This is a genomic window from Arthrobacter sp. 10N44_2, assembly GCF_056394385.1.
In genome coordinates, this window is record NZ_JBFTHT010000008.1 from 1 (window position 1) to 55455 (window position 55455).

Consider the following 55455-nt stretch of genomic DNA (forward strand, 5'->3'; position numbering starts at 1 on the left):
CGGACCGGGAACGGCACCGTCACGGCCGGGAACGCGTCCCCGCTCTCCGACGGCGCGTCCGCGGCGTGGCTGGGCAGTGAAAAGGCCGCCGGGATCCTGGGCCTGGAGCCTTTGGCCCGGATCGCCGGGCGCGGCGCGCACGCCAACGACCCGCAGTACTTCGGCTACGCCCCGGTCGAGGCCGCGAACAAGGCCCTCGCCAAGGCCGGGATCGGCTGGGACCAGGTCGGCGCCGTCGAACTGAACGAGGCGTTCGCCGCGCAGTCCCTGGCCTGCATCAACGCCTGGGACATCGACGCGGGAATCGTGAACCGGCACGGCGGCGCGATCGCCATGGGCCACCCGCTTGGCGCCTCCGGTGGGCGGATCCTGGGCACCCTGGCCCGTTCCCTGCAGGCCTCCGGGCAGCGCTGGGGCGTCGCCGCGATCTGCATCGGCGTCGGCCAGGGCCTCGCCGTCGTGCTCGAAAACGTCACCACCGGGCAGGCATAACCCGCAGGCTTAACCCGCAGGCATAACCTGTCGGCACAACCAGCGACGGACTGAGGGAATGCAGCACTGGCGGTCGGACACCGGGACGTCCAAGCTTTAACCATTCGACGCGGGCCAAGTGTGGGCATCCCGGCCTCCCTGGACTGCGCGGCGAGTGTGACGGCACGGCGGGTGCGAGGAGAGCGACGATGGTTGACACGGCAGCGCAGACTCTTCGGGCCGGGGCGCGCAACGACCTTGTGACGCAACTGCTGGGCATCTGGCTCCTCCTGGCTGTGTTCCTGGACGGCTGGGCCCACCTGCACGTTCCCGGGTTGGAAACCTTCTTCACCCCCTGGCACGCGGCACTCTATTCGGGCCTCGTGGCCACCGCCGCGTGGACGGCAAGCGTGATCTGGAGGAACCGCCAGCCCGGGCGGCCCTTGACCCGGTCGGTGCCGGCCGGCTACCGGGGCACTGTCATCGGACTGGTCCTGTTCGCCGTCGCGGGCGTCCTGGATCTGGCCTGGCACGAGATCCTGGGCATCGAAGTCTCCCTCGATGCGCTGGTGAGCCCCACCCACTTGCTGCTGGGGTTCAGCCTCTTCCTCATCCTCGGCACCGGTATCCGCAGTGCACGGGCCGCCGGCGGCGCAGAAGCCTTCTCATGGACGCCGGCTGCATTGTTGTCTCTCGCCCTGATGACGGGCTTGGGAGCCTTCTTCCTCATCTACTGCTCGGCGTTCGTCCGGACCCCGCCGGCCGTCCCCTATCTGCAGACGCCGATCGGGAGCCCCGGGCACACCCAGGCGGAGCTGCCTCCGGCCCTCGGACTGGCCAGCTATTTGGTGACCACAGCGCTGATTATCGCCCCCTTCCTCTACACCTTCTCCGGAGCCCGAAGGCCGCCTTTCGGTATTGCCACCATCCTGGTCGCCGTGGTGGCGTGGCTGCCGCTGGCCATGTCGGGGCTGCGCCCGGCCGCGGTCGCCGGTGCTGCCGGAGCCACGATCATCGCGGTAGCGGCGGATCTGCTGCTTGCCCGACGGCCGGGCCCGTGGCTGAGGCGCACGTTGCCGGCGGTCACCGCCGTGCTGGCGGCACTCATCTGGACCGGCCAACTGGCTGGGATCGCCCTGGCGGCATCGATTCAATGGCCAGTGTCGATGTGGCTGGGAGCCGTTGTGCTGAGTGCGGGATTGGCCGCGGCACTGGCCTTCCTCAGCTCGTTGAACACCAGGAGCGCACCGTTTCCGGCAGGGCCACGATGAGCGTCAAATCCCCACTGTTCCCGGCGCCCGGAGTGGGCTAATTTGGGGATAAAGGGGAGTGCCCGGTGCCCGGTTCGTTGACGGCGGAGGCATCCGGCCTCGCCATCGAGTAAGGAACACACCGTGGCCTACAACGTGGCCCAAAAGCTCATCGCATCCCATCTGGTGGCCGGGGAGATGATTCCCGGCCGTGAGATTGGCCTGCGTATCGATCAGACCCTCACCCAGGACGCGACCGGGACGCTGGTCATGCTCGAGCTGGAGGCCATCGGGCTGGACCGGGCACAAACTGAAGTAGCCGTGCAGTACGTGGACCACAACTTGTTGCAGGCCGACAGCAGGAACGCTGAGGACCATGATTTTCTCCGCTCGGCCTGCCGCCGGTTTGGTCTGTGGTTCTCGAAGGCCGGAAACGGGGTGTCCCATCCGACCCATATGCAGCGGTTTGGCCGTCCGGGCACGACCATGGTCGGTTCCGACAGTCACACCCCGGCCGCTGGGTCGCTGGGGATGCTGGCAATCGGGGTCGGCGGCACCGAGGTGGCCCTGGCCATCGCGGGCGAGCCGCTCTACCTGAAGATGCCGGAGATCTGGGGCGTGCGGCTTACCGGCAAGCTGCCACCGTGGACCAGTGCCAAGGACGTCATCCTCGAAATGCTTCGCCGGCACGGCGTGAAGGGCGGCAAGGACCGGATCATCGAGTACTACGGTCCCGGCCTCGCCACACTGAGCGCGATGGACCGGCACGTGATTGCCAATATGGGCGCCGAACTCGGTGCGACGAGCACGGTCTTCCCGGCCGACGACCAGGTGCGGGCCTTCCTGCGCTCCGAACAGCGCGAGGACGATTTCACCGAACTCCTCGCCGATTCCGGTGCCACCTACGACGTGACCGACGAGATCGACCTGGCCTCGATCGAGCCGCTCATCGCCCTGCCCAGCTCGCCCGGGAACGTCGTTCCGGTGCGGGAGGTCACTGGGAGGCCGGTGGCGCAGGTCGTGATTGGGTCCTCAGCGAACCCGGGCCTGCGCGACTTCGCAATTGTCGCCGCCATCACGAAGGGACGGCAGTGCCACCCTGGACTGTCTTTCGACGTCAACCCGAGTTCCCGGCAGATCCTGCAGGACCTCACCAGGATGGGGGCCACGTTTGATCTGATCAGCGCCGGAGCCCGACTGCATCAGACCGGATGCATGGGCTGTATCGGGATGGGACAGGCCCCCGCGAACGGAAGCAACAGCCTGCGCACGATGCCCCGCAACTTTCCCGGCCGTTCGGGCACGAAGGAGGACTCGGTCTACCTGTGCTCGCCGGAGACGGCTGCGGCTGCTGCGCTCACCGGAATTATCACCGACCCGCGGGACCTGACGGAGCTTTTCGACCTTGAGTATCCCGAGATCGAACTTCCCGCGGTGTCGAGCGTGAACGTGGCAATGCTGGAGGAGCCGTTGGCGCCGGAGGAAGCCGGCAAAGTAGCGCTGGTCAAGGGCGAAAACATCTCCTCGCTTCCGGTCTTCGGCCCACTCGCCGACCGCATCGAGGCACCAGTGGCCTTGGTGGTGGGCAACGATGTCTCGACGGACGAGATTCTGCCAGCCGGTGCGCGCGTTCTGCCCTACCGCAGCAACATCCCCAAACTCGCCGAATTCACCTTCGACCAGCTCGACCCCACCTACGCCGCCCGCGCCGCCCAAACCCGCGACTCCACCGGGCACATCCTGGTCGGGGGCACGAACTACGGCCAGGGATCCTCACGGGAACACGCAGCTATCACCCCGCGCTTCCTCGGGCTGCGCGCAGTGGTGGCCGTCTCGTTCGCGCGGATCCACTGGCAGAACCTGGCCAATTTCGGCGTCCTCGCAGTCGAGTTCACAAATGCGGCCGATCATGACCGCATCGAACAGGACGATGTGCTCGCGCTGACAGGGATACACGACGCCCTGCTCACAGGCAAGGAGATCCTCGTGGAGAACCGGACCCGAGACGAGGTCTACCCTGTGCGGCACAGTCTCTCCAGCCGTCAGGTGGACATGCTCCTGGCAGGTGGCCTCATCCCTTGGCTGCGCGAACGGAGAGCGCGGGAATGAGCTGCCGATCACCGCTGACGAGGATGGGTGTGCCGCGGTGAGCGGATGGCCGCGGCCGGACGAGCCCTCCGGCGAAATCAGCCTCGTACTCGACCAGCGCAGCACCCTGGATCCGAAGGCTGACCTGCGCGACGGGTTGTCCGCGGCCGCCCGGCAGGGTTCCCACCTTTGGGTCGCCAATGACGAGACGACCAGCCTCGAACGGCTCACCCTGGAGGCCGGCGGCCAGGCCCGCACCCACCGCAGCTTCGACCTCACCCACCTCCTTGAGCTGCCCGGGGACAGGGGTGAGATGGACATCGAGGGCCTCGATGTCGAGGATGACACGCTGTGGCTGCTTGGATCGCACAGCTCGGCCCGCAAACAGGTCAAGAACAACGCCACACCCGCAGAAGCGCAGGATTCCCTGGCGACAGTGGAGGTCAGCCAGCGCCGTCGGGTGTTGGCCCGGCTTTCGACTAAGGTCCTCCTCGATCCGGACGGCGGCCGGACGGGGCAGCAGCAGCGCCCCGCCGTGCTGGGCCTCGGCCGGGGCACGGACCTGGTGGATCTGCTGGCTGATGACCCACATCTTGGAAGCTTCATCCAGTCCTCGACGACCGGTCGCCCGATCCCGGGCAAGGACAACGGCATTGACTGCGAGGGCCTCGCCGTAGCGGGCGACCGGGTGTTCATCGGTCTGCGCGGGCCGGTGCTGCGTGGGTGGGCGATGATCATAGAGCTCCAGGTTGGTGGCGGGCCCGGCTTGGAGCCGCAGCCGATCGGTCCCGGGAATCGTCGCTACCGCAAGCACTTCCTTCGCCTGCATGGTTTGGGCGTGCGGGATCTGTGCCGTCACGGACGGGACCTGCTCGTCCTGGCAGGACCCACCATGGAACTCGACGGGCGCGCGGCCGTGTTTCGCTGGCGGGGCGCGCTGACGTCGCAGGCCGAGGCCGTCCTGCCGAAAGACGACTTGCATTGCGAATTTGACGCGCCGTTCGGTGAGGACGAGGACCATGCCGAGGGGATCACCGTTCTCGACGATGACCGGTCGGCCTTGGTGTTGTATGGGACGCCGTCGGGGAAGCGCAAGACCGGACGCCACGCGATCAAAGCCGACGTTTTCCGCCTCAGCACATAGGAACCGGCGCCGCGACAGTCCCGGGGAGATGTTCCTATTGCTGCCGGCCCACTTTTCCCAGCCAGGCCTGCAGGAGATGAACGACGACGTCGCTGTGCATCGCGCCCAGGTGATCGAGTGCGGGGAGTACTTGGGAATAGCCGTAGTTCACTTCGGAACGCCCTGGCGCCATGGCGGCCCGATGTCCCTGCTCTGGCGCACACCGGCGCAGGGGGCGAGAATGGGGTCGTGCTCACCCTGATCGAACCCCACGGGAAGGACTTTCATGACGCTGTATCAGCCTGAACCGGTCGAAATCTCAACGAGGATGCGGCCGGGGGAGTGGACCGAGGAAAGCCTGGAGATGCTCGTCGCGTCATATCGCGAGCAGCTGTCGCGCATGGGGGCGGCCGCCTCCGAGATCGACGTCGTGATCGACCGCGACGACGGAGGCGGAGTCAGCGTGGTGGCGTCCTGGCTCAAGCCTGACGTGGCGCAGGAACTGACAGAGGTGAAGGACGACGCCGGGCTCGTGGCGATGGATCCCGACGCCGGGTCAGTGCGGCCGGCGCACGACGATTCCGCGCCCCGATAGAACTTCTGGGCCCGCCATGCCCTCCGGTAGGGTGATGTTTCCCGAAGCAACCCTTCGATCAGAGTGGAGCATTCATGGCACCGCAGATTTCCGGAAAAATCGATAAGAAATTGTTCGGGCTCTACCTCTCGGACCACCTCGCGGGAGCCACAGCGGGGCAGGGCCGCATAGAGCGCATGGCGCGCGACTTCACGGACACCCCCTTCCACGCCGAACTTGCGGCACTTGCCACCCAAATCAGGCAGGAGCGGGAGTACCTGCGCGGACTAGTGGGGGATTTTGGCCTGCCACGGCGAACTCCGCGGCGGGTGGCGGCGTGGGTTGCGGAGCGTGCCGGCCGACTCAAGCTCAACGGGCGGGTGGTGAGCCGCTCGCCGATGACGCTGGTGCTGGAGTCCGAGGTCATGCGGTCGGCGGTGATGGGAAAACTAGGGCTGTGGCAGACGCTGCAGGATCTCTCCGGCGATCTGGGACTGGACGGTTCCAGGTTCGACGGACTGGCCACCAAGGCACGCGACCAGATCGCCACCCTGGACCGGGTCCATGAGTACGCCCGCCGGCGGTCGTTCTACACGAACCAGGGCAGCTGAGCAGACCGGGCATCGTCGGCTCGACCGTTCGCGTCCTGCCCTGCGCCTGGTGTGCACTGGCGCGTGCCGGCAGCGGAGACGAGAATGGGCTCGTGCTCCCTCCTCGCCCTGGCGGGGACGGCGACGCGATGAACGCCGCCGCCCGAAAGATTCAGCGCATCTATTTGACGTTGACGCTGGGCAATACCCTTGCGGCCTCGTTCATCTGGGGGATCAACACCCTTTTCCTGCTCGACGCCGGTCTCAGCAACTTCGAGGCGTTTGCCGCGAATGCCTTCTTCACGGCCGGCATGGTGCTGTTCGAGGTGCCCACCGGGGTGGTTGCCGACGGTTGGGGCCGGCGCGTCTCGTTCCTGCTCGGAACCGTGACCCTTGCCGTCTCGACCTACTTCTACTACCTGCTCTGGCAGTTCTCCGCCCCGTTCTGGTGGTGGGCGGTGGTGTCGGTCCTGCTCGGCCTGGGCTTCACCTTCTTCTCCGGAGCGGTGGAGGCCTGGCTCGTCGATGCACTGCGCTTCTCTGGGTTCGAGGGCGGGATGGAAGCGGTGCTCGGTCGAGGCCAGATGGTCGCCGGAGTCGCGATGCTCGCCGGCTCTGTTGCCGGCGGCGTGATCGCGCAGGCCACCAATCTGGGCGTGCCGTTCCTGATGCGCGTGGGCGTGTTGCTGGCCATGTTCGCGGTGGCGTTTGGGCTCATGCGCGACGTCGGGTTCACCCCCGAACGCTCGACCCATCCCCTCCAGGCGACCCGTGCTGTACTCGCCGCCTCGATCGAGAACGGCTTGAAGAATCCGCCCGTACGTTACGTGATGCTGGCCGCGCCGTTCACTTTCGGCGTCGGGATCTATGTGTTTTACGCCCTGCAGCCGTACCTGCTCGAGCTCTATGGGGACCCCCACGCGTATTCTGTCGCGGGCCTGGCGGCGGCCATCGTGGCCGCGGCGCAGGTGCTCGGCGGCTGGATGGCTCCGCGCATCCGGCGCCTTGTCCGCCGGCGCACCACCGTGTTGATCCTGAGCAGCGTCGTGGACACGGTGATCTTGGTGGTGCTCGGGTTCACCCACGTATTCTGGTTGGCCCTGGTGCTGTTGGCGCTCTGGGCAGTGGTGTCCTCGGCGGGCATACCGGTGCGGCAGGCGTACCTGAACGACATGATCGCCTCGAAGCAGCGCGCCACAGTGCTCAGCTTCGATTCACTCATGGGCTCAAGCGGTGGCGTCGTGGTCCAGCCGCTGCTCGGACGGGCGGCAGATGTGTACGGCTATGCCGCGTCGCTGGCCATCGGCGGCGTGATCGAGTTGATCGCGGTGCCGTTCCTGCTGGCGAGCCGCCGGCAACGCCACCAGGCCGATCAGTCCAACGCCCCGACCAGCACCAACACCGGATCCCAGCCGGCGTAAGACGCCAGCCGGAATAACACTTCGGCCATGCTCCTTACTTGGCGGGGCCTTCGGGGCCTACAGTGGGCGTGTAGAACCGTCGACAGGAGCGCCCCAGTGATTACCCTGCAGATCGAACACCAGGTCCGGGATTTTGACATGTGGCGGAGGGCTTTCGACAGCGATCCGCTGGACCGCGCTGCGTCGGGCGTGCGGTCATTCCGGATCTCGCGCCCGCTTGACCAGCAGGATTACGTAATGCTGGAGATGGACTTCGATACGCAGGCGGCGGCGGTGGACTTCCTGGGCCGGCTGCAGAACGATACGTGGAAAACGGGTGTGACGGCGCCGGCGCTGGTTGGTGAGCCATCGACCAGAATCATCGAAACGGTCGCCGTCGAGAACGTGGCAGCCGCTGACCGCGACCTTCGGTAGAACGTCTGCGCCGACGCGGGGATCACAAGAAACTCGCGTCATGCGTTTCGCTGTTGCCCCTGCTGTCCCTGGACGGGGTCCTGCGCGCTCCGCGGAGACACCGTGAGGGTGGCGACGCGTTCCAGCCTCGGATGCAGGTGGTCGCCGTCGTCCACCACCCCGGTCTGCCACCACAATTTCAGCCCTTCCGGTACCACCTCCAGATAGGCCACGTTGTTTTGGAACCAGGGCCCCCGGATGCCGGACCAGTGGAACGGCGGGTCCGGCACCTTGGCGGAGCGCGCGACCAAGGCGCCCACCGGGGTGGCCAAGCCGTAGGACATGATGGCCGCGAAGGACCTCATCAGGCGGGGCAACGGGTTGCGGATGGGGGAGCAGACGGCCTGCAGGATCCGGCTGCCAGAGGCACGCTCCACCTCCGCAACGTAGGAGTAGTGGACGTCCCCGGAGAGGAAGGTGATTGTTTCCGGTGCCGGGCCGCGCTTGCCGTCGGCGACTTCGCTGGCCATGTTCGCCAGTTCCCTGAAGCTGTTTTGGAATGCGCCCCAGTGTTCCAGGTCCAGCGCCTGGCGCAGCTTCTCGCCGGCCCAGGCGGCACGGTTGCCCCACGCACCTTCAGAGACGGCCTCATTCCACGACTCGACGTAGTGCAGGCCCATCGGCAACAGGAAAGGCAGGGACGTCGCCACGAGCAGGTGGCGGAAGCCGCCTTGCATCCGGTCGTCCAGCCAGGCCATTTCCACCGCATCGACCAGTGCCCGATCGTCCGGCGTCAGGTCCCGGGCTGCGCGGGAGTCAACCACGATGAGCCGGGTGTCGCCGAAGTCGCGGCAGTAGCTCCACCGATAGGATTTCGGGTCACGATCAGCCCGCTCCGCGAAGCTGTCCAGCTCGGCGCCCACATCGAGCTCATCCCCGCCTGTGTGCCCGATGATCCGCTGCCACACGGCATCCTCAGCCCGTTCCTGCGGTGACAGGTTCCCCAGATGCTGGTAGACCCAGTACGAGGCCAGTCCCGCGACGATCCGCCCACGCCACCACGAGGTGGCCTCCATCTTCTTCTTCCAGCTCAGCGACGTATTCCAGTCGTCGCGGATGTCGTGGTCATCGAAGATCATGGCGCTGGGCAGGGTCGACAGCAGCCATCGGTTCGCCGGGTCTGACCAGGCCAGAAAGTACAGGTGGGCGTATTCCTCGTAGTCCTTGAGCTCTTCGCCGGGGGGTGCCTTGATGTCTCGCCGGCCGCGGATGAACTCCTGCATTTGTTCACTGGTCAGGTCCGCGTACACCTGATCTCCGAGGAAGGCCAGAAGATCCGGCCACGGCAAGTCTCCGCCGGAGGCCATCTTCAGCGCATAGGCGCGCAGAGAGTCGACGCCATGGGTCCGGTTGCCGGATGCATCGTGCGGGACACTGGTCCTGCAGGAGCCGTATGCCATCCGCAGCGGCTTACCGGTGGCCAGTGTGGCGATCATGGACGGCGGAAACCCGGATGAGGGGTCGGGCCAGGCCTGCGTTCCGTTGATATCGAGGGCGTACGGCGTCACCGTGCCGGACTCCAGCCCGTCCAATTCCACCAGCGCGTAGTGGTGGCCGTGAACTGCGAATGTGCGGGCCTCCCAGCCCCGGCCGCCGGCACGGATGGAAACCCGGGCAGCGGTTTGGGTCTCCACCCAGACACTCGCCGACGTCTCATCCACGTACCGCACCATAGGGCCGAGCACCAGGGAAGGGGTGGTCATGAATCAGTTGTACCTGCTCCGGCCGGCTGCGGCCATGGCGTCAGGAAAGTCCAAGCGTACGCAGGCAGCGTCAATGCCCCTGAGGCGGTTCCTTGGGTGTCCCTCCGAGGGCCGGGGTACTGCCGGAATCGCCCGGTCCCTGGGCCAGCTGGTCATGGAGCCTGCTGATCTGGGCCACGAGGCGGGCACGTTCTTCGCTGCCGATGCCTTCGTCCGACCGCCTCCGCAGATTGGTTGCTGCCGTCACACTTTCAACTAGCCAGGAGGACACCACCGCCGTGACCATGCTCAGGACTGCAAACCCGCCGACCATCAGCGTGGCCGCAGCCCACCGGCCCGGAACGGTTACGGGGTAGTAGTCGCCATAGCCGATCGTTGTGATGGTGACAATTGCCCACCACAACGAGTCGCCCATCGAGGTGATATTCGCGTTCGGTGCGCCCTTTTCGAAATTGAAGACGCTCAAGGCGACCGTGTAGAGCAGGAGGACCGCGGAGACAATGACGTAGGCCAGGACGCGGGTCCTGATGGCGGTGCCCGGGGCCCGTTCCATGACCCGGCGCAAGGTGAACGGACGCAGGAGCCGCAACGGCCGCGCAACGGGGAGCACCACCATGAGCAGGTCCAAGGGGTGGCGGACGAACCACCGGCCCCGTTGGGGCGCCAGGAGCAACTTCACAATGTAGTCGGCGCCGAAGGCGACCCACGTTGACCCCACGACGATTCCGAGAAGGTCGGCGTAGGGCTGCGGCGGTTCTGCAATGACGAGGATGGAGTAGGCCGCCAGAAAAACAAAAGCCGCACCGACGAGGGGCCACTCGGAATACTTTTGCCAGGTTTCTTGCCTCATGGCTGAATGCTAGGACTTTGTCCCTCGGATGTCCTTACGAAATTGCCACACTGACCCTAAGCGAGCCACCCGCTGGCAGCGAGCCACCCGCGGAGCGCTGACAACTGTCGCCGTCAGCGGTACATTGGCCTTCTGAGGTGGCAGACCGAGGCTGGGCACGGCAGACCACATGGCCAGAACCTGCGGAGGCGGACAGCCATGGCGGCAAATCAGGACAAAGACGGCGCTCGCCGGGACCACGCGCATCACGACGTCATACCCAACATACTTGAAATAGTGGAGCAAAGCGTCCTGCAGCGTATTGAGGACTTTAATGATCCGCGCCAGGAATGGCGGCGCCTGTTCTCGGAGTTATACGGCACGTTCCTGCTCGTGGTCGTCGCGGCCGGCGGCGGCATGATGGGCCAGGCGTTCCCCGGCGTCATCAGCCGCACGGCGGCAGTGGTGGCTCCGGGCCTGATGGTGATGGGCATCATCTTGTTCATGGGCAAGATCTCGGGCGCGCATCTGAACCCTGCGGTCAGCATTGCGTTCGCGCTCCGCGGTGACTTCCCGTGGCGCCGGGTGCCGGCCTACATCGTCGTTCAGCTCATTGGCGCGACGCTCGCCTGCCTGCTGCTGCAGGGCGTGATCGGGGTCTCCGCCACCTACGGTTCAAACTATCCGGCGGCTGGTTATTCGGCCGGCGCCGCGTTCCTGATGGAGGCACTGCTGACGATGGTGTTGGTCAGCGTCATCCTGGGAACCGCCTCCGGGGCCCAGAACGTCGGGCTGTTTGGGGCGTTCGGTGTCGGCGCATACATTGCCTTGGCAGGCCTGTGGGGCAGCCCCATCTCCGGCACGTCGATGAATCCGGCACGAACGTTCGGGCCGGATCTCGCCAGCGGAAATTTCAGCGATTACTGGGTGTATGTCGCCGGGCCGCTGGTCGGCGCGGCGGCCGCCGTCGGTATCGCATTCATCCTGCGCGGAGCGGGCGGCGGGAGGTCGGGCTCGGGAGCCGCGCAGGGTGCCCTCTTCACCGAGGCCGCCGAGGAAGATAAGCCGTAGCGGGCCGTGAACGTGACCCGCAGAAGGAGAGCGCCGTGAGAAGGGCCGCACCGTCTCATCCGCTGGATCCGCTGAGCGCGGACGAGTTCCGTGCCGCGGCGGAGCTGCTCGCCAGCGCACAAGGCGTCACGTTTCCGGCGTGGCGGCTTGCCGCAATCGAGCTGATCGAACCGGAAAAGGCTGCCGTCGCCGCCTTCGAAGCCGCTGCCGACGCGCCGGCTCCGGAACGGATCGTCGGCGTGAACTGCTTCGAACGGTCCTCCAACAAGACCTACCGGGCGCGGTTATCGCTGACCCACGGGGTTGTCCTCTCCTTCACCCATATCCCTGGCGTTCAGGCGAACATGACCGTCGACGAGTGGGAAGAAGCTGACGCAGCGCTGCGCAGCCACCCGCAGGTGATCGCTGCGCTTGCCAAGCGCGGCATCACTGATCTGTCCCTGGTCTTCATGGACGTGTGGACCTATGGCCTGTCAATGATCCCGGAGAAGCACCAGGGGCGCCGGATCGGCTGGTCCGACACGTGGGTCCGTGCCCGTGCGGGCGCCAACCCGTATGCGGGGCCGGTCAACGGGTTCCACTGCGTCATTGACCTGGCGTCCATGGAGCTGCTGGACATCGAGGACACTTTTGCGGTGGACCGTCCCGAGATCATGGGCGAATATATCCCGGCGCTGATCCCGGACCGGCTCCGCGACGCAAGCACCCGCGAACCGCTCAAGCCGCTGGACATTGTCCAGCCCGAAGGCGTTTCCTTTCAGATGGACGGCAACAGGATCAGCTGGCAGAACTGGTCCCTGCGCGTCGGGTTCAACTACCGCGAAGGGCTGACGCTGCACCGGGTCAGCTATCGCGACGGCGGCCGCGAACGGCCGATCGCGAACCGCCTGTCCTTCGCCGAAATGGCCGTTCCCTACCGGGATCCCAGCGATGACCACTACCGGCGCACCGCGTTCGACGTCGGCGAATGGGGTCTGGGATTCATGACGACGTCGCTGGAACTGGGCTGCGACTGCCTCGGGGAAATCCGGTATTTGGATGCGGTCATGCACAATTCTGCGGGGGAGCCCTACACCATCAGGAACGCCATCTGCATCCACGAAGAGGATGGGGCGGTGTTATGGAAGCACATCGACCACGACGGCGGCATGGAAGTGCGCCGGATACGTCGACTGGTGATTTCTTTCCATGTCACCGTGGCCAACTATGAATACCTGGTGTACTGGCGCTTCTACCAGGACGGGAACATTGAGTGCGAGGTGAGGGCCACCGGCATCATGGTGGTCAGCCATTTCGGCGAGGGCCAGCAGCATCCGAGCGGAACGCTGGTGGACAACCGGACCTATGCACCCTTCCACCAGCACTTCCTCGTGGCCCGGCTCGACCTGGACATCGACGGCACCGCAAATACCGTTTACCGTTCGGAAACCGCGATGGTCCCGATGGGTCCGGACAATCCGTACGGGCTCGCCCTGCATCAGAACAAGACCCCCATCACGACCGAGGGGCACGACGACTACTCCTGGGAGACCCAGCGGGCCTGGACGGTGACGAACGACAACTCGGTCAACGGGCTCGGGACCCCGGTGTCGTACAAGCTGGTGCCCGGCGCAGCTTTCCCGTCGTTCTTTGACCCGGCATCTCCGGTTTTCCAGCGTGCGGAGGTCATCGGGCACACGGTATGGGTGACGCCCAACGATGCCGCGGAACGCTGGCCCGCCGGCGAATTCGTGAACCAGGGCACAGGCGGGCTGGGAATGCCCGAATGGGTGCGGCAGGGGCGGTCCGTTGAAAACACCGACGTCGTCCTTTGGTACGTTTTCGGCATTCACCACATCCCACGGCCGGAGGAGTGGCCGGTCATGCCGGTGGACACAGTCGCGTTCTGGCTTAAGCCGGCCGGCTTCTTCGACCGGAACCCGGCGCTGGACGTCTAGGCGGCCCGGGCCAGGGCGTGCCGCCAGAGGCACGTCACTCCAGTAGACACGTCAGTCCAGTAGATTTGTCGGAGTCGAGGCAGAATTTTGGGATCGAAGAACAGGGGATACGTGTGAGCAGGCTGAGCGGAAGATCGGACGGAACCGATGCGGACTTCGCGGCAACGCCCCTCACGGCGCCGGCGTATCCGCAACTGCGGCTCAACAGCGCTGCCCTCGAGAACAACATCCGGGTCATGGCGGCGTGGTGCCGGGAGCGGGGCGTGGATCTCGCGCCGCACGTCAAGACAACGATGTCGGCACCAATCATCGAGCGGCAGTTGGCGGCCGGCGCCGTCGGTGTCACCGTCGCCACCGTGGATCAAGTCGCCTCGGCACTGCGCTGGGGTCATCAGCGCGTCCTCGTCGCCAACGAGATCGTCGACAGGTCCGGGCTAACGCGTGTCCGTGCGTGGCTGGAGGAAGATCCCGCCCGGGAAATCCGCTGCTTCGTCGATTCGGCAGCAGGCGTGAAGGTGGCTGCCGAGATCTTCGACGGCGCGGCGGCCGACCTGGAGGTGCTGATCGACGTCGGAACTCCCGGCGGGCGCACCGGCATCCGCAGCCTGTCCGAGGGTCTGCGGCTGGCCGGGCTGGTCCGTGCCACGCCGGGACTGAGGCTGGTGGGTGTTGCCGGGTATGAAGGCGTCGTGCCCAACAGCAGGGCCGAGGATAACGTCACAGCGGTTGACCGGCACTGCCGGCTGGTGCGGGACATCTATCTGGAAGCGGCGGAGTTCTTTGAGACAGCCACTCCCATCTACTCCATGGGTGGTTCCGCGTTCCCGGACCGCGTGGTTGAGTTCCTTCCCGATCGCGGCCAGGTGCCCGGAACGCGAATTCTTCTCCGATCGGGCTGCTACGTCACCCACGACCACGGCACCTATGCCGCCGTCAGCCCCGTTCCGGGACTGATTCCGGCGCTGTCCGTTCGCGCGATGGTCCTGTCCACCCCCGAAGACGGGATGGCCGTCGTCGGAGCCGGCAAAAGGGACCTTCCCTACGACGCCGGACTGCCCAGCGTTCTCTCGGTCCGGACCGCGGAGGGAGCCCTTAAGCCCGGCGCAACCGCAGTGGTGCGCAATCTCTTCGACCATCACGCGGTGCTCACCGGGGTGTCCGGAGTGGATGTCACCGATACCGTGGATTTCGGGATATCCCATCCTTGTTCCGCGTTTGACCGCTGGCCCGACTACGTCCTCACCGACGCCGACGGGCAGGACACGGACGTGTGGCAGACCGACTTCCGCCGGTCGTCCCTGGCCCTTGGCTACGCCCCGTCCTGACGCTCAATCCTTGAGCTGCCGGGTCAGCACTTGGAATTCCTCCACGCCCAGGATCTCCATGTGCTGCTCCGCACTGGTCTCGGCGCGGATCTTGGCGGCGGCCTGTTCGCTGCCGGCGAGAGCCGCCTCGTCCTCCCACAGCGTGATTGACAGTGACTTGCTGTCCTTCCCCAGCAGGTAATAGATGCCCAGGCATCCCGGCAGCTGGAGCACCCGGTTGACGGTGTCGTCTGTGGGTGCCCCGGAGCTGTCCGGGCCGGGCTGATACGTGCTGACGCGAGCGAACATGTCCATCCTCCTAGATCCAGGTTCGACGGTTGGAGCGCCTGCCGCCCCAACCGTTGAACCGGGAGCTGGATCCTTGCGATGTCGCGCCCTGGTGGCGGGCGGCCTGGTCTCCTCCCACCAGTAAGGACCCGCGGGCACAGAAGCACAAGGTTCGTGTGCCGGTCCGTTCGCCCTAGTCCGCCGGTCCGCTACTCAGCCGCCGGCCGCTACTCAGCCGCCGGCCGCTACTCAGCCGCCGGCCGCTACTCAGCCGCCGGCGCCGATGGCCGCACGGGCGTTCCTCTTGAGCTCGGCGAGTTCCTTGCGCGCCACAAGGGCCTCGTCCAGGCTGATTGCCACGAACCTGGTGGATGTGCCGGGGGCGGCCCGGGCCACCAGATCCATGTCGGCGCTGATGACCGTGCCCACCATGGCGTAACCGCCGCCGGAGACGGCATCGCGGTGCAGGATGATCGGTTGGGTGCCGCCGGGAATCTGGATGGAGCCGACAGCGTATCCGGCATCAACAATGTTGGACGGGTCGGAACCGGCGCCGAATGGCTGCTCCCGCTCCTTCCACTGCACCCCGGGACCTGAGTACCTCAGCCCCATCCGGTCAGCCACCGGGGTCACCTTCCACTCGCTGTGGAGGAGATTGTCCAGTCCTTCGTCGGTGAGCCGGTGGTCGTAAAGGCCCAGGACGATCCGGACGGCCTGTTCCTTGGCGAATAGGGGACGGAATTCCTCCGGAACTGTATCGGCGTCGGGCAGGGCTCCGGCGTTGAGCGGGGCGCCCACCGGAATCTGGTCACCGGCCTCCAGCTTGCGGCCCTGGAACCCGCCGATCGCGCCCAGGCTGTAGGTGGACCGGCTGCCGAGCACCTCAGGAACATCGATGCCGCCCTGAACGGCGATGTAGTAGCGCGTGCCTCCCCGGATGACCCCGAAGCTGAGTTCGTCGCCGGCTTTCAGCTGGAGCCGGGTCCACTGGGGCCGGGCGTCGCCGTTGACCTTGACCTCAACCGGTGCCCCGGTAACGGCGACGACGGCATCCTGGTCGGTGGTCAGTACCGGGCCCAGGTACGTGCATTCGAGGACGGCTTCCTTGGCGGTGTTGCCCACCAGGGCATTGCCGAGTTCGGCCGAGTATTGGTCCAGGGAACCGCTCTGCGGGATGCCCACGTTGTAGTGGCCGGTGCGTCCCTGGTCCTGGACTGTGGTGGCCAGGCCGGGGTTCTTGATGTCAAACGCCATTGAGGGCCTCCATGAGCTCCTGGTTGTAGCCTGCGGGATCCGCCAGCGCCTTGGGCAGATCAAATGTCACGGGCACCTGCCGGTAGCGGAACGTCCCGGCGGAGATCTCAGCCTGGATGGTGTTGTATTCGGCCTCGGTGACGGGCTTGAACTTCACGATGTCGCCCGGCTTGAAGAACACCATGAAGTCCTTGAAATCGGCCAGGGACTGGGCAGGATCGAAGATGGGCGCGGCAGCGACCCCGAACATCTGGTAGCCGCCGGCACCGCGCACGGAGTAAATGCAGCCGAAGCAGCCGCCGTGGCCCACGGTCAGTTTGGGGGTGTCGGTGCGCGGACTCAGATACTTGGGTACTTCGAGTTGCTTTTCCTGCTCCACCAGCTGGAAGAGGAACGGGAGGCCTGCGACGAAGCCAACCATGGAGACAAGCCATGGTTGCTCATGGTGGCGCTGGATGAATTCGGCGGCGTCCTTGAGGTTGTTGACCTTGGCTGCGTAGTCAATGTCGGTGCCGCCGGGCTCCTGATGGAATCCTTCGCGGAATCGCTCGGCCACTTCCGCCGTGAACGGGTCTTCGTACCAGACCGGGACCTCGACGATCCGGGTTTCCAGCGAATGGTCGTGATGGTGCGCCAGATCCCCTTCAATGGTCCGGACGGTCTCTTCAAGGGTCGACGGCGGCAGGACATCGGGATCGAACCGCACCAGCAGCGAGGCGTTGGCGGGACAGATGTCCACGATGCCGGGCAGCTGCATGGCCGAAAGCTTCGCTGCTATGGACATCACCCGGAAGTTGGCGGCCAGGCTCATGGACTCTGCGACCTCAACGAACAGGAATTCGTCTCCGCCCCAGGTGTAACGGGCCTCCAACACGGCGGGTTCCGGGCTGCTCATTGTGCCTCCATCAGATCGGGGACGGTTTCAAGGAATTTCGAGTGGTGCGTGACGGCCGCAAATTCGGGCCGGCTCAGCAGCTTCTTGTGCACCGGGATGGTGGTTTTGACGCCTTCGATGCGGGTCTCATCCAGGGCCGTCAGCATCGCCTCAATGGCCGCTTCGCGGGTGTCCGCATGCACAATCAGCTTGGCCATCAGGGAGTCGTAGTACGGAGTGACCGTGGAACCGGTCTCCACCCCGGTGTCCACCCTGACGCCTGCGCCGGCGGGCCAGTCCATTGCCGTGATGAGGCCCGGGCTGGGGAAGAAGTGGTGGTCGGGGTCCTCGGCATTTATACGGCATTCGATGGAGTGGCCATTGAATGCGATGTCGTCCTGGCGGAGGGACATCGCCCCGGTGAACGCGATCTGCAGCTGTTCGCGGATCAGATCGACGCCCGTGATTTGCTCGGTGATCGGGTGCTCAACCTGGATACGGGTGTTCATTTCGATGAACGCCGCTTCATGGTTGACCGGGTCATAGAGGAATTCGACCGTTCCGGCGCCGCTGTAGCCGCACTCGCGGGCGAGTTCCACGGAGGAATCCCGGATCCTCTGGCGGACGTGGTCCGGGAGGTCCGGCGCCGGTGCTTCTTCAATGACCTTCTGGGAGCGCCGTTGCATGGAGCAGTCGCGGTCGCCGAGATGGATGAAGTTTGTTCCATCGCCGAGGACCTGTACCTCCACGTGACGGGCATGCTGGACAAAGCGTTCCAGGTAAACGGTGGGATCGCCGAAGACAGCAGCCGCTTCGCCGCGTGTCTGCTCAATGGATTCCAAAAGCTTGCCTTCGCTGTGCACAAAGCGGATGCCCCGGCCGCCGCCGCCGGCGGAGGCCTTGATCACGAGCGGGTAGCCGATGCCGCGGGCGATTTCTACGGCGTCGGCCGCCGGATCGAGGGGGCCGTCCGAGCCACGGAGCACGGGGACGCCAGCCTTCCGGGCCGATTCCCTCGCCAAGGACTTATTGCCCATCATGGCGATGGCGTCCGCACGCGGCCCCACCCAGATCAGGCCCGCATCAGCGACCTTCCGGGCGAAGTCCGCATTCTCGGAGAGGAACCCGTAGCCCGGGTGGACGGCATCGCAGCCGTTGTCCACGGCCGCGGCGACGATGGCGTCCTGGTTCAGGTAGCTGGCGGTGGCAGGCGCCGGACCCACCACGACGACGTGGTCAGCGGACCGGGCAGCCAAGGATTCGACGTCGGCTTCGCTGGCCACCACGAATGTTTCGATGCCCATTTCACGGGCGGTCCGGGCGATGCGAACGGCAATCTCGCCGCGGTTGGCGATGAGCAGTTTCTTCATGGCTATCCTTCCCGGACGACGACGATTGCGTCGCCTGGGTTGACCATGTCGCCCTCGTTGACCTCAAACGACTCCAGGGTGCCGGCCACATCGGACTGGATTTCGGTGAACTGCTTCATGATTTCGATAATGCCGAGGGTCTGTCCGACCTCGATGGCGTCGCCTTCATTGGCGAAAGGCGGCTTGCCGGGGCCGGGCTTGCGATAAAAGACGCCGGGGAGCGGGGAAACGATGGTTGCCACGGGATGCTCTCTTTCAGATGGTTTGGATAGATCGGTTCAGCCCAGGACCGCACGCACTGCGGTGGCCACTGCGACAGAATTGGGTGCGTCGGAGTGGACGCAGATGCTTTGGAACCGGATGTCCAGCTCGGTGCCGTCAACGGCGAGGACGGGCTTGCCGGCCAGCGCCCTGCTGACACGCTCGGCGGCGGCGTCGGGATCGGTGGGCGCCGGGCGGCGCTGGATCAGCAGCTCACCGGCCGGGCCGTAGTTGAGGTCAACATAGAGTTCGGGCACGAAATCCACCCCCATGGACCGGCACACGCTTTCGTGGGCGGTCCCCGCGAGCCCGAAAAACGGAACGCCGAACTGCAAGGCTGTGCCGGCGGCAGCCTGCATCAGTTCCTCGTCGCCGGCCAGCATGCCGTAGAGGGAACCGTGGGGTTTGATGTGGTTCAGTTCCAGCCCGTACTTTGCGAGGAACGCCGTCAGGGCTCCGGTTTGATACAAGATGATCGATTCGACCTCGGCCGGGGTGAGAACCATTCGGCGGCGTCCGAACCCCACAATGTCCGGCAGGCCGGGGTGCGCTCCGACCGCCACGCCGTGCTCAGCAGCCAACGCCACGGTCCGTTCCATGACGTCGGGATCGCCGGCGTGATACCCACAGGCCACGTTGGCGACGTCGATGATGCGCATGAGTTCTTCGTCGTTGCCGAACTCGTGGAGGCCAAGGCCTTCGCCCATATCGGAGTTCAAGAGCACCCTCCGTTGTGCGGGGGGAGCGCTGAAAGGAGAGGCGGGGGGAGCGCTGAAGGGAGAGGCGTGGGCTGAGGTGCCTGAAGAAGTGTCGGGAGTCACATTGGGTCGCATGGGTGCAACGCTACTCAGCAATTCACGTGCCCGATATTGTGCAGGTCGCTGAATCTGCGGGCATCAATTATGGTTATTGCACTGTCCGGTGGGGGACGCCCGCCGTAGTGGGAGGGCCCCGTGCGAATTTCTGATTTAGCAGACAACGCCGATCTCAACATCCGGCTTCGGGTTGCGGGCGGCGAGGGCCGACTGGCCCGGCCCATCACCTGGTGCGCTCCCACCGAACACATGGACCCCACGCCCTTCCTCAGCGTGAACGCCCTGGTGCTGACCAACGGCATGGGCTTGAACGTCAAGGACTTCAGGACCTGGGACGCCTACGTGGAACGGCTGGTTTCCGTCCCCGTCTCAGGGCTGGCGTTCGGCTTGGGCGCGGCGCACAGCGAGCTGCCGGCCGGCCTGCTCCGTGCCTGCGAGGTGCACGGCCTGCCGCTGCTGGAGCTCGCGCCGCAGGTGCCCTTTGTGTTGGTCATGCGGCACGTGGAGCGGGTCATCGCTGCCGAGCGCTATGAGGAGTTGCGGAAGGGCTGGGAACTGGCGGACCAATGCACCCGGTTGGCGGCCGACGGGCATTCCCTGGCGGAGGTCCTGGAGAGGGTGGCGGATGCCATCGATGCGAGGGTGGCCGTGATCGACCAGAACGCCTTCGAGCTTGTTTCCGCGGGAGCGGCTCACGGCGGGACCGCGCGGACCGCGTTGCGCCTTCCCAGCGGCGAGTCCGAGCAGTTCAGGCTTGCCATTGAGGGGATCGGGAGCAACATTGTGCTGCAGCCCATTCTGGGCCCCGTGGCCGCCGTCATCGCTATGCAGCTTAGCTATACCCTCGGGTCCCATTCGCCCTTGCATTCCCGGGAAGCCGCACGCTTCATGGAGGCCCTTTATGAGGACCGCGGCGAGCCGTCCACGCCGCTGCGCCGCTACGCCCTCGAGTCCGGCTTCGATCCTGACAGCGACTGGGGTGCGGTGCTGATCGGCAGCTCAGAAGAGGTGGCCCCCGCAAAGCTGCGCGCCATCGCATGGCGCGCCCGGGTGGGTCTACAGGCCGGGTTCGGCACTGTGCGGTTCATGGAAGAGGCCGGACTCACGACTCTCTTGTTGCAGCACCGGCACTCGGCGGCCGACTTACTGGATGCTGCGCGCGGATTCTTTACGGACGCCCCGGAACTGTCCGTCATCGTCTCGGAATCCGCGGGCCTCAGCGAACTGCCGCTGGCGCTTCAGCTTGCCCGCCGTCATGTGGGACGGCCCGGGGTGCACCAGGCGCCGCTGGCAGATCTCGCCGGCATTGTGCAGGGACTGCCCAGTCCGGGTCTGGTTGCGATGTGCCAACGACTGCTGGCGCCCCTGGCCTCCGACGGCGGCAGCTCGCTGCGGGAGACCTTCGGCGCGTACCTGCGCCACAGCGGGAACTCCGCGAAGATCTGCGATGAACTCTTCATCCACCGGAATACGCTCAGCTACCGGCTGCGGAAAATCGAGGAGCTGCTGAAACTGGACCTGTCCGATGGCGAAGTCCGCGCCACGTGCATGCTCGCCCTCGGCATCGTTGCGGCCGCCCGCTAAAGGGACTGGGCAGTTTGCACTAAAAGTCGCCCCAATCTTGGGCGAACCTCCGATAGGACGCTGTGACCCGGGTCACTACTCTCAAGTCATGGGCTCCTCAACTCATGGGCGTGGAGCCTGCACGGTTGGGCTACGGATTGACGGACGGCGCGTGCCCGCATGGCCTCCCGATTCCACTCACTGATTCGACTGACTGGAGGATTCTCTTGCAGTGTCACACCGCGATGCCGAAGCCGCTGCTTTCCCGCACGCACAGGACCGGCTCCAGCCTGACCGATTCGACCTCCCGGCCGTCCAGGACGCCCTTGAGGAGCTGCACCGCCGTCCGCCCGATATCAAGCATGGGCGAGCGGACCGAAGAGAGTGGGATGGGCAGTTCCGCGGCCAGCGAGGTGTCATTGAAGCCAACCACCGCCACGTCGCGGCCGACGCCGAGGCCATGGGACCGCAGGGCTCCCATGGCGCCGATGGCCGCGAAGTCGTTGACGGCGAACAGTGCAGTCGGGTGGGAGTTGCCGTGAGCAAGGATGGTCTCGGCCGCTTCCCGTCCTCCGCCGGTATCGAATCGGGACCACACAACGGCGTCAGGGGGAATCTTCCCGCCCAGCGCGCGCCAGCGGTCCACGAAACCGGCCGTCCGGTCGACGGCCGTGCTGGCATAGGGCTCGCCGGCGATCACGGCGACGTCCCGGTGCCCCATGCCCCACAGGTGGTCGGCCACAAGCTCGCCGCCAAGGACGTCGTCGCAGGTGGCCGACGGGAAGCCCGGGACGCGCCGGTTCATGAGCACGAACGGCACCTTCCGGGAGGCAAGCTCCCGCAACAGGCCGCTGTCCAGGTGTGCGTCGCCGATGATCAGCCCGTCCACGCGCCGGGCCAGCATGGAGTCCGTCTTGCGGCGCTGTTCCTCGGGCTCATCGCGCGAGTTCATAACAAACGTGGAATAGCCGAGCTCCGCCGCGGCTTCGTCGATGCCCTCGTACATAATCGCCAGAACGAGGTCCGAAAGCCGGGGAACTATCACGCCCATGAGATGCGTGCGCCGCGTCCGCAGGCCGGCGGCCTGCGGGTCGGGGGAGTAGCCGCGCTTCCGCGCGAGCTCGCGCACGCGTTCGGCGGTAGCTACAGAGGCTGCCCCGCGCGCCACTTCGGAGCCCGAGTGCAGGATCCTGGATACGGTCGAGGGGTGGATTCCGAGCTCGCTCGCGAGATCCTTCAGCGTGATGGTGCGGCCATCGGCCGTGCTCTCTTCCATTCAGTCCCCTGCCTCAGCTCAAAAGGTCGTCATCACCAAGAGTGCCTGATAATGCCCGGATCTCTGGTCCAGGCACGCTTGACGTGTCCCACCTCACATTCTATAGTCAATCAAACGGCGTACCCAATCGATTGGGTAGACGGAATCCCGGGAGCCGGCGGCGAAGTATTTACCCCCCTGAAACTTCCGGGAGCATCTGCAGGAAACATGGCAGGAATAACTTTTAACCACCAACCCAATCGATTGGGTAAGTGTGCGGAAACAGTTACAGAACAAACGGAGTGGACATGACCGTCACAGATTTAGTTGGCCCCCACGTGGTCCTGCTGGCCACGGGAGGAACGATTTCTTCACGTGCGTCCGAGGCCGGCGGAGCCGCGGTGGCGTCCGACACGGGGGAGCAGGTGTTTGCCAGCATGGGCGTGCCAGCGGCCCATCCGGTCCGCGTGTTCGACGTTTTCCGGAAGGGCTCGTACCTGCTGACAGTCGAGGACATGTTCGCCATCTGCGCCACGATTCGGGAGGCCTTGGCCGACCCGCAGGTTCTGGGCGTCGTGGTCACCCACGGGACGGACACGATGGAGGAAACGGCCTATCTCGTTGACCTCACCCACGATGATCCCCGCCCGGTCGTATTCACCGGAGCGCAGCAGGCTGCCGACGCCGACTCCCCGGACGGACCCGGCAATCTGTCCCGTGCCATCGCCGTCGCCGGTTCTCCGCGGGCGCGCGGAACCGGTGTGTTGTTGGCCTTTGCCGGGACCATCTTCCCTGCGGCCGGAGTGCGCAAGCGCCACACAACCAGCCTCGATGCCTTCGCCAACCCGGACTTCGGAACCGTCGGATCGGTGTCCGACTCCGGCGAGGTCGAGATCCAGCCGGTACGACCAGGCCTTCCCCCGTTGCCCCTGCCGGGCGCGGACGCCGGTTCGCCGCGCGTGGACCTCATTGCTGCCTACCCCGGAGCCGACGCCACCCTCCTGCGGGCTGCCCTCCAGGCCGGGGCGGCAGGGATCGTGCTCCAGGGGACGGGAACGGGCAACGCTAACCGCGTGCTGTGCCAGGAAGTCGCGCGCGCCACCGCTGCCGGCGTCGTGGTGGTGACGAGCACCCGGGTGGATGCCGGTGCCGTGGTGCCCCGGTACGGCGACGGCGGCGGCGAGGACCTGCGCGCTGCCGGTGCCATCCCCGCCGGGCTGCTCAAGCCATCCCAATCGCTTGTCCTGCTGAGCCTTCTGCTCAGGCTCGGCACTCCCGCCGCCGGGATCGCGGAGGCCTTCGCCCTGAGGGGCACGCTTCCTGACTAGTTGCCGCCCAACATCCGAGCCTCACCAACAATCCACAGCCCAAAGACAAACCTCAACAAGAAGCCAAACCTCAACAAAAGCGCAGTGAAAGGTTGATCTCATGACTAAGGACATCCAAGTCGCGTTCGGCGTGGACGTGGACGCAGTTGCCGGAATGCTCGGCTCCTACGGGGGCGAGGACTCGCCCTGCGATATCTCCCGCGGCTTGTTCAGCGGCGAGGTCGGCGGCCCTCGGCTCATCCGGCTTTTCGAGAAGTACAGCCTGCCCGCCACCTGGTTCGTGCCGGGCCACTCGATCGAGACCTTCCCGGACCTGACGCGGATGATCGTCGACGCCGGGCACGAAATCGGCGTGCACGGGTACTCGCATGAAAACCCCATCGCCATGACCCGCGAGCAGGAGACGGCCATCCTGGACCGGTCGATCGAACTCATCGAGAAAGTCTCCGGCCGTCGGCCCACGGGCTACGTTGCTCCCTGGTGGGAATTTTCCCCGGTCACCAACGAGATCCTGCTCGAACGCGGGATCAAATACGACCACTCCCTGATGCACAAGGACTTCGAGCCCTACTACGTCCGGGTCGGCGACAGCTGGAAGAAGATCGACTACACCAAGGCCGCGGAAACCTGGATGGAGCCGCTGGTCAGGGGCACCGAAACCGACCTCGTCGAGATCCCGGCCAACTGGTACCTGGACGACCTGCCTCCCATGATGTTCATCAAGGCGGCCCCGAACTCCCACGGATTCGTCAGTCCCCGGGACATCGAACAAATGTGGCGCGACCAGTTCGACTGGGTGTACCGGGAAATGGATCAGGCCGTCTTCACCATGACCATCCATCCGGATGTCTCGGGCCGCCCCCAAGTGCTGCTCATGCTCGAGCGCCTCATCGAACACATCAATTCCCACGAAGGCGTCAGCTGGCTGAAGTTCGACCAGATCGCGGACTCCTTCCTCGCCCGCAGCCCCCGAAAGGAAAACCAGTAATGACCATCCAGCAGCCCGCCGTCGATCTGACGCAACCCGGACCGGACGAAAAACGCCGCTTCCCGGTATTCTCCAAGCACCACACAACCGTCGCCACCGTCCTGGCGCTCTGTGCCTGGACGGTCGCCGTGTTCGACTTCGGACTTTTCGGCACCCTCCTGCCGGCCATGCAGCAGGAGTTCGGCTGGACCGCGACCGAAGCGTACGCAATCAACACCTGGATCGCCGTCGGCACCGCGATCGTCTGCTTCGGAATCGGCCCGGTCATTGACCGGCTCGGCCGCCGCAAGGGCATGATGACCACTATCGGCGGGACCGCCATTGTCTCGGGCCTGACGGCCCTGATTCCGACCGGGATCCCGTTCCTCAGCAACGGTCTGCTGGTGCTGGTCCGTTCCTTCGGCGGGCTCGGGTTCTCGGAGCAGGCCGTCAACGCCACCTACATGAACGAGGTCTACCAGGTCACCGAAGTCGCGGATAAGCGCAAGCGCCCCGGCTTCCACTACTCCTTCATCCAGGGTGGCTGGCCGCTGGGCTTCCTGCTTGCGAGCGCCCTCGCCCTCGTCTTCCTCCCGTCCCTCGGCTGGCGCGCCCTGTACCTGATGGCGACCGTTCCGGCCGCGATCATCGTGTGGGTCATCGCAAAGAAACTGAAGGAGACGCCGCAGTTCGAACTGCACCACAAGCTGACCCAACTCGAGAAGAGCGGCAAGACCGAGGAAGCCCATTCCCTGGCCCACGCCTTCGGCGTCGAGCACTCCTCCGCGGCCCCGCTCAAGCGCATCTGGGAGCCGCACCTGCGCCGGAATACGATCGTCTTGTCGCTGGCCTGGATCTTCAACTTCTTCGGCATCCTCATTTTCAGCATTCTCGGCAGTTCTGTCCTGAAGAACGCCAAGGGTGTGGAACTTTCTGACGCCTTCTGGATGCTGATCGTCATCAACGGGCTGGCATACTTCGGCTATGTCTTCCATGGGTGGCTCGGTGACAAGATCGGCCGCAAGCGGACCATCATCGGAGGCTGGATTATCTCCGGCATCTCCTTCGCCATCATGCTCAGCCCCCTTGCCACGGACCCCTTCATGATCATCGTCACCTACGGCGCCGGACTGTTCTTCCTGGTCGGACCGTACGCCGCGATCCAGTACTTCATGGCGGAGTGCTACCCTGTCAGCTGCCGTGCCACCGGCACAGCCTTTATCGGCGCAATGAGCCAGCCCGGCACCATTCTCGGTGGTTTCCTGTTCACGCTAGCGGCCGCCAGCGTAGGAACCGGTGCTGCAGCCTTGTGGGTCGGCGCGGCCGGAACCCTTTTCTCCGGCCTGCTGATGATCGCCGCGAAGCCGCCGGTCGAAGCCCTGCTCGAGGACCACCCCCATGACGCCTGAGAACAGGGTGGCCGTGATCACCGGAGCGGCCAGCGGCATTGGACGGGCCCTCGCGGTCCACTACGCCCACCGCGGCGTGCATTCTGTCATCGGAACCTTTCCCGGCGACCCGCACGACCCGGAGGAAACCCTTCGCCTCGTGAAGGACGCGGGCGGCCAGGGGGTCATCCACGAAGTGGACGTCCGCAGTACCCCGTCAGTCGATGCCTTCGCCGACCGCGCCATACAGGAATACGGCCGCCTGGACTACGCCGTGGCCAACGCCGGAATCCTGCGCAACTCGCCCCTGGCGGAGATGACCGACCAGCGCTGGCACGACATGCTCGACGTCGACCTCACCGGCGTGATGCGGACCCTGCGCGCCGGTTCCGCGAAGATGACCGACGGCGGATCGCTGGTTGCCGTATCCTCCATTGCCGGCGGCGTCTACGGCTGGGAGGAACATGCCCACTACGCGGCCGCCAAGGCCGGCGTGCTCGGCCTGATCCGCAGTGTGGCCGCCGAGTTGGGGCCGCGCGGCATCCGCGCCAACGCCGTTATCCCCGGACTGATCGAAACTCCCCAGTCCCTGGATCCGGTGAATTCCCTCGGGCCCGAGGGCCTGCAGCGCGCCGGTCTGGAAATCCCCTGGGGCCGCGTCGGACGGCCCCAGGAAGTTGCCAGCGTGATCGGCTTCCTGACCTCTGATGATGCTGTCTACGTCACGGGCCAGTCCCTGATTGTTGACGGCGGCCTCACCATCAAGATGCGTGCCTGAAATGCCCCGGAAGGACAAACATGAACAACCCTGACGCCTCCCGAAACACGGAGGGCCGCGCCGTTGTGGTCACGGGCGGAGCCAGCGGCATCGGCAAGGCCATCGCCGAGGCCTTCACCGCCAACGGCGACAGAGTCGCCATCCTGGACCGGTCGGGCGCGGCGGAAAGCATCGCCGTCGACGTCTCGGACGAGGCGAGCGTGAAGGCGGCCTTTGCCGCAGCACGGTCCCGGCTCGGCAGCATCGACATTCTTGTGAACAGTGCCGGCCTTCTGACGGAATCGCCGCTGGAAGACATGACACTTGCCATGTGGAACGAGACGATTGCCGTTGACCTGACCGGTGTCTTCCTCTGCTGCCGGGAGGTGGTGGGGGAGATGCGGCAGCAGAAGTGGGGCCGGATCATCAACATCGCCTCCCAGCTGGCCATCAAGGGCGGCACCGGGCTCAGCCACTACAGTGCCGCCAAAGCTGGAGTCGTGGCGCTGACCAAGGCCCTGGCCCTGGAAACGGCCGCCGACAACGTGCTGGTCAACAACATTGCCCCGGGCCCCATCGAAACGCCCCTGGTTGACGGCATCTCGGAGGAGTGGAAGGCGGCGAAGCGTGCCGGGCTGCCGCTGCTGCGCTTCGGGCTGGCGGACGAGGTGGCGCCGACGGCGCTACTTTTGGCCAGCGATCCCGGCGGCAACTTGTACGTGGGGCAGACACTCGGGCCAAATTCCGGTGACGTCATGCCCTAGGAGGGAGGCCTATATGTGCGGTGCCTGTGGACGAAATGTGGTAAGCGATCCTGTCCTGGGTCCGGTCAGAACGCTGCGGCAGCACCTGATTGTCGCCCAAACGATCAATGGTGCCAGCCAATCCTGGCCGGGAGCCCCGAAAGTGGCCGCGACCAGCGGCGGCTGGCTGGTCTCGGGGCCGACGGGAGCCACAGTGGCCGTATCAACCGTGCAGGCGCTGTGGTCCGTTGTCCTGCTGGGCAGGCCGGGGCTGCAGCGGCAGGACCTGCGTGCCGCCGGGATCCTGGGAGCGGGTGAACTGGGCACGGGTGAACTGGGCACGGGTGAACTGGGCACGGGTGAACTGGGCGCCGGGGAACCGGACCCGGGAGAGTTGGCGCGCCGGGTGATGAACCTCGGCCACGAGATGGCACAGGATTCCGCTACGGAAACGGACACGTGACACGCCACAGGTCAGGCGCTACGGGGATCCCCGTAGCGCCTGACCTTTTCTGCGGCGCCGGCCCGAATTCGTAGCGAAATCCTAGCAAAACGGCCGGGCCGGGGCCAGGTGCCGGGGTCAGCCTTCGGCCATCAGGATGCAGGCGCAGCCGGTGCCAGGATCAGGAAGCAGGACCGGCTTGGGAGTCGGAGTGCGGGCAGCGAATCTGCTCGCGGCCCTCACGTGCGTTCTCGACGTCCGCGGCGCTTGCCAGGTCACCGCGGGCCCGCAGCCCGGCCACCACACCGTCAACATCGGCGTCGGGCCGGTTCTGGCTGAGTTTGTGCTTCGCCTCGATCCGCGTGATGAGAAGCTCGACGCCGACGATCGCGCGCAGCTGGCCGGCAATGTAGCGCTCCGGGGCATCCTCGACAGTCCAGGGCCGCTCGGAGCCGGCCTCGTTGTGGTTGCTCAGCCGCCTCACATGGCTGGCGAGCCAGGCGGGATCGTCGTGGATGACCAGGGTGCCGTACACGTGGGCCGTGGAGTAGTTCCAGGTGGGAACCACGCGTCCGTGCTCCGCCTTGGACGCGTACCACCGCGGCGAGATGTAGGCGTCCGCGCCCTGGATAATGGCGAGCGATTCGCCGAGGGCGGGTTCAGACCATTGGGGGTTGTTGCGGGCCAGATGCGCGTGCAGGGCGCCGTGCTCACCGGCCGAGGGGTCGAAGACGAAGGGCAGCAGCGTTGCAAGCATGCCCTTCGCGGTGGCGGTGACCAGGTTGGCCGCGGACGGGCGCGTGAGCAGATGACGGACTGCATCGGGGCCGGCGGCGAAATGTGCGGGGATGTACACGGAACTTCCATTCGGATCGCGGATCGGTCTGGGGCTGGGAGGCTTCGGGGGCGGGGCAGGTGATCAGATCAGCCGGATTGTTTCACTGTCACAGTGCCCTCGCGTTGTCCTTCGGGCTGTCCAGCACGAACGGATTGCTTCCCGCCGCCCTCGCCGCACTTGGCCGGGAGCGGACGGCCAGGCCGGCACAGAGGATGACCGCCGTGCCGCCGATGATGGTCGCCCAGGTCAAGTCTTCGCCCAGTATGAGCCCGGCCCAGCAGATGCTCAAGACCGGCTGGACGAGTTGGATCTGGCTGACCTGCGCCATGGGTCCGATGGCCAGGCCGCGGTACCAGGCGAAGAAGCCGAAAAACATGCTCACGACGCCCAAGTATGCGAAGGCCGCCCACTGCACCGGAGTAGCGGAGGGAGGCTGGCTGGCCATAGAGAACGCCGCGATGCCGGCCATGAGCGGCGAGGACAGAACGAGGGCCCAGGAGACGGTCTGCCACGACCCGAGTTCGCGGGCCAGCAGGCCGCCTTCGGCGTAGCCGATTGCCGCCGAGAGGACGGCGCCGAACAGCAGCAGGTCGGCCAATTGCAGTTGCCCGATGCCGCCGGACTGCGCAGAGGCGAAACCAATCGCCGCCACTGCGCCCGCGCCGGTGATCACCCAGAAAGGCCTGGGCGGCCGTTCATGGCCGCGGATGACCGCCATCGTTGCGGTCGCCGCGGGGAGTAGCGCAATAACAACCGCGCCGTGGCTGGCGGGAACCGAGGTGAGGGCGAAGGAGGTCAGCAGCGGGAATCCGACCACCACCCCGCCGGCGACCACCGCAATACGCGCCCACTGGGCGCCCCGGGGCAGGCGCTGCCGGGTCAAAGTGAGGGCGAACGCGGCGAGAACGGTCGCAACAACAGCCCGGCCCGATCCGATGAACAACGGAGACAACCCCGCAACCGCCACCCGGGTGAACGGCAGAGTGAAGGAGAATGCGGCGACGCCGACGAATCCCCACCACAGTCCGGCTGCCGGCCGGGACGATAACGGTTGATCGATTCCCTGAGTAGCGCTACTATTGTCTTTCATGTCTTACGATAGCACTTCGCAGATGGCGGCGCGGCTCCGGGAATGGATTGCGGCCGCCGCGCCGGGCGCGCGGCTGCCTTCCACGCGTTCCCTGGTCGCCGAGTACCAGGCCAGCCCCGTGACCGTGCAAAAGGTCCTGCGGACCCTCTCCGCGCAGGGCCTGATCGAGAGCCGCCCCGGCGTCGGGACGTTCGTGCGGGCCGTTCGAACAGCCCGGCCCGCGGACTACGGCTGGCAGACGACGGCGCTGGGATCGCCCCGGGCGCCGCTCCGCCCCGGCTCCACTGCGATGCGCAGCGCCCCAAATGATGTCATCGCCTTCCATTCAGGCTATCCGGACCGGGAACTGCTGCCCGAGCGGCTGGTCAGGGCGGCCCTGACCCGGGCTGCCCGGGGTGAGGCTGCCCTGTCACGTCCGCCTGCAGCGGGCCTGCCCGACCTGCAATCCTGGTTCGCGCACGAGCTCCGGGCTGCCACTGGGGCCGGCGTCGCCCCGCCAACGCCGCGCGACGTGATCGTACTCCCGGGGAGCCAGGGCGGGCTCAGTTCCGTGTTCCGGGCGCTGGTCGGCAGCGGGCAGCCGCTGCTGGTGGAATCCCCGACCTACTGGGGGGCGCTCCAGGCTGCGGCGCAGTCCGGTGTCCGGGTTGTTCCGGTACCCAGCGGTCCCGAAGGCCCGGACCCCGAGGACCTGGCCCGCGCCTTTGGCGAGACCGGCGCGCGGCTGTTCTACGCACAGCCGAACTATGCCAATCCCACTGGCGCGCAATGGCCTGCCCGCCTGCGCGAGCAGGTGCTCGACGTGGTGCGCGAACACGGTGCATTCCTGGTGGAGGATGACTGGGCCCATGACTTCGGCATCACCACGGATTCCGTGCCCGTCGCCAGCCTCGACGATTCCGGCCATGTTGTTTATCTCCGTTCGCTGACCAAGAGCGTGTCCCCGGCCCTACGCATTGCCGCGGTGATCGCCCGCGGCCCGGCACGTGATCGCATCCTGGCCGACCGGGGCGCCGAGTCCATGTATGTCAGCGGCGTTCTCCAGGCGGCCGCCCTCGACGTCGTGACGCAGCCGGGATGGCAGACGCACCTGCGCGGACTGCGGCTGCAGCTCCAGTCCCGCCGTGATCTCATGCTCAGCAGCCTGCGGGAACTTGCCCCGCTGGCCCACGTGGAGCACGTGCCCACGGGCGGACTCAATCTCTGGGCCCGCCTTCCCGACGGGACCGACGTCGACCAGTTCGTCGGGGACTGCGAGGCCGCGGGGGTCATCATCGCGGCCGGTACCGAGTGGTTCCCGGCCGAACCGGCCGGACCGTTCATCCGGCTGAACTTCGCCGGACCCAATCCGGGTGCTTTCAGGGAAGGCGCGCGGATCCTCGGCCAGGTGCTCGAACGCACCGCCGGGCGGTAGTCGGCCGCCGCCGCCCTATGGCGGAGTGAGCAGCGCCTCAGGTGCCGCGAGCGTCACGAGGCCCTGCACGGAGCGGGCGAGCCCGGCGTCGAGCGTCACAAAGGCGTCTGCCTGAAGCCGGGCCAGGGCCACGTATTCGGCGTCGAGGGTGTCATCCCAGCCAAGTTCCTCGGCGAGGCTCCACGCGGTGCGTTGCAGGACGCGGTCGCCGAGGAGCCGGATGCGAAGGCCCCGGATGTAGTCGAGCTGACGATTGGCATCGGCCCGCGTCACGTCGCCGCGCCGGACTGACTGGTACAGGAGCGAGAGCACCTGCGAGCGGAGGAGCGTCGGGGCCACGAGCTGGTGATCGTCTGAAACCGCCGACCTTTCGAGGGCAAGATGAAGGGCAACGTCCGGGCCAATCACGAATCGGGTCATGGTTACTGGATCCTTTCCTAGGGACAGCAGCGGTCATCCGGCCTCGCGGGGCGCGAACATGATAACGGCGACCCCGAACAGGCAGATCACCGAACCCAGGACGTCCCACCGGTCGGGCCGGAAGCCGTCGAAGATCATGCCCCAGGCCAGTGAACCGGCCACGAACACGCCGCCGTACGCGGCGAGAATACGCCCGAAGTGTGCGTCCGGCTGCAAAGTCGCGGCAAAGCCGTAGATGCCCAGCGCCACGACACCCAGCCCGGCCCACCACCAGGCCCGGCCCTCGCGGACGGACTGCCAGACGAGCCAGGCCCCACCTATTTCGGCAACGGCGGCGAGGACGAACAACAGGATGGTTTTCGGGATAGTCACGCCCTCATGATGGCACCGGCTGGTTGCCAATCCGGGCCGGTGCGCGCCGACGCGCCCGCCCGGCCGTCATGCGGGGTCATCGCTTGCATCACCTGCCACCCGGTCCTATAACTTTAAGGTTCAAGTAAATGTGGCCGGAAGGACCGTGTCGCTCGAAGCCGACTGGCATGACGGCTCCGCCCCGCCAACATCAGCACCTGTTGCCCAATACCTGAGGATCCGAGATGACCCTTGCGCCAGAAACCACTGCAACCCCGAAGGCCGCAGCACCTTCGGCCGCCGTGCGCAGCCGCGTCGTCGTGCCGCTGCGCTTCCCGGACGGGTTCGAAGCCGTTGCCGAAGTGCTGAGCTTCAGCGGGCTCACCGACGGCAAGGAGCACCTGCTGCTGGCCCTCGGCGAGTGGGAGGCTGCACTGCAGGGCGCGGCGCGAGGCGGTGCCGGACCGCTGGTGCGGCTGCACAGCGAGTGCCTTACCGGGGACGTATTCGGGAGCCAGAGGTGCGATTGTGGCCCGCAGCTGCGGGAGGCCGTGGAGCGGATTGCCGCCGAGGGGGGCTTCCTGCTCTACCTCCGCCAGGAAGGCCGCGGCATCGGCCTGTATTCGAAGCTTGACGCCTACGCACTGCAGGATGGCGGCCTGGACACCTACGCCGCGAATCTGGCCCTGGGCCACGGCGAAGACGAGCGGGACTACACGGCGGCGGCCCAGATGCTGGGGGCAATGGGTACCGGCACGCTGCGGCTGCTCAGCAACAACCCGGACAAGGCAGCCCAGCTGACCGGCCTCGGCCTCGAAGTGTCCGGGCAGGTCGCCACCGGCGTCCATGCCTCGGCGGCCAATCTTCGGTACCTGGCCGCAAAACGCGACCATACCGGCCACACGCTCGTGCTCCCGTCCGACGCCGGACCCGTCGCCGGTGCGCCCGGCGGTGCCCCTGGCGACGTCGGGGCTGCGTCCCGGGCCGGTGCCCGGGCGGCGGCGGCCGTCCCGACCCATGACGACATGCTCGCCCGGGTCCAGGAGCTCGTGCCCGGCCTGCGCGAGCGGGCCGCGGAAACCGAGGAGCTCCGGCGCATTCCGGACGCCACCATGGAGGAGCTGCACGCGGCCGAAATCTTCCACATACTCTCCCCGAAGGGGGTCGGCGGATTCGGCATGGGCCTGGAAACCTATGTGGAGGTGGTGCGCCGGCTTGCCCGGGGGTGCGCCTCCACGGCGTGGAGTGCCGGCCATCTGATCGAACATGTCTGGATGCTCGCGCGGTGGCCGCGGGAGGCGCAGGACGAGGTCTTTGCGAACGGACCGGCTCCGTTGGCGGCCGCTACCGGGGCGCCGGCTGGAGTGGCCAGGAAAGTGCCGGGAGGCTATTCCATCTCGGGCCGGTGGACCTTTGCCTCCGGGGTCATGCATGCCCAGTGGGCGCTGCTCGCCGCGCAGCACGGCGACGTGCGCCTCCAGTGCCTGGTGCCGCTGGCCGACGTCGAGCTCCTCGACGTGTGGCAGACGGCCGGCCTGAGGGGTACCGGGAGCAACGACATTCGGGCAGGGAACCTGTTCGTCCCGGAGCATCGAACTCTGGACTGGGAACTCCTGGGCGCGGAAACCAATCCGGGGAGCCTGCTCCACGCGGATCCGCTGATCCATACCCCCATGGGCGCGCTGCTGAACATGGTGGCCCCGGCCGCTGCCCTGGGGTCTGCCGAATACGCGCTCGACCTGTTCCGCGAGCTGATTCTGGTCCGGAAGGTCAAGCACACCGTGGAGAACCGCCAGGCGGACTCCCCGCTCGCGCAAGTCCGGTATGCGCACGCCTTCGGGCTGGTGGCCACCGCGCGGCTGCACTGGCAGGAGGCGGTCCGGGTGGTCTGTGCCGCCCATGCGCGCGGGCCTTCGACCATGACGGAGCCGGACCGCGGGCAGTACCGGCTGTCCCTCGCCCTGAGCGGCGAGGCGTCGGCCGAGGCGGTTCGGGTGATCATGCTGGGATCCGGCGGGGGCGTGCACCGGCTGTCGCATCCGCTCCAGCGGATCCAGCGCGACGTCAATGTCCTGATGAACCATGCGGCGCTGACGAGGGATCCGGTTCTCGAGCAGGCGGGCCGGGGCCTTCTGGGTCTTGGGTTCAGTGTGCCCTCGTTCTGACCGAAAGCTTGAAGCTTCAATCAAAATGGATTAGGATGATCCCATGACTCAGACCACTGACCGCCCCCCGGTTCTCTTCCTCAGCCATGGCGCACCGCCGCTGGCCGACGACTCCACGTGGACCCGCGAACTCCACGACTGGTCCGGCACCTTCGGCAAGCCCCGGGACATCCTCATGGTCTCCGCCCACTGGGAAAACGCCCCCGTGACGCTCAGTGCAACCGGGCGGGATCCGGGCCTGGTCTACGACTTCGGCGGTTTCCCGCAAAAGTACTACGAGGTGGCCTATGACGCCCCGCAGGCGCCCGAGCTGGCTGCCGAAGTCGAGAAGCTCGTCGCCGGCCACGGCCACCACGTGGAGCGCGATGAAAGCCGCGGGCTGGACCATGGCGCCTACGTTCCGCTGAAGGAGATGTACCCCGACGCCGACGTGCCGGTCGTGCAGATGTCCATGCCGACGCTTGATCCTCAGGGGTTGTTCGACCTCGGCATGTCGCTGGGGCCCTTGCGGGAGCGGGGCACGCTGATTGTCGGATCGGGATTCACGACGCACAACCTGCGCTGGTTTAATCCCGCCGGGGGGCCGGACTCCGCCCCTCCCGCGGCCTCCAGCGAATTCGACCACTGGGCGGAGGAGGCCATGGCCCGCGGCGATGTCGACTCCATCCTCGACTTCCTGAACAAGGCACCCGCCGCCCGGGAAGCGCACCCCCGCAGCGAGCATTGGGCTCCGCTCTATGTTGCCCTCGGGGCTGCGTGCGGCTCGGGAGACATCCAGGCCAGGACAGCAATCGACGGGTTCTGGTTCGGGTTGTCCAAGCGGTCGTGGACCCTGACGTAGCGGTCGCACAACGTAACAAGGGGAATGAACCGGACCGGGGTCCGGTTATGTCCGCCAGTGCCGGATCGCCGGCCAACCATAACGTGACGTGGCTTGACCACTGATGAGGAGCGCAACATGACGATTGCAGTAACGGGTGCGACAGGACAGCTGGGCAGGCTGGTCCTCGATGAACTGCTCCCCAGCCAGGAACCGGATTCGCTGGTGGCCATCGTGCGCGACGCCGCGAAAGCCCGGGAGCTGGTTGCACGTGGCGTCCAGGTGCGCGTCGCGGACTATTCCGATCCCGCGGCCCTCGAGGCTGCGCTCAGGGGCGTTGACAGGCTCCTGCTGGTTTCCGGAAGCGAGGTGGGCTCCCGGGTGGCGCAGCACGGCAACGTCATCGACGCGGCCAGGGCCGCCGGCGTCGGGTTCATCGCCTACACGTCCGTCCTGGCCGCGGACACCACCGAACTGATCCTGGCGCCCGAGCACAAGGCAACAGAGGAGCTCATCCGCGCGTCGGGACTCGACAACACCATCCTGCGCAACGGCTGGTACACCGAAAACTACGCCCAGACCGTGGCGACGGCCAAGCAGACGGGCGCCGTCGTGGCCGCTGCCGGTGACGGCAGGGTGGCCAGCGCGACGCGGGCTGACTACGCGGCCGCGGCCGCGGCGGTGCTCAGCTCCGCCGGGCACGAGGGCCGCACGTACGAACTCTCCGGCGACTACGCCTGGAACTTCAAGGAACTGGCGACGGCGATCACCCGGATCACGGGCCGGGAAGTTGTCTACCAGCCCGTCTCCGCCCCGGAACTGGTTGAGGTCCTGACCGCGGCCGGCCTCGACGCGGGCACCGCGGGATTCCTCGCAGCCCTGGACGCGGACACCGAGGCGGGCCTGCTGGCCACCGTCACGGGCGAGCTGTCCCGGCTGATCGGGCGGCCGACGACGCCGCTGTTGCAGGCTCTGACGTCCGCCGCCGCGAGCTAATCCGCACTCCCCAGGGAGGCCGCGAGACCGGAAGGCCGGGAGTGGGCATAATGAAGGCGTGGATTCCCGCTGCGCCCGCAAGGCATAGACATCCTGCGGGTGCGCGCCTCGACTGACAGGACCCATGGAAACTCCCGGTGATTTTCAGCAGGCCGGGGCCGGCGAATGGTCGGACGGCCCGCTGGTTGTCGGTGTGCCGTGGGAATTCGACGGGCGCCTGGTACGGGCCGCCGCCGGGCTCGCCGCGATCATGGGAGTGCACCTGATTTGCGCGTTCGTGGACCCGGCGAGCTACCTCACGGAGTGGGAGCCCGCCGGAGTCCTGGATGGCACCTCACTGGATCCCGCCCCGAATGTCGAAGCCGAATACCCGGCCTCACAGCTGCTCAGCTGCCTTGAGGGCATTCTCGGTCCTCCCGGCGGGGCATGGTCCTTCCGGGTGCTGAACGGCGAAGTTGCCCACGCCCTGGACCGGCTGGCGCAGAGCGCGGACGCGGCTGCGCTGATTGTCGGCGGGCAGCGGCCTGGGCGGATTGCCCAGATGGGCCGGCTCCTGGAGGGCTCGGTCAGCGTTTCCCTGACCCGTCTGCAGGGCCGGCCCGTACTGGTCGTTCCGCACGCGGGTCAGTGACGCACGCGCCGGCCGTGCGTTCCGTCCACCGAAGGCGGGCCAACAGCGGGCCAACAGCGGGCCAGCAGCGCGCCAACAAACCGAAGGCCGGCGGCGCGGGTTCATCCGTTCCGGGTGACGGCCCCGGGCCGCCGCGGCCATAGCGTTGGAGTACCGCCGGTGTGCGAGCGCCCGGGATGCGAAAGATTGCTGGAGCACGAGGGGCTGACGCTGACGGCGGAACTGCACGAGCCGTCAACGCCAGCGAATCGAAGTGAGTGATGGTAAACCCGAACAAGCCAGCAGCCGTCACGTCAGAGGCCCGGGCGCTCTTCGTCGGCAGCGCCGCCTTCCTCGTCCTGGGCGGCATCGCTATTCTGCTGATCGGGCGGGAACCGGTCCCGTTGTCCGGACGGGGTTCAATCGGTGACATTGCCTCGATCAGCACGGCAGTGGTGGGCGCCGGGGCGGTGGTGGCCGGTTGCCTGCAACGTCGTCCGGCTGTGGCACCGGAGGCCCGCGGGGGAGGCCGGATCCGCACGTCCATCGATATCGCCGCACTCGCGCTGGCGCACGCATGCATCTTCCTGCTCGGCTGGCTGGCGCTCTTTTCGCTGTTTCAGCAGGCGTTCATCGGTGCGGTCGTCTACCCGTTCGCGGCCGCTGTCCTGGTCGGGACCACGGGAGCCATCAGCGCCTATATCGCCTACCTGTCCGCGCTCAGCATGACCGCCTACCGGCTCGCCGCCCTCCTCGCCGGCTTCCTGGTCACCGGCCTGCTCACGAGCATGCTCACCGCACAGGATCCACTGTGGTGGCAGGAGAACCTCAGTGCCCTCGGCATGAGCTCCGACGTCTCCGGAGTGGCGTTCAACTTCACCCTGATCGTCGCCGGAGTCGTCATTTCCACGCTGGCGGGATATGCGACGGCGACCCTCGCGGTGACCGCTAAGTCCCCGTCCGCGCTGCATCGGGTGAGGCTGCTCGAAGGCGGGATCGCCCTGATCGGCGTCTTCCTCGCCTGCGTGGGATTGTTCCCCGTCGATGAGCGCTTCGGGCTCCACACCCTGGTCGCGTCCGGCATGGTGGTGGTCTTCGCGTCCCTCATTGTCCGCATCCGCACGCTGGTTCCGTCCGTCTCGGCCACCTTCGCTGCGCTGGGGTGGCTCTTCCTGGCGGTCATCGTGGCCGCCGCGGTGCTGTGGTTCCCGGTCGGCTACTACAACCTGACCGCAGTGGAGCTGATCGCCGCCTCGCTGATCTTCGCCTGGCTCATCATCCTGATCCGTAACCTCGCAGCCGTCGATGCCGACCAGCTTGAGGCTAGCCTGCTTGTCCCCCCGCTGTCAGCGCCGGCTGAGCCTGCGGACCGGCCAGTTTCCGCAACAGACAGCGCGGCGACCGACCCGTAAGTACCGCGGGGTCTGCCGACGACGGAAGTGCCGACGCCGGGGAGTGCCGTCGGGATGGGCCGCTTCAAAGCTCGCCTAGGAGTGCGTGGGTTCTTCGACCAGCGCGGTGGCGATGCTGTCGGCGTCCTCGAGCGCGGACAGGAAGCGTTCGGCGTCCAGGGCCGCGGCGCAGCCGGTGCCGGCGGCGGTGATGGCCTGGCGGTAGCGGTGGTCCACGGCGTCGCCGCAGGCGAAGACCCCGGTCAGGTTGGTGACCGTCGTGGGGGAGCCGACCTGGATGTAGCCGTCCGCATCGAGGTCTATCTGGCCAGCCAAAAGCTCGGTCCGGGGCACGTGCCCGATCGCGACGAAGATGCCCGTGGCGGCCTGCTGCCGGGTGTCGCCGGTGCGGGTGTCGGTCAGGGTCACTCCGGTGACCTTGCCGTTGCCGTGGATCGCGGTGACGGCGGAGTTCCAGGCGAACCTGATCTTCGGGTTGTCCTTGGCCCGCTGGGCCATGATCCGGGAGGCGCGCAGTTCGCCCTTGCGGACCACCAGGGTCACCGATTTGCCGAAGCGGGTCAGGAACGCGGCCTCCTCCATCGCCGAGTCGCCGCCGCCGACCACGATGATGTCCTGGTCGCGGAAGAAGAAGCCGTCGCAAGTGGCGCACCAGGACAGTCCGTGGCCGCTGAACTTCTTCTCCTCCGGCAGGCCCAGTTCCTTATACGCCGAGCCAGTGGCGAGGATGACGGCGGGCGCTTCATGTCTCTCCCCGGCGCCGGTGACCACACGCTTCAGGTGCCCGGCGAGCCGGACCTCGGTGACGTCGTCGAACACCACCTGCGCGCCAAACTTTTCGGCCTGCTGCTGCAGGCCGTCCATCAGTTCGGGGCCCTGGATGCCGCCCGGGAAACCGGGGAAGTTTTCCACCTCGGTGGTGTTCATCAGAGCGCCCCCGGCAGTGACCGCACCGGCGATGACGAGAGGCTTGAGCCCGGCCCGGGCGGCGTAGATCGCCGCGGTGTAGCCCGCGGGACCGGACCCGATGATGATCAGCTTCTCGGTTGTCTTGATGGCGGCGCTCACGGTCGGGCTCCTTCGGTGACGGTTGCCGGGCATGTGCTGATCATCCCGCCGTGTGGGGCGCTTATCAACGCCCCCGGGGTTGATCCGGAGTTTAGACACCCGGGGACGCTGCGCGGGAGCGTGCCCGGGCGGCTAGGCGGAGGCCAGCGTCTGAGTCAGGATGGTGCCGCCAACCCCGACCAGGACGGCGCCTGAACTCCCGACGACGATCCGGCCGGTCCGGGGCCGGGCGAGGACTCCGGTCACTTTATTGAGCGCGCTGAGCAGCAGCACGTACCAGGCCAACGCGATCAGCAGGAAGATGCCCGCCATCAATGCGTGCTGGGCGAGGGGCGGCAACGGGGCGACAGTGAACTGCGGGAACAGCGACAAGTAGAAGACGGCGACTTTAGGGTTGAGCAAGTTGCTTACCATTCCTTGCACGAAAGGTGAGCTGCCGCCGCGTTGGCGTTCTGCTGCCGGTGACGGGGGTTGGCTGGGTTTGGGTTTTCCGGCGAACGCCTCAGCGAAGGCGCGCAGGCCCAGGTAGAGCAGGTAGGCGGCCCCGGCAATTCTGATCCCGGTCCCGACAACTTCCGAGGCCCCCAGCAGCGCCGTGACACCGAGCACCGCCAGTACGGCAAGGATCGTGTTGCCAACCATGATGCCGGCGGCGGCTGTGGTTGCCGCCCGTGTGCCGCGGGGGGCATTCCTGAGGACAAGCGCAAAGTCGGGTCCGGGCACCACCACTACGACCAGGCAGGTCAGCACGAAGGCTGCCAGTTGTTCCAGCATCTGGGATTTCCTCCGGGCGTCAGTCTGTAGCGGTGGGTGGTGAATTTCGCCCGGGAACGAAACCCGGGCAGCCTTCTACGTTAGGCCATCGCGGGCACCACCGGAGCGCAGCCCCGCCTCGTTGCCGGCGGAAGGGGGCAGCAACCTCACCCGCTGGGCATGATTCGGTCAGGACGCCGGACCGCTAGCTTTGCATCAGCATCGCATTGCGGTGGGCGCTGGTGGGATGTGCCTGCAGGACCATGCTCATGCGTGAACTGCCCGGTCTGCTCCAGAGGAGGCGACATGTCCGGTTGTGTGGTGGACCCGAGCGAGCCATCGAGTGTGGGAGGCGGACCGCGATGAACTCTCCGAAGGACGCCGCGACCCCGCCGGTGCAGTTCAACCAAAGGCTGGCGCTGCTGCTCGCGATGGCGATGTTCGTGCTGGTTGTCGACACGTCGATCATGAACGTCTCGATCTCCGCGGTGGTGGACGACATAGGTGCGACCGTCAGCGGACTCCAGTCGACAATCGCCCTCGAGGCGCTGGTATCCGCGGCCTTTATCCTGATCGGCGGCAAGATCGGCGACCTGATCGGGCGCAAGCGCGCCTACGTCATTGGGCTTTCCTGCTACGCCGTCGGCGCCGTGGCGATGACCCTGGCCCAGACCCTCCTCCCGGTGATCATCTGCTGGGCCCTGATCGGCGGCCTTGGCGCCTCGCTGCTGCTTCCCGCCATGCAGTCCCTCATCCACGGAAATTTCGAGGGAGATGCCCAGCACCGGGTCTACGCCCTGGTCGGTGCGTCGGCCGCGATCGCCGCCGCCGTCGGGCCTCTACTCGGCGGCTTCCTGACCACGTTCCTGTCCTGGCGCGTCGCCTTCCTGCTCGAGGCCCTCATCATCGCGGTCGTCCTGTCCGGAATCAAGCTCGTCAAAGACGTGCCGTACACCGGGCCCCGGGAACTGGATCTCTTCGGATCACTTCTGTCCATCGTCGGCATGGGCGGCGTCGTGCTCGGAATCCTGGTCTGGCAGGAAGGCGGCGAGGCAGTGGGCGCACTCCTGGCTGTGGGCGCCGTCGGACTGGGCGGCCTGGTCTACTGGCTCCTTCAGCGCAAACGCCGCAACAAGCCGACACTGCTGGATCCGGACCTGTTCCAGGCAAAAGCCTTCCGCTTTGGTGCCACGGGACAAATGCTCCAGCAGATCGCTCTGGGCGGCACCATGATCGTGCTGCCCATCTACCTTCAGATGGTGCTCGGATACAACGCGATGCAGTCAGGTCTGTCCATCGCCCCGCTCTCGCTGACCATGTTCGCTGTCGCCATGATCGTCGGGAAGAGGTCCGGGAGGCGGCGCCCGGCCAGCCTCATACGGTGGGGCTTTCTGTTTCTGATCGCGGGTCTGGTGGTGCTGGTCCCCATCGTGCCGCGAGCTGACTCCGGCTGGTGGCTGCTGATTCCGCTGATCATTTCAGGCTTTGGCCTGGGGCTGCTGGTATCCCAGCTCAACAACTACACCTTGTCCCCGATTTCGGACGAGCGGGTCAGCGAGGCCGCCAGCGTGAACTCGGCCGCGGGATCGTTCGGCTTGTCCTTCGGACTCGCGTTCGCCGGCGGCATCATGCTGGCATCGCTCTCGACCATCTTCATCGGCTTGTCGGATGCCAGCACGGTCCTCCCGCCCGACGACAAGCAGCAGGTCGCGACGGTACTGGAAGACGACGCCCAGGTGATGAGCGACGCGCAACTCCAGGAACAGATCGCCGGCCAGCCGGAGGACATCCAGAACGAAATCATCCGCATCAACACGGAGGCACGGCCCCTGGCCCTCCAGATTGCACTGTTCGTCCCGATCCTTGCCGGCCTCGCCGGGCTCGGCACCTCGTTCCGCATGATTCGGATCCCTGACCCCAAGCCCGCCGGCACCGGCGAGGGGAGCGTCCTGGGCTGAAGTTCACAGCGGCGAGCGTCCAGGCTGCACCCCCTGACAGCGGAGTTCCCCGGGATCCGGCGGGGTGCGTGGTTTCGGGGTAGTCCGATCAGAGCTGGAGAAGGCTGTAGCCGACGAGGAAGATCCCGATCGTCAGCGTCGCGATCGCCGCAATCCTTCGGCCATTGCGCTGCAGCCAGTTGTATAGGGCGGTCAAGGGCACTTGGGCCCGTTCGGGGGAGCGCAGCCACACAGCGACCGGAATGATGACGGCTGACTGGACCACGGCGGCGTAGGCGAGGACAAGCAGGCTGCTTGGCAGCGGCGGCAGTTCCTGGACACCGATCACGGCGCCGGCGGTGACGGCCAGCAGGAGCGCCTTCGGACGAAGGTTAAAGCCCAGGCCCAGAACGACGAATTCCCAAGGCCGGGCGGAGCGGAACCGCGACTTCATCTTGCCAAGCATGGCGTTGTCCCGGCCGCCCTTGCTCACGAGGAGGTACACGGCGTACGCAACCAGAAGAGCACCGATCACAATGGCAATTTGTGCCACCCATTCGTCCCTACGCAGGCGCGGCGGCTTGACGGGCAGGAATTGCAGCCCGACCGCTGCCAGGCCCACGACCACGATCGATCCCGCGAGGCTGCCGATCAGGAAGGGAAGGGCGCCGCGGCGCGGAGTTGGCGAGAGCAGAATCATGATCGTCACGCTGACAGGCACTGTGCTGAGGGCCCCGGCCAGGGCAAAGAGAGCCAGGCTGCTGAGAGTGCTCAGCATGCTCCCCTCACCGTCCCCCGGCAGCACCCCGACGGCATGTCATGCCTTCGGCCCGCTTCCGGTGTCCGGACGGCCCGTCTTCAGTCGTCCGCGGCGGGCCCGGATCGCCTTGTCTTCTTCCTTGATGAGCAGTTCGAGGTCCTTCTTGTCGCCCGTCAACGGCCGCCACCATGCAAGTGTCGGGTCGGAATCGAGCAGGATGGTCCGGAACAAGAGCGTCAGGGGGACGGCGAGGACGGCGCCGACAGGACCCAGGACCACTGCCCAGAAGAGGACGGAGAAGAAGGTCAACGTCTCACTCAGCGACACCGCGTTGCCCACATATTTCGGCTGGATGATCGACTGGATGATGCTGTTGATTCCGCCATAGATGATGATGACTGCCACGACGGTCGGCCAGCCCCCGGTGAGGTAGCCGAAGAACAAGGGCGGGATGATGGCGATGAAATACCCGATGTTGGGGATGAAGCTGCAGATGAAAGACAGCAGCCCCCAGAGCAGGGCGCCGGGGATCTGCAGGATGACCAGAACCAGCCAGTTGAACAACCCCTGCGCGATTCCGAGGACCGTGGTGGCGACCATGTAGCGGCGCACACCGGTTCCGAAGCCGTTGAGCGCTGAAACCAGTGCCGGCCGGTGATAGTTCAGATGAATCAGGAGCGCCGGCACGCGCGAGCCGTCAATCGCCATAAGAATGAGCATCGTCAGGATGATCACGAGGCTGGTCACCAGGCTCGCGACGTTTCCCAGGAGGCCGCCGAGGAACCCGATGATGCGGCCCGGCGTAAACCCGTTCAGGACTGCCTGGGCTTGCTCCGGGCCAAATCCAACAGATTCCAGCAGTGCGGAGATCCTGGCGCCGATCTCGGCCATTTGGGGGGCGTATTGCGGCAGCAACGCGGAGAACTGGGCGAGCGAGGCAATCAGGACTGCGGCGAAGGCGGTCAGCAACCCGAAGACAGCCGCGATAGTGGTCCCGGTGGCGATGCCCCGGGAAATTCCCCGTGCCTGCATCCAGCGGCGCAGCGGATGGACACAAAGCGTCAGCACGAAGGCAAAAAAGACGGGGGTGACTATTCCCTGGATCGCGCCGAGGCCGAACGCTGAAATCGTCGCGCTGGCCAGGGCGAGCAGGATTATGAGGGTGCGGGGGAGGGCCGAACGTGGATTGGATTCCGATGGTTCCGGCTCCATGAGCCCTCCTTGGTTCAGCCTAGCCATATCTTAGAAGCCTCATGGCCTCATGAATAGCGAGTTGGCCAGGCCTGCTCCTCGCGCCTCAACCAGGAGTCAGACGACGGTCTTGCTCTTGATCTGGGCAAACTCCTCCGCACTGATGGTTCCCGCGTCCATAAGTGCTTTGGCTTTGGCGATCTCCTCGGTGGGGCTGGCCGTGGCGACACTGCGGATGTAGGCATCGGTTTCCTGTTGGGACTTGCGGGCCCGCGCCATTGACCGCTCCGCCATGCCCTTGCCGCGGGCAATCATGTATGCCAGAACAGTCAGGAATGGAATGAAGACCAGAAGAACGATCCAGACGGCTTTCCACCAGCCGCTGAGCTCGTCGTCGCGGAAGAGGTCGCCGATCACCATGAACACTGCATACAGGAAGGCGATAATTGCATAGAAGATAAACAGCCACCAGAGAATATCCCAAAAGTTCTCGAAGAAATTCATTTTGGCTTCCCTACTTTCGCTTGGTGCGGCGTCGCCTACGAACGCAGCCTTGGATGGGAATGGGTTTCACCGCGGGCATTCCAGGAGGCCCGGACTAGCACGTGGCGTCATTTGAGAGATCGCTGATGGCGGCCTGCACGTTCGCGGCTTCGTCCTTGAGCGAGTTGGCCGCCTGCGTCAGGGTGGCGTCGTCGGGAACGGAGTTCACAGCGGAGGTGAACTTCTGTTGGGCAGCTTTGACGGCATCCACCCGATCTTTGGCCGCGTCGCTGGCCGCGTTGACCAGATCGTCGTAGCTCTTCCGAACTTGATCCCGGGCCGCCTGGATCTGGCCGATCGTGGCGCCTGGCTTGAGGGAGTCCTTGAAATTCGTCAGGGCTGTTGAAAAGTCAGTGGCGGCAGCGCAAACCGGTGAAACGCTCGCCGTCGGGCTCGCGCTGGGGCTGCTGCTGGGTCCCGAGGTGGCGCAGCCGGCGAGCAGCGCAACCGCCGCCCCGAGCGCAGAGATTCGCGCGAGGACTGGTTTTGGTTTCGACATTGGACTCACCTCTCCATGGGCTTTCGCCTGGCAGCCCAATCACTGGCAGGTACCACCAGTGTTGGGTGAGGGGCCGGCTTGCGCGTCACCCGCCGCGGGTGATCCTTTCGCGCGGCTCTCCGTGCCGGGCGCGCCGCTGACCAGCGGGGACGCGACGACGGAACTATCGAACGCGGGTGGGACCCCATTACCTCCCACCCCGCGGCCCGAATCACCCCGGGGTGATGATGTGCCCGCTCCGTCGCCGTGATGGACTGCTGTCCACAACTGAGGGAGGATGCCATGTGTCGTTGGCTAGCGTATTCGGGTTCGCCGGTGCAACTGGAGGAGCTGTTGTACAAACCCACCAACTCGCTCGTGATGCAAAGCAAGCACGCCCGAATGGGCGTTGAAACCACCAACGGGGACGGCTTCGGCGTGGGCTGGTACGGATCCGCGCCGTATCCCGGGTTGTTCCACAGCACGGAGCCCGCGTGGAATGACCGCAACCTTCGCGAGTTGTCGGCCCAGGCGTCGGCCGGCCGGGTCTTCGCGCATATTCGGGCCTCGACCGGATCGGCAGTCCAACAGACCAACTGCCATCCATTCCGCCACGGCAGCTGGCTATGGATGCACAACGGACTCATCCGGGAGTTCCCGACTGTGAAGCGCGACTTGGCCATAGCCGTTGAGCCATCGCTCTTTCCGCTGATCGAGGGAGCCACGGACTCAGAGCTCTTCTTCTTCCTCGCCCTGACCTTCGGGCTGGAGCAGGACCCGAGGGCGGCCGTAGCTGCCGCGGTTGGACTGATCGAAGACGTCGGCCGGCGCCACGGGATCGAGCAGCCAATCCAGATGACAGTCGCCACGACCGACGGCGAGACCACCTGGGCGTTCCGCTACTCGAGTGAACGGCAGTCCCGGTCGCTGTTCCACAGCACCGACGTTGCGACCCTTCGCGTCCAGTACCCGGACAACCCGTTGCTTCATGACCTGGCGGACAACGCGCGCCTGGTCGTCTCCGAACCGCTGGGGGATCTCCGCGGGGCGTGGCGGGAAGTACCTGAGGCTACCTGTGTGGTGGTGCACGGCGCCGGCGAGGACCTGTTCCCGTTCTCGCCGACCGCCCCCTAGGGTCGGCGGCTGCGACCCCCTTAGTGTCTGCGGCTAATGTCTGCGGCGAGTGCCGCTGCCGCGCAGCACAAGCTGGCGCGGCGCTAACTGGTGGTCCGGTCCCGCCGGTCCTTCACGCGCCGGTCCTTCACGCGCCGGTTCCTCCGGCGTCGGGCGCCCGGGGGATGGGAGTCGTGGGATACGTGTCATCGGGAGGGCCGCCCGCCGTGACCGGCTCACCGCCTGGCACGCCGCCGGACTCACCGCTGGGCTCGACGCCCGGCTCGCCTCCGGGTTCGGCGCCGGGTTCGGCGCCCGGCACGCCGGCTACGGCCGGCCGGCACAGCAGTTCGACCACGAGAATGACCAGCACGGCCAGGACGGCCGTCCAGATGGCGACGGCCGCCGTCGGGTCCTGCCAAAAGATCAGCACCAGCACAGCGATGCCGACGACGGTGGCTTCGATGATCCGCCGGTACCGGGCCAACCAGAGCTGCCATGGCTTGGCCTGGCCACCGCCGATCTTGCCGGTGATGTAGTCGCCCGCCGTCGCCAGGCCGTGCCGGACATACTCCGCGGGACGCGAGTGGCCGCCCAGAAAAGCTGCCAGGGCGATCAGCAGTCCGACGACGAAGACAAGGCGCAGGCTGGTGCGCAGCGGTACCAAGAGTGCCTCGACCAGGCTTTCGGCCGCCGCAGGGGTGACAGCACTCGACGGAATCGAGTTCAGGACGTAGCTTCGCCCGATCACAAGGGTCAGCGCCAGCACCGCCATCGACACCGCCACGGCCAACCCCACGCCGCTCGTCGTACTCCGTCTCCGGCCCCGGGGGGCAACGGCAATGGCGCCCACGGCGCTGAGCACCGTCAGCCACGCCAGTATTGGGCCGAGCCGGTCCAGGGTCCGGATGGTTTCCGTGGCACGGACCAGTTCAGGAGACTGGAACAGGGCGATCTGCGCGTCAACTTCCGGGATCCTCGAGGCGATATCCACCCCTTGTTGGACAAGGAGAGTCTTGACCCGGGCGATGATCTCTTTCGTGGAAATCGACACCGTGCCATTCTCATCAATACTGACCGTGCCTCCCGTGCTTCCCGTGGCAAGGTTGACCAGCCCCTGGTGCGCGACCCGGTTCACCTGGATCCAAAGGTCCTGGAACTGCGGTGTCGCCACGAATCTGGCAACGGCGGTATGGATGAGCGTTTTGGTCTGCTCCGCAAGCATCGGGGCCAGCCCGGTGAGCACTGCCGCCACGCGGGGCGCCGTTTTAGCGAGCTCGTTCAGGGCATCGCGCGTGATGGTCTGGAAATCCACTGCGTCGGTGATCTGTTGGGTGACCTTGTCGGCGATTTCGGCCTGGATCGCAGGGTCCGAGGCCAACGGTGCGACGGTGGCGACGTAGCGATCGGTGTCGATGACTTCGCTGCGCAGGTAAAGGGCCGGAACTGTCGCGAAGGCCAACAGGCCGGTGATAACCACCAGCACGATTGCCACAATGCGCCGGGCCAGCCCCGGATGCCGCACGGCCGGCCTCGGCGGGGCCTTGCGGGCAGTGTCCCGTTCCTGCTGGAGACGGGCGACTTCGGCCCGTAACCGCAGAATTTCTTCCTGTTCCGGGCTAGCGGGGCCAGCGGGCTGATCGTTCAGCGACATGAGGGGATCCGCCTTAGCTTGTGTTCCGCGGCTGGGCATTTCACGGCTATTTTCATTGTTCACTCGGCGTGCCGGTCCAGCCCCACCCACACAGGGTGATCTGTCACGCCGGGGAAGTGCCCGCCGCGGCCTTCCCTACGGGCTGGACGCCGCGCGTCGGACGTGCAGAGTGGCGCACCGAATCCCGGCCCTGCCCGCGAAATTTCAGCCGGCCGGCCCGCTGTCATCCGTTTTGGGTGATGACGGCGGCGGATTCAGGATTCGCCGCCCAGACGCCGCCCGGCCGCGAAGAACGCAACTTTTGCGATCAATAGGAGTGCACCTAAATCGGCAATCATTTGGACGGACACGACACCCCTCGCCAGCTGGCTTACCGGCGTAATATCCCCGAACCCGACGGTGGCAAACGTGGAAGTGGTGAAGTAAAGGGCATCGGTTCGGCTCAGGGGCTCGCTAAACGCCGCCGCAGATGTGATCGACATTGATGTGTAAAGGAGCGCGAAGAGACACAAAAACATCAACAGGGTTTCGGCGACAGCCGCGGCCGCCCGAACCCTCGGGATATGCGCCACGAGTATCAGCCGCAATTGAATTGCCAGGACTGCGAAAAAGACCAGCACGACACCCGCCAGGCGGATCCAGGCGGCCGCGGGATCGGCGTCATTGAATCCCCCGACGGGAATAAAGAAATACAGGGCGAGGACCACAACCGAAAATGCGATGAGACGTGCAATCGCGAAAATAATGACCCGCCTGCGGTCGGCCTTGTCGAGGTCATGAAGGAAAATCGGGTCTGTCGGGCTGCCGTGCTTCATAGGCATGACTGATGATACAGCCGGGCACCCAATTCGTGCCGTGCCGCAATCGGGTCGCCCTAATCGCCGTATTTTCGCACTAAGGAGCGGCGCACAAGGGGTCTTTGCGCCCTGTTGGTGCCCTTTTGCCCCCACCTAGCATGTGGAATGTGAGAGATAGGCTGGAAGCCGAATGGGTACCGGGCCCACAGTTCAAGATCCGCCCGCCTGTGCGCGGTCTCGGAGCGTTGGAGCGTCCACGTCTGGAAAGCGCCCTGTCCGCGGCCGCAGATTCGCACCGCCTGACCCTCGTCGCGGCCCCGGCCGGCTACGGCAAGTCCACGTTTCTGGGTGATTGGGTCCGCAAGTGCGCTCTGCCGTGCGCATGGCTGTCGCTGGACAGGTTCGACACGCAGCCCGCGCGGCTGTTTCACGGTGTTGTTGGGGCGATCCAGTCCGCGGCGGGCAAACTGCCGTTACCCGGAACCGACGCCCTCCTCGCCCTTGACCCGAGCCTTGCCCACGACCGGGCGGCCTCCTACGACCTTCTCCTCGGGGCACTCGAGCACCTCACTGAACCGATTGTCCTGGTGATCGATGACGTCCATTTGGCCGGGCCGGGGCTGGCGAATGGAATCGTTGGGGTGCTCGCCGCATCGGCACCCCCCTCACTGCGGCTGGTCCTCTCGGGACGCGGCCATACGTCCATTCAGCTCGAAAGATTCCGGTACGGCGAGGGACTGGGTGAACTTCGCGCCGCCGAACTGGCCTTCACGCGGGAGGAAGTTGCCCAGTTCGCCAGTGCGCTGGGACAAGATCAAACGTTCGACGCCGGGTCGCTCTGGAAGATGACTGCCGGCTGGCCTGTGGCAGTCCACGCCAGCCTGGTCTCCTTGGCGCAGGCCCGCAACGTGCCGCTTGCAACGCCAGGCTCCGCGCCGACGCACGTCCCGCTCGCCGACTACGTCGCAGAAGAGATCCTCGACCAGATCGAACCGTCGCTGGCCGAATTCATTCTCAGGGCCACTGCCAGCGACTGGCTCGGACGCCGGCTCGCCGTCGAACTCGAAGGCCGTCCCCGCGGCGGCGTGCTGCTTGAGGAATGCCTCCGTAACGGGCTCTTCATCGAGGAGCACGAATACCGTGCGGGCGAATCGATGTTCCGGTGGCATTCCCTCTTCGCGGCGCAGTGCCGGCGCATCCTGCAGCGGCGCGACCCTTTGCTCGCCGAGCGTCTGCACCGCGTGGCGGCGAGGTACTACCAGGACGTCGACGTCGTCGAGGGCGTCGCCCAGGCGCTTCAAGGAAGCGCGCCCCGGCAAGCCGTGATTTCCCTCGGCGCCCATTGGCTCGAATTCCTGCTCGGAAACGACGTGCAGACCCTGGAACGGCTGTGCCTGGACCTCCCGGCACCGTGGGGCGAGGATCCGGAGATCCTGATGATCCGATCGGTCTGCCGTGCCCTTTCCGGCGACGGCACCGCCGCGGCCGAGCTCACCGACCGGGCGCTGTCGCGGACTTTCGCGCTGGACGCAATTCGACGCCGGAGACTGGAGAGTTACCGGGCGCTCTACGAGCCGCTGCCTGCCGACGGCCGCCTGGACCCGCACACCGAGACGGACGACGGCCGGTCGACGACGGACATTTCAGGAGATGGCCGCTCCAGCTCCTTTTCGACAGGACTCTTCCTGCTGGCCCAGGCAGAGTTCCGGCTGCACCGCACCGGCGAACTTGGCACGGCGCTGCTCCAGGCAACGGCGGCCACAGGCAACCCGGAACAGCTGGAAGCCGTGGAAATCTGCGCCCAGGCCGAGCTCGCGTTGGCTCACGCCATCGCCGGTGACCTCGTGAGCGCCGACGAACTTGGCACGGCGGCGTTGGACCGGGGAGAGGCGCTGGGTTGGAATTCGCGGCAGCGGATGGCTCCGGCCTGGCTGGCCCGTGGCATCGCGTGCTACTGGAATGATGATCTGAAGGCTGCGCGGACCTGTCTTACCAAAGCGCAGCGATTGGGCAGCGAGCTGTTCCCGACCGGTCCGCTCAGCGCCATCTATCGGGTCCTGGTTGATTGCGCCGCCGGCGACCTGGTCCGCCTGGCCGACTCCGGTGCGGCGCTGGAGTCCTTTCACGGGCGGGGACGGTACGCCGTTTCATGGAATGCCCTGGAGACCATCGCGGTGGCGAAAATTGCCGAAGCCAGGGGCGACCGGGACGGAGCTTTGCGGACCGTCCAACCACTCGGTGCCGGGGGGCACGGCGCATTGGCGGATACGCTGCTGGCGGAGTTGCTGCGCCGCGAAGGTGACACCGCCGCTTCGCAACGCTGTGCCGAGTCACTGGCCGATCGCCGCGGCAGCTCATATATCGACACCTGCCTGAGCCTGACCGAGGCGATCATGGCCCATGGAGCCGGAGATGCCGCGGTGGCACACGAGCGGATTGAACATGCTGTCCTTCGTGCCGAGCCTGAAACCGTCCTGCGTCCTTTCGCCGAACGGAGAGTGGAATTGGCAGATCTGCTCGTGGAGCACGCTGTGTGGGGCACCGCGCACGAGTCGTTCATCGCAGCGCTGATGGCACGCGAGGCACAGGGTGAGACCCGCCTTCGTGCACAGTCCTACTGGAACCTGACAGAGCGCGAACGCGAAGTCCTTTCCTACATGCGCTCGATCATGACCGCTGCTGAAATTGCCGAGGCGTTGTACATTTCCGTGAACACGGTCAAGACCCACGAACGGTCCATTTACCGCAAGCTCGGGGCGGTAAGCAGGCGCGACGCGCTCAAGACGGCCGCCAAGCGTGGCATCGTCTGAACGCTGCGGCGGCCTTGACGGCCTTCGCGGCGAGGCACCGGTCCCGGATGGGGTCAGAGGCCCCTAGGCGCCGCAAACCGGCAGTGAAAGTCTGGAACCATGAAAAAAGTTGATCCCTTTGTGATCGTGATCGGATTTGACGGCTCGAAGCAATCCCACGAGGCCCTGGCGTGGGGTGTTGAAGAGGCCCGGTACCGCAGTGCGGAGCTCCGGGTCCTGACTGTCTGGAACAAGGCGCCAATGGCGTGGTATCCGGCGATGCTGGAAATGGCGGCAGGCGAAATCGTGGCGGAGGACTCCCCGGAGCAGCAGGCTGAAGCGCTGGGCGCCGAGGCGGCGAAATCCGCAGTGGGTGTCAATGTCGTGACGCGGTCCATCAAAAACGACTCAGCGGCGTCGGCAATACTTGAGGCCGCACGGGAAGCCGACCTGGTGATCGTCGGCTCTCGCGGCCACGGCGGTTTCGCCGGGCTGCACATCGGATCGGTCTCCGCCCAGGTGGCCAGCCACTCCCCGTGCCCTGTCCTGGTGATCCGGCCGAAGGCTTCCTGAGCGTCCGGCCCGCTGGCCACGGACGTCCGGGGCAATGCCGCGTGCCCACTCGACTGTGAGCACCCGATGCCAGCGAGCCGTGAGCGCTACCATCGGCGTATGACCGTCCTGGACTGGCTGATGGATTCAGATCCTTCCCTTCGATGGCAGGTGTTGCAGGATCTCAGCAACGCCGTGCCCGAGGTCGTTACCGCAGAGCGCGCGCGGGTAGCGACCGAAGGCTGGGGTGCCCGCCTGCTGGCATTGCGGGACGAGGACGGCCAATGGGCGCATGGCGCATATTTCCCCGCCCGGGGCGACCGCCCCGACGGAGGCGGTGCCGAGGGCGGCGGTCCCGAGGGCGGCGGTGCGGATGATGCCGGCGGTGACACAGGTTGGGGCCGCGTCCCCCAGCCCTGGACCGCCACAACGTACAGCTTGCTCCTGCTGCGTGACTTCGGGATCGACCCGCGAAGTGAGCAGATGCGCCAGACCATAGCGCTGGTCAGGGACAACTGCCGCTGGGAGGAGGGCGGCCAGCCGTATTTCCAAGGCGAGGTGGAGCCGTGCATCAACGGAATGACAGTGGCGCTCGGCGCGTACTTCGATCAGGACGTCGACGGCGTCGTCTCCCGGCTTGTCAGCGGGCAACTGGACGACGGCGGGTGGAACTGTTGGGCGGAGTCCGGCGCCGTGGTGTCCTCGGCCGCCACGACGATCAACGTCCTCGAGGGCCTCCTGGCCCACGAACGGGTCACGGGCGGCTCGGCGCAGTCCGTGGACGCGCGGCGCCGGGGCGAGGAGTATCTGCTGGAGCGGGGCCTGTTCCGACGCAAGAGCACCGGCGCGGTCATAGACCCGGCTTGGCTGACGTTCTCCTTTCCGACCCGCTGGCACTACGACGTGCTCCGTGCCCTGGAGTACTTCCGTTCGACCGGAGAGCCCCCGGACCCGCGCCTGGCCGAAGCCGTGGAGGTGCTCCGGTCAAAGGAACAGCCGGACGGGACCTGGCTGCTCGAAAACACGCATCCCGGGATCGTCCATTTCCCGGTTGATGCCGGTGACGGCCGGTCCAGCCGGTGGAACACCCTTCGCGCGTTGCGCGTACTCGACTGGTACGGGCGCGCCGTTTGAAGTGGCTGTGTGGGTTACGTGCTGCTAGGGCAGAACCTTGTAGAGGTCGATCACCGTCTCGTCGGGCGGAGCGGCGAAGCCGCCCTCAATACCGGCCTGCATCCGGGGCAGGAGGATCGTGTCCCGGAACTTTTCCCAGCTTTCTTTCGATTCGTGGACTGCCAAGACCGTCCAGCCCCCCTCGGATGCCCCGCCGGCGTGGAAGATCTGCCCCTCGGGCAGGAGCCCCGCGCCCGGATGCACGGCTGCAAGCGACGCCTCGTATTGTTCCTTGGTGCCTCCCGGAAAGAAGTGCACGATTCCGTAGGGCGTGGTGGCCATAACAACTCCTAGGCTGGTGGATTGGACTGGACAAGGCCAGTCCTAGACGCCGCCACCGGGCGTGTCAAGGGCTCACGGAAGCAGGCGGCGGTCCGGGGAGCCGGGCGCCCCGCAGGTTCAACATTATGACCCTTCATCCCGACGCCGCGCCGGCCTTTCCACTGGTTGGAAGGGCCGGCGGTGGGCAGCTCCGCGGTCAGCCGTCCGACAGGGTCCGGACGTCCTCGGCCAGGGCAGTCCGGTAGCCAAGGTTTCGTGAGACTGCCCTCGCGGTGGCCATCACCGCCGGAGCCAGGACATTGGGCGGGGTGGTCCCGTCCGGTACAACGATCGACAGTGCGGCCACCACCGTGCCCTGGGCATCAAAGACGGGCGCCGCCACGGAAACAGTCAGCGACGGCGCGGACCGGCGGATCATGGCAATCCCCGTCCGGTGGACGTCGGACAGGGTGCGCCGCAGCTGGCCTTCCGGCATGGGAGCCACGCCCGGTTCAGTTTCCGCGGGTTCCTTGAGGATCTTTTCCTGGAATGCCGCGTCCGCGCCGGCCATCAGGACCAGGCCGACGGCCGTGGAGCGCAGGGGGAGCCGGCCGCCCACCCGGTAGGCGACTTCCGTGGCCTGCTTGGAGGAAAGCCGTTCGATCAGGACGGCCTGGTCCTTATCCCGCACGGCCAGCAACACGTGATGACGCGTCACCTCGAAGAGGTCCTCAAGGTAGGGCAACGCGATTTCGCGGATCCCGTGGCCCCTCGGGGAGAGGGACGCTATTTCCCACAGCCGGACGCCCACAACGTAGCGACCGTCGTCGAGCCGTTCCAGAGCGCCCCAGGCGACCAGCCGGGCAATGAGGCGCAACGCCGTCGGGGCGGGCATCTGCGCATAACGGGCCATCTCTGACAGGGTCAGCGCCCGGCGGCGGTCCGTGAAGACAGCGAGGAGGCTCAGGGCCCGGTCGATCACCGGTTCGCCCTGCTTGGGCCGCTTGCCGCGCGCGGCGGGCGGGTTTTCAGCGGGGGAATGCGTATCCGCGGGTGCTGTCATTCGTCATCGTTCCTTCTTCGTCGCCAGTGACGTTCACCACAATAGTGTTCCAACCAATGAAATTCTCGTGTGACGTCATTGCGTCCGCCTACGACTCTTGATGGAGCCGGTCCACCCGACCGCATCTGGGGGAAGGGCCCGGAACGCACCGGCGCCGGACGGCCACCGTCCGGCCGGTCCGCTCCAGTCCCGACCACCACCAGATGCCGAAAACCCCCGTTGTTTTGGAACGAATGCGAAGGCGCACTACATGAAACTTCTGAACCCCACCGCCCGACGGAGCGCGGCCGTTCTGGCCGGCGTCCTGATGCTCAGCTCCGTGACCGCCTGCGGCGGCTCCGGCCAGGCGGCATCCACCGTGGATAAGACCACCCTGACAATCGGCGTCGAGAGTGACAGCGCGTCCTTCGGATTCGACCCGCTGCGCGTCTCCGACGCGCAGCGTCAGTTCTTCGAAGGCCTCTACGAGAACCTCATGACCCTGAAGGCAGACGGCTCCGTGGGGCCGGGCCTGGCCACCGGTTTCAGCTACAACGCCGATAACACGGTGCTGACCCTGACGCTCAAGCAGGGCGTGACGTTCACGGACGGGTCCACGCTGGACGCGGCACTGGTGAAGGCCAACTTTGACCGCCGCACGGATCCCGCCCTTTCGGCGTACTCAGCCATCGCCAAGGGCGGCGCCCAGGAACTGACATCCGTGGACGTCATCAGCCCCACCCAGGTGTCGCTGAAGTTCGCCAAGGCGCAGCCGGGCTTCGAGAAGAACCTGACCTCCACCCTCGGCATGATCGTTGGCAAGGCGGGGGCCGCGGACACGGCAAGCCTGGCCGCCAAGCCGGACGGCTCCGGTCCGTACACGCTGGACTCCGGAACCACCGTCAAGGGCAACAAGTACGTCCTGCAGAAGAACGACAAGAGCACCGACGCCGCGAAATACCCCTACAACAAGATCGTCTTCAGCGTCATCCAGGATCCGCAGGCCCGGGCCAACGCCCTCGTTTCCGGCCAGGTGGACGTCGCCCAGCTGACCTCACCGACCGTTGACTTCGTCAAGGCCAAGGGTGTCGGCGTCTCCCAGATCGGCG

53 protein-coding genes and 1 pseudogene (1 of these 54 only partly in view) are annotated in these 55455 nt (G+C 66.3%); 29 read left to right on the forward strand and 25 right to left on the reverse strand.

Features of this window, described 5'->3' with window-relative positions; translation table 11 throughout:
* From AC1DBX_RS10420 to AC1DBX_RS10435, 4 genes and pseudogenes are all read left to right on the forward strand, one after another.
* Positions 1–492, forward strand: a pseudogene (locus tag AC1DBX_RS10420) (3-oxoadipyl-CoA thiolase); the annotation flags it as partial.
* Between the two features lie 188 nt (positions 493–680).
* The gene (locus AC1DBX_RS10425) at positions 681–1742 is read left to right on the forward strand and encodes a hypothetical protein (RefSeq protein ID WP_476856036.1); all 1062 of its coding nucleotides are present in this window, start codon (positions 681–683) and stop codon (positions 1740–1742) included.
* Positions 1743–1865: 123 nt separating this feature from the next.
* Positions 1866–3830 (forward strand): aconitate hydratase, encoded by a 1965-nt coding sequence (locus tag AC1DBX_RS10430; RefSeq protein ID WP_476872647.1) that lies wholly within the window; start codon positions 1866–1868, stop codon positions 3828–3830.
* 37 nt (positions 3831–3867) lie between these two features.
* A complete protein-coding gene (locus AC1DBX_RS10435; RefSeq protein WP_476931697.1) occupies positions 3868–4953 on the forward strand; it encodes a DUF3616 domain-containing protein in 1086 nt (361 codons plus the stop codon).
* Positions 4954–4987: 34 nt separating this feature from the next.
* Here the strand turns inward: AC1DBX_RS10435 and AC1DBX_RS10440 are convergent, their stop codons facing one another.
* Positions 4988–5125, reverse strand: a complete 138-nt coding sequence (locus tag AC1DBX_RS10440) for a hypothetical protein (RefSeq protein ID WP_476931698.1) — start codon at positions 5123–5125, stop codon at positions 4988–4990.
* Positions 5126–5218: 93 nt separating this feature from the next.
* Here AC1DBX_RS10440 and AC1DBX_RS10445 point away from each other — a divergent pair, with 93 nt between their 5' ends.
* The 4 genes from AC1DBX_RS10445 to AC1DBX_RS10460 all read left to right on the forward strand — a co-directional run bounded on the left by AC1DBX_RS10445 (position 5219) and on the right by AC1DBX_RS10460 (position 7931).
* A complete protein-coding gene (locus tag AC1DBX_RS10445) occupies positions 5219–5527 on the forward strand; it encodes a hypothetical protein (RefSeq protein WP_230008448.1) in 309 nt (102 codons plus the stop codon).
* Positions 5528–5601: 74 nt separating this feature from the next.
* Positions 5602–6117 carry a hypothetical protein gene (locus AC1DBX_RS10450; RefSeq protein ID WP_476849503.1) on the forward strand — a complete coding sequence of 172 codons (516 nt, stop codon included), beginning with the start codon at positions 5602–5604 and terminating at the stop codon, positions 6115–6117.
* 128 nt (positions 6118–6245) lie between these two features.
* Positions 6246–7517 carry an MFS transporter gene (locus AC1DBX_RS10455; RefSeq protein ID WP_230008446.1) on the forward strand — a complete coding sequence of 424 codons (1272 nt, stop codon included), beginning with the start codon at positions 6246–6248 and terminating at the stop codon, positions 7515–7517.
* Positions 7518–7613: 96 nt separating this feature from the next.
* Positions 7614–7931, forward strand: a complete 318-nt coding sequence (locus AC1DBX_RS10460) for a hypothetical protein (protein WP_476856032.1) — start codon at positions 7614–7616, stop codon at positions 7929–7931.
* A gap of 38 nt (positions 7932–7969) precedes the next feature.
* Here the strand turns inward: AC1DBX_RS10460 and AC1DBX_RS10465 are convergent, their stop codons facing one another.
* Together AC1DBX_RS10465 and AC1DBX_RS10470 are read right to left on the reverse strand one after the other, a co-directional pair.
* Complete coding sequence (locus tag AC1DBX_RS10465) at positions 7970–9673, reverse strand: alkaline phosphatase D family protein (RefSeq protein ID WP_476931699.1); 1704 nt, start codon at positions 9671–9673, stop codon at positions 7970–7972.
* Between the two features lie 70 nt (positions 9674–9743).
* Positions 9744–10523, reverse strand: coding sequence for a potassium channel family protein (locus AC1DBX_RS10470; RefSeq protein ID WP_476871461.1), 780 nt, complete (start codon positions 10521–10523; stop codon positions 9744–9746).
* A gap of 198 nt (positions 10524–10721) precedes the next feature.
* Here AC1DBX_RS10470 and AC1DBX_RS10475 point away from each other — a divergent pair, with 198 nt between their 5' ends.
* The 3 genes from AC1DBX_RS10475 to AC1DBX_RS10485 all read left to right on the forward strand — a co-directional run bounded on the left by AC1DBX_RS10475 (position 10722) and on the right by AC1DBX_RS10485 (position 14835).
* Positions 10722–11573, forward strand: a complete 852-nt coding sequence (locus AC1DBX_RS10475; RefSeq protein ID WP_476856029.1) for an MIP/aquaporin family protein — start codon at positions 10722–10724, stop codon at positions 11571–11573.
* Between the two features lie 35 nt (positions 11574–11608).
* Positions 11609–13510, forward strand: coding sequence for a primary-amine oxidase (locus AC1DBX_RS10480; protein WP_476931700.1), 1902 nt, complete (start codon positions 11609–11611; stop codon positions 13508–13510).
* Between the two features lie 113 nt (positions 13511–13623).
* Positions 13624–14835, forward strand: a complete 1212-nt coding sequence (locus tag AC1DBX_RS10485; RefSeq protein ID WP_476931701.1) for an alanine racemase — start codon at positions 13624–13626, stop codon at positions 14833–14835.
* 3 nt (positions 14836–14838) lie between these two features.
* On the opposite strand, the gene AC1DBX_RS10490 is transcribed toward AC1DBX_RS10485, so the two are convergent.
* The 6 genes from AC1DBX_RS10490 to pxpA all read right to left on the reverse strand — a co-directional run bounded on the left by AC1DBX_RS10490 (position 14839) and on the right by pxpA (position 19586).
* Positions 14839–15123, reverse strand: a complete 285-nt coding sequence (locus AC1DBX_RS10490; protein ID WP_476858689.1) for a hypothetical protein — start codon at positions 15121–15123, stop codon at positions 14839–14841.
* Between the two features lie 246 nt (positions 15124–15369).
* A complete protein-coding gene (locus tag AC1DBX_RS10495; RefSeq protein ID WP_476858688.1) occupies positions 15370–16356 on the reverse strand; it encodes a 5-oxoprolinase subunit C family protein in 987 nt (328 codons plus the stop codon).
* The gene (locus AC1DBX_RS10500) at positions 16346–17251 is read right to left on the reverse strand and encodes a 5-oxoprolinase subunit B family protein (protein WP_476931702.1); all 906 of its coding nucleotides are present in this window, start codon (positions 17249–17251) and stop codon (positions 16346–16348) included. Before AC1DBX_RS10500 ends, AC1DBX_RS10495 begins: the two co-directional genes overlap by 11 nt.
* Positions 17248–18600 carry an acetyl-CoA carboxylase biotin carboxylase subunit gene (locus tag AC1DBX_RS10505; RefSeq protein ID WP_476871467.1) on the reverse strand — a complete coding sequence of 451 codons (1353 nt, stop codon included), beginning with the start codon at positions 18598–18600 and terminating at the stop codon, positions 17248–17250. The genes AC1DBX_RS10500 and AC1DBX_RS10505 overlap by 4 nt, the downstream gene beginning before the upstream one ends.
* A gap of 2 nt (positions 18601–18602) precedes the next feature.
* Entirely contained in the window at positions 18603–18842 is a 240-nt protein-coding gene (locus AC1DBX_RS10510; protein WP_028276237.1) for an acetyl-CoA carboxylase, read from the reverse strand.
* 36 nt (positions 18843–18878) lie between these two features.
* Complete coding sequence (gene pxpA, locus AC1DBX_RS10515) at positions 18879–19586, reverse strand: 5-oxoprolinase subunit PxpA (protein ID WP_308288969.1); 708 nt, start codon at positions 19584–19586, stop codon at positions 18879–18881.
* Positions 19587–19814: 228 nt separating this feature from the next.
* Here pxpA and AC1DBX_RS10520 point away from each other — a divergent pair, with 228 nt between their 5' ends.
* Positions 19815–21260 carry a PucR family transcriptional regulator gene (locus tag AC1DBX_RS10520; protein WP_476849515.1) on the forward strand — a complete coding sequence of 482 codons (1446 nt, stop codon included), beginning with the start codon at positions 19815–19817 and terminating at the stop codon, positions 21258–21260.
* Positions 21261–21474: 214 nt separating this feature from the next.
* On the opposite strand, the gene AC1DBX_RS10525 is transcribed toward AC1DBX_RS10520, so the two are convergent.
* A complete protein-coding gene (locus AC1DBX_RS10525; protein ID WP_476849516.1) occupies positions 21475–22515 on the reverse strand; it encodes a LacI family DNA-binding transcriptional regulator in 1041 nt (346 codons plus the stop codon).
* A 287-nt stretch (positions 22516–22802) separates the two neighbouring features.
* Between AC1DBX_RS10525 and AC1DBX_RS10530 the strand changes: the two genes are divergently transcribed.
* From AC1DBX_RS10530 to AC1DBX_RS10550, 5 genes are all read left to right on the forward strand, one after another.
* Positions 22803–23822 carry an asparaginase gene (locus AC1DBX_RS10530; protein WP_476931703.1) on the forward strand — a complete coding sequence of 340 codons (1020 nt, stop codon included), beginning with the start codon at positions 22803–22805 and terminating at the stop codon, positions 23820–23822.
* 100 nt (positions 23823–23922) lie between these two features.
* Positions 23923–24810: a polysaccharide deacetylase family protein gene (locus tag AC1DBX_RS10535; RefSeq protein WP_277523964.1), complete on the forward strand. Its 888-nt coding sequence runs from the start codon at positions 23923–23925 to the stop codon at positions 24808–24810.
* Positions 24810–26198: an MFS transporter gene (locus AC1DBX_RS10540; RefSeq protein ID WP_243177850.1), complete on the forward strand. Its 1389-nt coding sequence runs from the start codon at positions 24810–24812 to the stop codon at positions 26196–26198. Before AC1DBX_RS10535 ends, AC1DBX_RS10540 begins: the two co-directional genes overlap by 1 nt.
* On the forward strand, positions 26188–26955 hold the full coding sequence (locus tag AC1DBX_RS10545) for an SDR family NAD(P)-dependent oxidoreductase (RefSeq protein ID WP_476849519.1): 768 nt from the start codon (positions 26188–26190) through the stop codon (positions 26953–26955). Before AC1DBX_RS10540 ends, AC1DBX_RS10545 begins: the two co-directional genes overlap by 11 nt.
* Positions 26956–26975: 20 nt before the next feature.
* Positions 26976–27698, forward strand: coding sequence for an SDR family NAD(P)-dependent oxidoreductase (locus AC1DBX_RS10550; RefSeq protein WP_476931704.1), 723 nt, complete (start codon positions 26976–26978; stop codon positions 27696–27698).
* A gap of 202 nt (positions 27699–27900) precedes the next feature.
* On the opposite strand, the gene AC1DBX_RS10555 is transcribed toward AC1DBX_RS10550, so the two are convergent.
* From AC1DBX_RS10555 to AC1DBX_RS10565, 3 genes are all read right to left on the reverse strand, one after another.
* A complete protein-coding gene (locus tag AC1DBX_RS10555) occupies positions 27901–28143 on the reverse strand; it encodes a pentapeptide repeat-containing protein (RefSeq protein WP_476931705.1) in 243 nt (80 codons plus the stop codon).
* 157 nt (positions 28144–28300) lie between these two features.
* Entirely contained in the window at positions 28301–28975 is a 675-nt protein-coding gene (locus AC1DBX_RS10560; RefSeq protein WP_476931706.1) for an FMN-binding negative transcriptional regulator, read from the reverse strand.
* Between the two features lie 88 nt (positions 28976–29063).
* Positions 29064–30047, reverse strand: coding sequence for a DMT family transporter (locus AC1DBX_RS10565; RefSeq protein ID WP_476849523.1), 984 nt, complete (start codon positions 30045–30047; stop codon positions 29064–29066).
* Between AC1DBX_RS10565 and AC1DBX_RS10570 the strand changes: the two genes are divergently transcribed.
* Positions 30046–31461: an aminotransferase-like domain-containing protein gene (locus tag AC1DBX_RS10570; RefSeq protein ID WP_476931707.1), complete on the forward strand. Its 1416-nt coding sequence runs from the start codon at positions 30046–30048 to the stop codon at positions 31459–31461. The genes AC1DBX_RS10565 and AC1DBX_RS10570 overlap by 2 nt on opposite strands.
* A gap of 15 nt (positions 31462–31476) precedes the next feature.
* On the opposite strand, the gene AC1DBX_RS10575 is transcribed toward AC1DBX_RS10570, so the two are convergent.
* Positions 31477–31881, reverse strand: coding sequence for a type II toxin-antitoxin system VapC family toxin (locus tag AC1DBX_RS10575; protein ID WP_230011597.1), 405 nt, complete (start codon positions 31879–31881; stop codon positions 31477–31479).
* A gap of 33 nt (positions 31882–31914) precedes the next feature.
* A complete protein-coding gene (locus tag AC1DBX_RS10580; protein ID WP_028276742.1) occupies positions 31915–32253 on the reverse strand; it encodes a YnfA family protein in 339 nt (112 codons plus the stop codon).
* Positions 32254–32477: 224 nt separating this feature from the next.
* On the opposite strand from AC1DBX_RS10580, the gene ribA reads away from it, so the two are divergent.
* From ribA to AC1DBX_RS10605, 5 genes are all read left to right on the forward strand, one after another.
* On the forward strand, positions 32478–34397 hold the full coding sequence (ribA, locus tag AC1DBX_RS10585) for a GTP cyclohydrolase II RibA (RefSeq protein WP_476931708.1): 1920 nt from the start codon (positions 32478–32480) through the stop codon (positions 34395–34397).
* Between the two features lie 43 nt (positions 34398–34440).
* Positions 34441–35238 carry a dioxygenase family protein gene (locus AC1DBX_RS10590; protein ID WP_476886643.1) on the forward strand — a complete coding sequence of 266 codons (798 nt, stop codon included), beginning with the start codon at positions 34441–34443 and terminating at the stop codon, positions 35236–35238.
* 117 nt (positions 35239–35355) lie between these two features.
* Positions 35356–36213 carry an SDR family oxidoreductase gene (locus AC1DBX_RS10595; RefSeq protein WP_476931709.1) on the forward strand — a complete coding sequence of 286 codons (858 nt, stop codon included), beginning with the start codon at positions 35356–35358 and terminating at the stop codon, positions 36211–36213.
* Positions 36214–36337: 124 nt separating this feature from the next.
* Positions 36338–36844: a universal stress protein gene (locus AC1DBX_RS10600; RefSeq protein ID WP_223916985.1), complete on the forward strand. Its 507-nt coding sequence runs from the start codon at positions 36338–36340 to the stop codon at positions 36842–36844.
* Positions 36845–37104: 260 nt separating this feature from the next.
* A complete protein-coding gene (locus tag AC1DBX_RS10605) occupies positions 37105–38235 on the forward strand; it encodes a hypothetical protein (RefSeq protein WP_476931710.1) in 1131 nt (376 codons plus the stop codon).
* Positions 38236–38310: 75 nt separating this feature from the next.
* Here the strand turns inward: AC1DBX_RS10605 and trxB are convergent, their stop codons facing one another.
* Positions 38311–39336 carry a thioredoxin-disulfide reductase gene (gene trxB / locus AC1DBX_RS10610; RefSeq protein ID WP_476931711.1) on the reverse strand — a complete coding sequence of 342 codons (1026 nt, stop codon included), beginning with the start codon at positions 39334–39336 and terminating at the stop codon, positions 38311–38313.
* A gap of 99 nt (positions 39337–39435) precedes the next feature.
* Positions 39436–40077, reverse strand: a complete 642-nt coding sequence (locus AC1DBX_RS10615) for a LysE family translocator (RefSeq protein ID WP_476931712.1) — start codon at positions 40075–40077, stop codon at positions 39436–39438.
* Positions 40078–40418: 341 nt separating this feature from the next.
* Between AC1DBX_RS10615 and AC1DBX_RS10620 the strand changes: the two genes are divergently transcribed.
* Positions 40419–42014 (forward strand): MFS transporter, encoded by a 1596-nt coding sequence (locus AC1DBX_RS10620; protein ID WP_476856009.1) that lies wholly within the window; start codon positions 40419–40421, stop codon positions 42012–42014.
* A gap of 88 nt (positions 42015–42102) precedes the next feature.
* Here the strand turns inward: AC1DBX_RS10620 and AC1DBX_RS10625 are convergent, their stop codons facing one another.
* The 4 genes from AC1DBX_RS10625 to AC1DBX_RS10640 form a co-directional block, all read right to left on the reverse strand.
* The gene (locus AC1DBX_RS10625) at positions 42103–42771 is read right to left on the reverse strand and encodes a GAP family protein (protein ID WP_476858669.1); all 669 of its coding nucleotides are present in this window, start codon (positions 42769–42771) and stop codon (positions 42103–42105) included.
* A 39-nt stretch (positions 42772–42810) separates the two neighbouring features.
* The gene (locus AC1DBX_RS10630) at positions 42811–43965 is read right to left on the reverse strand and encodes an AI-2E family transporter (RefSeq protein WP_476886636.1); all 1155 of its coding nucleotides are present in this window, start codon (positions 43963–43965) and stop codon (positions 42811–42813) included.
* 96 nt (positions 43966–44061) lie between these two features.
* The gene (locus AC1DBX_RS10635; protein WP_476886635.1) at positions 44062–44448 is read right to left on the reverse strand and encodes an SHOCT domain-containing protein; all 387 of its coding nucleotides are present in this window, start codon (positions 44446–44448) and stop codon (positions 44062–44064) included.
* Positions 44449–44542: 94 nt separating this feature from the next.
* Entirely contained in the window at positions 44543–44986 is a 444-nt protein-coding gene (locus tag AC1DBX_RS10640; RefSeq protein WP_476931713.1) for a hypothetical protein, read from the reverse strand.
* A gap of 282 nt (positions 44987–45268) precedes the next feature.
* Between AC1DBX_RS10640 and AC1DBX_RS10645 the strand changes: the two genes are divergently transcribed.
* Positions 45269–46099: a class II glutamine amidotransferase gene (locus tag AC1DBX_RS10645; protein WP_476858666.1), complete on the forward strand. Its 831-nt coding sequence runs from the start codon at positions 45269–45271 to the stop codon at positions 46097–46099.
* 127 nt (positions 46100–46226) lie between these two features.
* On the opposite strand, the gene AC1DBX_RS10650 is transcribed toward AC1DBX_RS10645, so the two are convergent.
* Complete coding sequence (locus AC1DBX_RS10650; RefSeq protein WP_476931714.1) at positions 46227–47732, reverse strand: transposase; 1506 nt, start codon at positions 47730–47732, stop codon at positions 46227–46229.
* Positions 47733–47986: 254 nt separating this feature from the next.
* Positions 47987–48553 carry a potassium channel family protein gene (locus AC1DBX_RS10655; RefSeq protein WP_223916964.1) on the reverse strand — a complete coding sequence of 189 codons (567 nt, stop codon included), beginning with the start codon at positions 48551–48553 and terminating at the stop codon, positions 47987–47989.
* Between the two features lie 143 nt (positions 48554–48696).
* Here AC1DBX_RS10655 and AC1DBX_RS10660 point away from each other — a divergent pair, with 143 nt between their 5' ends.
* From AC1DBX_RS10660 to AC1DBX_RS10670, 3 genes are all read left to right on the forward strand, one after another.
* Positions 48697–51339, forward strand: coding sequence for a helix-turn-helix transcriptional regulator (locus AC1DBX_RS10660; protein ID WP_476931715.1), 2643 nt, complete (start codon positions 48697–48699; stop codon positions 51337–51339).
* 99 nt (positions 51340–51438) lie between these two features.
* A complete protein-coding gene (locus tag AC1DBX_RS10665; RefSeq protein WP_476931716.1) occupies positions 51439–51891 on the forward strand; it encodes a universal stress protein in 453 nt (150 codons plus the stop codon).
* A gap of 99 nt (positions 51892–51990) precedes the next feature.
* Complete coding sequence (locus AC1DBX_RS10670) at positions 51991–53004, forward strand: hypothetical protein (protein WP_476931717.1); 1014 nt, start codon at positions 51991–51993, stop codon at positions 53002–53004.
* A 24-nt stretch (positions 53005–53028) separates the two neighbouring features.
* On the opposite strand, the gene AC1DBX_RS10675 is transcribed toward AC1DBX_RS10670, so the two are convergent.
* Together AC1DBX_RS10675 and AC1DBX_RS10680 are read right to left on the reverse strand one after the other, a co-directional pair.
* Positions 53029–53325, reverse strand: a complete 297-nt coding sequence (locus AC1DBX_RS10675; RefSeq protein WP_476849538.1) for a hypothetical protein — start codon at positions 53323–53325, stop codon at positions 53029–53031.
* Positions 53326–53521: 196 nt separating this feature from the next.
* A complete protein-coding gene (locus tag AC1DBX_RS10680; protein WP_476849539.1) occupies positions 53522–54367 on the reverse strand; it encodes an IclR family transcriptional regulator in 846 nt (281 codons plus the stop codon).
* Positions 54368–54617: 250 nt separating this feature from the next.
* On the opposite strand from AC1DBX_RS10680, the gene AC1DBX_RS10685 reads away from it, so the two are divergent.
* Positions 54618–55455 carry the 5' portion of an ABC transporter substrate-binding protein gene (locus AC1DBX_RS10685; protein WP_476931718.1) on the forward strand. Its footprint extends 719 nt past the window's final position, so only the first 838 of its 1557 coding nucleotides appear in the window; it begins with the start codon at positions 54618–54620; its stop codon lies beyond the right edge, outside the window.

Bases quoted from the DNA above. Each gene is read 5' to 3' on its own strand.
- AC1DBX_RS10645 (WP_476858666.1), top strand. From the start codon at position 45,269: ATGTGTCGTTGGCTAGCGTATTCGGGTTCGCCGGTGCAACTGGAGGAG.
- AC1DBX_RS10570 (WP_476931707.1), top strand. From the start codon at position 30,046: ATGTCTTACGATAGCACTTCGCAGATGGCGGCGCGGCTCCGGGAATGG.
- AC1DBX_RS10615 (WP_476931712.1), bottom strand. From the start codon at position 40,077: ATGCTGGAACAACTGGCAGCCTTCGTGCTGACCTGCCTGGTCGTAGTG.
- AC1DBX_RS10540 (WP_243177850.1), top strand. From the start codon at position 24,810: ATGACCATCCAGCAGCCCGCCGTCGATCTGACGCAACCCGGACCGGAC.
- AC1DBX_RS10440 (WP_476931698.1), bottom strand. From the start codon at position 5,125: ATGGCGCCAGGGCGTTCCGAAGTGAACTACGGCTATTCCCAAGTACTC.
- ribA (WP_476931708.1), top strand. From the start codon at position 32,478: ATGACCCTTGCGCCAGAAACCACTGCAACCCCGAAGGCCGCAGCACCT.
- AC1DBX_RS10655 (WP_223916964.1), bottom strand. From the start codon at position 48,553: ATGCCTATGAAGCACGGCAGCCCGACAGACCCGATTTTCCTTCATGAC.
- AC1DBX_RS10600 (WP_223916985.1), top strand. From the start codon at position 36,338: ATGGAAACTCCCGGTGATTTTCAGCAGGCCGGGGCCGGCGAATGGTCG.
- AC1DBX_RS10545 (WP_476849519.1), top strand. From the start codon at position 26,188: ATGACGCCTGAGAACAGGGTGGCCGTGATCACCGGAGCGGCCAGCGGC.
- trxB (WP_476931711.1), bottom strand. From the start codon at position 39,336: ATGCCCGGCAACCGTCACCGAAGGAGCCCGACCGTGAGCGCCGCCATC.
- AC1DBX_RS10575 (WP_230011597.1), bottom strand. From the start codon at position 31,881: ATGACCCGATTCGTGATTGGCCCGGACGTTGCCCTTCATCTTGCCCTC.
- AC1DBX_RS10495 (WP_476858688.1), bottom strand. From the start codon at position 16,356: ATGGCGTTTGACATCAAGAACCCCGGCCTGGCCACCACAGTCCAGGAC.
- AC1DBX_RS10680 (WP_476849539.1), bottom strand. From the start codon at position 54,367: ATGACAGCACCCGCGGATACGCATTCCCCCGCTGAAAACCCGCCCGCC.
- AC1DBX_RS10535 (WP_277523964.1), top strand. From the start codon at position 23,923: ATGACTAAGGACATCCAAGTCGCGTTCGGCGTGGACGTGGACGCAGTT.
- AC1DBX_RS10550 (WP_476931704.1), top strand. From the start codon at position 26,976: ATGAACAACCCTGACGCCTCCCGAAACACGGAGGGCCGCGCCGTTGTG.
- AC1DBX_RS10640 (WP_476931713.1), bottom strand. From the start codon at position 44,986: ATGTCGAAACCAAAACCAGTCCTCGCGCGAATCTCTGCGCTCGGGGCG.
- AC1DBX_RS10455 (WP_230008446.1), top strand. From the start codon at position 6,246: ATGAACGCCGCCGCCCGAAAGATTCAGCGCATCTATTTGACGTTGACG.
- AC1DBX_RS10625 (WP_476858669.1), bottom strand. From the start codon at position 42,771: ATGCTGAGCACTCTCAGCAGCCTGGCTCTCTTTGCCCTGGCCGGGGCC.
- AC1DBX_RS10525 (WP_476849516.1), bottom strand. From the start codon at position 22,515: ATGGAAGAGAGCACGGCCGATGGCCGCACCATCACGCTGAAGGATCTC.
- AC1DBX_RS10445 (WP_230008448.1), top strand. From the start codon at position 5,219: ATGACGCTGTATCAGCCTGAACCGGTCGAAATCTCAACGAGGATGCGG.
- AC1DBX_RS10490 (WP_476858689.1), bottom strand. From the start codon at position 15,123: ATGTTCGCTCGCGTCAGCACGTATCAGCCCGGCCCGGACAGCTCCGGG.
- AC1DBX_RS10505 (WP_476871467.1), bottom strand. From the start codon at position 18,600: ATGAAGAAACTGCTCATCGCCAACCGCGGCGAGATTGCCGTTCGCATC.
- AC1DBX_RS10605 (WP_476931710.1), top strand. From the start codon at position 37,105: ATGGTAAACCCGAACAAGCCAGCAGCCGTCACGTCAGAGGCCCGGGCG.
- AC1DBX_RS10675 (WP_476849538.1), bottom strand. From the start codon at position 53,325: ATGGCCACCACGCCCTACGGAATCGTGCACTTCTTTCCGGGAGGCACC.
- AC1DBX_RS10425 (WP_476856036.1), top strand. From the start codon at position 681: ATGGTTGACACGGCAGCGCAGACTCTTCGGGCCGGGGCGCGCAACGAC.
- AC1DBX_RS10665 (WP_476931716.1), top strand. From the start codon at position 51,439: ATGAAAAAAGTTGATCCCTTTGTGATCGTGATCGGATTTGACGGCTCG.
- AC1DBX_RS10590 (WP_476886643.1), top strand. From the start codon at position 34,441: ATGACTCAGACCACTGACCGCCCCCCGGTTCTCTTCCTCAGCCATGGC.
- AC1DBX_RS10475 (WP_476856029.1), top strand. From the start codon at position 10,722: ATGGCGGCAAATCAGGACAAAGACGGCGCTCGCCGGGACCACGCGCAT.
- AC1DBX_RS10565 (WP_476849523.1), bottom strand. From the start codon at position 30,047: ATGAAAGACAATAGTAGCGCTACTCAGGGAATCGATCAACCGTTATCG.
- AC1DBX_RS10465 (WP_476931699.1), bottom strand. From the start codon at position 9,673: ATGACCACCCCTTCCCTGGTGCTCGGCCCTATGGTGCGGTACGTGGAT.
- AC1DBX_RS10635 (WP_476886635.1), bottom strand. From the start codon at position 44,448: ATGAATTTCTTCGAGAACTTTTGGGATATTCTCTGGTGGCTGTTTATC.
- AC1DBX_RS10630 (WP_476886636.1), bottom strand. From the start codon at position 43,965: ATGGAGCCGGAACCATCGGAATCCAATCCACGTTCGGCCCTCCCCCGC.
- AC1DBX_RS10500 (WP_476931702.1), bottom strand. From the start codon at position 17,251: ATGAGCAGCCCGGAACCCGCCGTGTTGGAGGCCCGTTACACCTGGGGC.
- AC1DBX_RS10450 (WP_476849503.1), top strand. From the start codon at position 5,602: ATGGCACCGCAGATTTCCGGAAAAATCGATAAGAAATTGTTCGGGCTC.
- AC1DBX_RS10650 (WP_476931714.1), bottom strand. From the start codon at position 47,732: ATGTCGCTGAACGATCAGCCCGCTGGCCCCGCTAGCCCGGAACAGGAA.
- AC1DBX_RS10470 (WP_476871461.1), bottom strand. From the start codon at position 10,523: ATGAGGCAAGAAACCTGGCAAAAGTATTCCGAGTGGCCCCTCGTCGGT.
- AC1DBX_RS10595 (WP_476931709.1), top strand. From the start codon at position 35,356: ATGACGATTGCAGTAACGGGTGCGACAGGACAGCTGGGCAGGCTGGTC.
- AC1DBX_RS10670 (WP_476931717.1), top strand. From the start codon at position 51,991: ATGACCGTCCTGGACTGGCTGATGGATTCAGATCCTTCCCTTCGATGG.
- AC1DBX_RS10620 (WP_476856009.1), top strand. From the start codon at position 40,419: ATGAACTCTCCGAAGGACGCCGCGACCCCGCCGGTGCAGTTCAACCAA.
- AC1DBX_RS10530 (WP_476931703.1), top strand. From the start codon at position 22,803: ATGACCGTCACAGATTTAGTTGGCCCCCACGTGGTCCTGCTGGCCACG.